Here is a 56,629-nt window from a genome sequence, read left to right as displayed (position 1 = left end):
AGACTTAGAAGACAGCACGAGAACTGATGCGCAGACCTCGTGCCGCAACCAGAACATGAATGATGTGCGCACGGGTTCGACGCATATCCGAGTCCAGCCAACCACGGTCGTACGACAGCGTCCAGCCACGCCGGGTGCGGCCTGGTCAGAGCGGTGTGTGGCAGGAACTCGGCGCATAGAAACTGCCGAAGTGGGCACAACCTTGTACGCCGTGCTCGCGCAACGTAGGGTAAGAGATGCGGTTCAGGTAGCAGCTGCGTTCTAAGCGGCAGGCGCCCAGGGCCTCTTCGCTTCCCACCATCACGTGTCGATCTTTTTTCGACAGTCGTGAACTTGGGTTACTCCCAACCATATTCGGTGGAGTATCAAGGCCTTCGATCCAGAGGTGACGGTCGGGCCAGACGCGCACTTACCGAAACGAGAACATCATGGCTCTCACTTCTTCGACCACCTTCCGTTCGGCCTTCGATCCCGCGACCGAACCTGCGCCGAAGACACACCCACACCAGTTCGTGTCACCGAAATCGTATTGCGTACAAGGTTTTTCAGGGAGCGTCGATCGCGATTCCGCCGCCGATTTCGCGGCTGCGCTGGATCGGGTGATCAGCGGTCCCGTCGACGGCATCGTCCTCGACTTCTCCGGCCTGAACTTCTTCGGGACCGTTGGATTGGTCCTCCTGCGGTCCTTCATCGACGACGCCGGTCGACGATTCGTCCCGGTCGTGGTTGTCGGCGGCCGCAGTGTGACCCGCCCGCTCGAACTCTGCGGGATGGCGCCCTACGTCAAGGCTTTCGAGACACTCGAGGAAGCCGGACGCGCCCTGACCCAGAACGAGGTCGGGCCCAGCACGATGGAATTCACGGTCGCCGAGTAAGCCGCCCCTGCTCGGCCGCTGCTCCCTGAGGTGCTAGGAGCGCCGGCGACGAGCCTCCCCTGCCCCCTGAGGTGCGAAGAGCGATAGCGACGAGCCTCGAAGGGCACGTCAGGTCACCGGTTCGTGGTGACCTGACGTGCGACGTCGACCAACTTGGTGTTCGAGTCCTGCGACAACCGCTTCAACAACTCGAAGGCGGCGACCGCGTCGATCTCGAACCGCTCCATCAGCATGCCCTTGGCCTGCCCGATCACGTCGCGATTGGCCAGGGCACTGTGGAACTGCTGGTCTTTCTTGACCTTGTTCCACGCGAGCGCGGCGTGTGTCGCGAAGACGACCCCGATGTCCTCGGCGTGGAGGTCGAAGGCGCGGGGCACGTCGGCGAACAGATTCAGCGCCCCGATCGTGGTCGTGTCGGCGAAGAGCTGAAAGGACAGCACCGAGCGGATCGAGGTCTCCGCCAGCGCCCGCTGCCGGTACTCGGGCCAACGTTCTTCCTTCGCGAGGTCGTCGACGCGCACGACGCGGTCGGCAAGCGCCGCCGAGATACACGGTCCCTCACCGAGTTCCGCCTGGATGCGGTCGTGCACGTCAGCGACGTCGTGGGTCGAGCCGAAGGACTCGATCGACTTCCGATTGGTGGTGACGGTGAGGCCGGCGTACTCGACGCCGGGGATGTCGATGAGCGCGTTCTCGACGATCGACTTGGCGACCTGTTCGTCGGAGTCGTCCCCGTGGAGCTCACGCGCCAGATCGGCGATCCTTCGGTGGACGTCCTCCTCGGACGGATGTGTCATGATCGAGCCCCCTTCAACGCCCGACGTGAACACCAACGACCACGGACGCACATTGTTCGGCGTACTCACCCCAACGTAGCCCACCGCGACGTGCCTGTTGTCGGCTCGGGAAAGGCGTTCGGACCCTACGCCAGCAAGTGGCTCAGCGGAACGCCGAAGCACCGGTCAGCGCGCGACCGATGGTGAGCTGGTGGACCTCGGAGGTCCCCTCGTAGGTGAGTACCGACTCCAGGTTGTTGGCGTGCCGGATCACCGGGTACTCGAGGGTGATGCCGTTCGCCCCCAAGATGGTTCGGCATTCGCGGGCGATCGCGATCGCCTCCCGCGTGCTGTTCAGCTTGCCGGTGCTGACCTGCTCGGGGGTGAGTTCACCGCGATCTTTCAGACGGCCGAGATGGTAGGCCAGCAGGTGGCCCTTGCCGACCTCGAGCGCCATGTCGGCGATCTTGGTCTGGGTGATCTGGTAGCCGGCGAGCGGCTTGTCGAACACCTCGCGGGACTGCGCGTAGTCGATGGCCGACTCGAGACAGTCGCGAGCCGCGCCCATGGCCCCGAAGATGATGCCGAATCGCGCCTCACCGAGAGCGGTCAGCGGTCCCCGCAGACCCTCTGCCTTCGGCAGCATCGCCGACGCGGGAAGCCGCACGTCGTCGAACACGAGCTCCGAGGTGACCGAGGCGCGCAGCGACATCTTCTTGGTGATCTCCGGCGCCGAGAACCCGGGCGTGTCGGTGGGGACCACGAATCCGCGGATACCGCCCGGACTGTCGGCGAGATCAGTCTGCGCCCACACCACAGCGACATCGGCGATCGAACCGTTGGTGATCCACATCTTCGTTCCGTTGAGCACCCAGTCGTCGCCGTCGCGCTTGGCATGGGTGCGCATGCCCGACGGATTGGATCCGAAGTCGGGCTCGGTCAAGCCGAAGCAGCCGATCGCCTCCCCCGCCGCCATCCGCGGCAGCCATTCGTTCTTCTGTTCTTCCGAACCCCAGTGATGGATGGAGAACATCGCGAGTGACCCCTGCACCGACACCAGGCTGCGGATTCCGGAATCGACGGCCTCGAGCTCAAGGCAGGCCAGCCCGTAGGACATCGCACTCATCCCGGGACAGCCGTACCCCTCGAGGTGCATTCCCAGGGCGCCCAGCCCGCCGAGCTCCCGGGCGATGTCGCGGGCAGGTAGGCGGGCCTCCTCGAACCACTCCGCGATGTGCGGGCGCAGCTTCGACGCGGCGAAGTCGCGCACACTGTCGCGGATGGCGATCTCGTCCGCGTCGAGCAGCGAGTCCAGGGCGAAAAGCTGGGGCAACGTGCTGGGGCGGGACATCGAGACCTCCATGAGAACGTTTGCAAGAACGATTGCATCGCCTAAGGTAGGTGGTCGGCCGCCGCCGGTCAATGTGTGGGGTGGGCTCGAGCTACCGGGCCGAGAGGAGAGCCAGCGTGATCAGTGGTCAGCGCGCACCCACGCTCAAGGAGATCGCGCAGCGTGCCGGCGTGCACGTGTCCACCGCGTCCCGCGTCCTCCGCCAGGCCGAACCCGCCGACGGATGGTCGGAGTCGGCGCTCCGGGTCCGGGAGGTCGCCGACCAGCTCGGCTACCAGCGCAACGTGTGGGCGGCCAGTCTGCGGACCCGCAAGACCACCACGATCGGTGTCGTGATGACGCGACTCACCGACGGCGTCGTCGCCACGACCTACCAGGGCATCGAGCAGGCCGCCACCCGGGCCGGTTACTCGGTGCTGCTGTCGAGCCCGCCTGATGAGGAGGCCGCTCAGCGGCGGGCCATCGAACTCCTCGTCGGGCGGCAGGTCGACGGACTGTTGCTGAGCGGGCTCCATCGGCCGGGTGGCGATTTCGTCGAGTCGCTGCGGATCGGCGACCTTCCGTTGCTCGCGCTGACCCGGCACGCCGAGGCCGGGCTTCCCTTCGTCGGCGGTGACGACGTGCGCGGCGGCCGCATCGCGGCCCGACATCTCCTGGATCGGGGGTACACCGACCTCGCCGCCATCGCCGGTCCCGCCCACGCGACCACGGCCACCGACCGACTCAGCGGGTTTCGCGCGGAGTTGCGCGAGGCCGGGATCACGCTGCCCGACGACCGCATCGTCGCGTCGAACTTCGAGGTCGACGGCGGTACGGCCGCCGGTCGCGCACTTCTGGATCGTCCGGACCGCCCGCGGGCGATCTTCGCGGTGTCGGACACGATCGCGGTGGGGGTCCTGGGCGTCGCGCGCGACCTCGGACTCCGCGTCCCCGACGACCTCGCCCTGATCGGCTACAACGACATCCCGGTGGCCGCCCAGCTGCCGGTTCCACTCACGACGATTCGTTCCCCGGCACGGGAGATCGGTGAGACCGCGGTGCGCGGTCTCCTCGACCTCACGACCGGACGCGACGTCGAATCCCGGCGCTTACCGGTCGAACTCATCGCACGCGGGAGCACGTGATCGACTCGCCTCCGCGCTGGCCTCAGGGCACGACCGGCTCGGGCCGTCGACGCACCGCGACGGCGCGGGCGACCGCGAACGTCGCGGCCAGGACCATCGTCACCACGAGGATCGTGGCGATCCACGTCGGCGAGGTGGTCGTGTACCCGAACCAACCAGCCACCCCGACGCCGGCGCCCGTCGCCAGCACGGCCCCGACCGGGAGCGAGATCGCGGTCGTCCGAACGGTGGCCCGGGTGTGCGCATCACCGGACAGTCGCAACACACCGAGGATGCCGACGAGCACCAGCACATAACCGAGCACCCCACTCACGGCGTAGACCACCAAGACGGGGTACCCGGCGCCGGAGTCGCCGGTGAACGCGTTCGCCAGCAGGATGATCGCCGGGGCGAGTCCGACCACGACACCGATCAGCCCGGCGCCCACCACCCGGCCGAGCCGCAAGCCGCTGCGCTCCGCCAGACGTACACCGACCGCCCAGAGAACTCCCGCAACGAGCGCACCGGTGACGGCGCCGACCCCGGCCGCGACGATCACCGAGTCCGTCGGGTCTTGCGCGACACCCGCCGTGTCCCCGGTGCCCCACACCATCCAGATGTCGGGACCACCGACCGAGCCGCCGCCATCGGACAGGGACAGGGCCGCGCCCAACGCCGCGATCACTGCACCGAACAGCCCGAACCCGACGAGTTGCCTCCACATACGGCCACTATCGCCGGTCTCGGCGCCGTCGGGCTTCCGGACACGCGGTAACACTCGTCGGCTTGCGTTTCCGAGCCAGTGTTTCGCGGTTCTTCCGGATCAGGAAGCGGCGGGGGAGTTCTCCTGCGCCGCACGGAACATCGCGACGACCGCGGCGCGAACGTCGGCTCGGTCGCGCACCGGCCGATCCCACGGGAGCCGTACACCGACAGTCCCGTCGGGGCCGGAGACGTCGAAAGTGGCTGCCTCGTGGTCGAATCCGGTCATCGTTGCCGCGACCGCATCCGGACGTCCGCCCAGCACCCGGCAGATGAGCAGCGAGTCCTCGGCATGGTCGTCGTTCATGTGCGCGAGTACGGCCGCCACGACATCCGGCGCGAACTGCGCCGTGTCCGAGACGTTGTCGTCAGTCACGCGCGGCCTCCCCCGTCTCGGTGCGCACGAAGTTCCCGACCCACCGCCGGAAGCGCTCGACGTCGCCGCCCTGTTCTTCGAACCAACCCCAGGCGCCGCCGCGGGCACCCGTCACGTCGCCGACGACCAGTTCGATGGCCTCGCGCGGGGTGCGCAGGATGGGGGCCTCCAGGGTGGTGCCCGCCGGAATCCGCTTGCGGGACCGCAGACGCTCGAAGACGCCGGCGATGCCATCTTCGGTCCGGTGGTAGTCGGCGATGACCGACGACTCGTCGACGCCCGCCAGCAGCAGCGCGATGGCGATGATCACCCCGGTCCGATCCTTGCCGGCCGCGCAGTGCACCAGAGTCGCGCCGCTGGGATCGAACTCGTTCAGCGCGGCGGTCAGCCGGTGACCGCCCGTCCGCATCATCGCGGTGTAGATGTCGACGAGAGCGGTGTCGGCGAGCCGGTCGACCCGGGCACCCGACGACACCGGACGGTGCACGACCCGCACGTTCGCCGGCCACGTGACGGCCATCCGGCCCAGCTCCGTGGGGTCTCGCAGATCGACGACGGTGGCCGGCGGCCAGGGCATGCCGACCGGGTCCTCGTCGTCGGGATACGGTGCGTCGCTGCGGATCAACACGTTGGCGGCGGTGATGCCGCCGCCGGCGACCCGCATACCGCCCAGATCCCGGATATTTGCGAAAGTCCGCAGGTCAGAGGCAGAGGAGAGAGTCACAGCTTTCCCGATCGTCGAAGTGCGCGGTGGTCGGTCGCACCTCACCTTACGCAGGCAGCGGCACGTCCGGCCGCTGACGTACCGTTGCGACGGTGACGACCTATCACTCCTACGAACCGTCGCACGGCCATCGGCTGTCGCACGATCCCGTCAACGCGATCGTCGCGCCGCGACCCATCGGCTGGATCTCCACCGTGTCCGGCACCGGGGTGCGCAATCTCGCTCCCTACAGCTTCTTCAACCTCTTCAACTACACGCCGCCGATCGTCGGCTTCGCCAGCGTCGGCTACAAGGACACCGCCGCCAACGCGATCGAATCCGGCGAGTTCGTGTGGAACCTCGCCACCGACGACCTCGGCGAGAAGATGAATGCGACCTCGGCGGCGGTGCCCGCCGGCGAGGACGAGTTCGAGGTCGCCGGCCTGACACCGCTGGCCGCCGACCTCGTCGCGCCGGCACGCGTCGAGGAGAGCCCCGTGGCCTTCGAGTGCCGGGTCACCCAGTCGTTCCAGTTGCGCACCGCCGCTGACGACCCCGTCGACAGCTGGATGGTGTTGGGCGAGGTCGTGAAGATCCACATCGCCACCCACCTGCTGCGCGCGGACCAGACCTTCGACACGGCCGGTGCGCGCCCGCTGCTGCGAGCCGGCGGACAGGGCGACTACTTCCTGCCGAGCGACGACCACCACCGGTTCATGAAGCGACCGAAACCCGCCACGCGCTGACCGCCCGGTCGACGGGTTCGCTCACAACGCGCTGCGAATCTCCTCGTCGCTCGGCATCCCGGTCCGTGCACCGACCGCGGCCACCGACAACGACGCCGCCGCGACACCTCGCTTCGCCGCGTCGACGACCGTCGAACCGCCGGCGAGCGTCGCCGCGAACACTCCGTTGAAGGTGTCGCCCGCCCCCGTGGTGTCGACCACGCGGTCGACGTGCCCGGCGGGAAGGACGACCACCTCAGATGCCGGATCGGCGATCAGGACGCCCTGCGCACCGAGGGTCACCAGAACCGGGGCACCCGTCCGCGACGCCACCGCCGTAGCCCGCTCGGCCGCGGGAACGTCCGGGGCGTCCCGACCGTCGGCGATCAGCCGGTGCAGGTCACGAAGCTCCGACGCGTTGGGCGTGAACACCGGCCGCGACTCCATCAGGTCGACCGTCGACGGCAACACCGGGGCGGGATTGACGACGCATCGGATACCTCGCGCAGCGGCCGTCGTCACCGCCGCGGCCACGGCGCCGGCCGGGATCTCGGTGCTGACGAGCACACACCCGGCCCAGCTCGCCGCGCGATCCACCGCGGCACGGACCCTCTCGGCGTCGACGGCGGCGTTCGCGCCCGCCCCGACGGCGATCTGATTCTCACCCTGTGGATCGACGACGATCAGCGCCATTCCGGTGGCGACGCCGTCGAGCACGCCCACGTCGGTCACGTCGACGCCGGAGTCCCGCAACTCGGCGAGTGCCTGCGCGCCGGTGTCGTCGGAACCCACTGCCCCGCAGTAACGCACCTCGGCACCCGCCCGCGCGGCGGCAACAGCGGCATTCGCGCCCTTGCCGCCGCCGTACCGCGTCACCGTCGGGCCGACGACCGTCTCACCGGGCCCCGGGAGACGATAGGCTTCCACCACCAGGTCGACGTTGACGGCGCCGACGACGAGCAGTCGGGTCGCTCGATCGTGAGAAGTCATCGTGCCTCCGAACCCGTGAGCGCCCCCGGCGTCCAGTCGGGCCAGTCGGGCACGCCCGCGACCATACCGTCGACGTACCGCGCGACGATGCGCGTGGTCGCTCGCTCGTTGGCGTACACGGTTGCCTGGTCACTCCGCAGGATCGCCGTGCGGACGAGCGGCCACAGGCGGCGGAACCGCTCGCGGATCTTGACCTCCGGGACCGCATGCCCGCCACTGTCGACGCGTAGCCGCACCCGATGCACGGCGAGATCTTCGGGGATCATCACGACATGGAGAGCGACCCGGTATCCGGCGGTGTGCGCACGGTCGATGAGTTCCAGTTTCGACGGATGCGAGAAGACCGTCTCGGCGATGAACGAGGCACCGGCCTCGATGAGGTGGTCGCGGGTGGCCGCGGCCAACCGGGCCGCGTCGTAGGAGTGGGCTTCCGCGGCGTCGGGCCACTGCTGTCGGGCGATCAGGTCGGCGTTCACGAAGGGTGTGCGCACCAACGGCTGTAGATGATACTCGACCAGCGTCGACTTTCCCGCGCCGTTGCATCCGACGACGAGGTCGAGCCTCGGTGTCACCGTTCGAGGACGACGCTCGTCCCGTCGGGCCGGAGTTCGACGAGCCGTCCGGCGTCATCGACGACGACCGAGGAGAACCCCTCCGAGGCGCGTCGGACGACGTGGTCGTCGGTGGCCAGCCGCGCCTCGAGGTGCGCGTCGATCTCGGCGTCGTAGACGACGGTCTCCTCTGCGGTCAACGCCTCTGCCGGCAGGTCGCCGGCCAACGCGGCCTCGATCCGCCGACGCGACGCGGTGGTGCGCTGCGAGACGCTGCGGCCGAGACGTGCCCAGTGTTCGAGTTGCTGCCGCGCCGATCGCTGCTCGCGCGCGCCCTCCCGGGCGGCATCGGTCACCAGTGCAGCAGACAACCGGGTCACCTTGTCCGTACCGGTGCTCATCGCACACCTCCCGCGTGGGTGTAGCAGAGTGCTACATCGACCCAGCATACGCCGACGAACCCGTCGACGGTCGTTGTCGGACGACCGTCGACGAGCGCCGGCACTCTCAGCCGGTCTCGGGTGTCACCGCGTCGAGGTCGCATCCCGCTTCGGCAACACCCATCCCGGTCGCGGGAAGTGGCAGGTGTAGCCGTTCGGGAAATTCAGCAGGTAGTCCTGGTGCTCGGGCTCGGCCTGCCAGAACGGACCCAACTGCTCGATCGTGGTGACCGCCTTGCCCGGCCACAGACCCGAGGCATCGACGTCGGCGATGGTGTCGCGAGCGACCTGCTCCTGCTCCGGGGTCACCGGGAAGATCGCCGAACGGTAGCTCGTGCCGACGTCGTTGCCCTGCCGGTCGCGCGTCGTCGGGTCGTGGATCTGGAAGAAGAACGCCAGGATGTCGCGGTACGTCGTCTGCGTGGGGTCGAAGACGATCTCCACCGCCTCCGCGTGACCGGGATGGTTGCGGTAGGTGGCGTGGTCGTTCTGTCCGCCGGTGTAGCCGACCCGGGTGTCCAGGACACCGGGCTGCTTGCGGATCAGGTCCTCCATCCCCCAGAAACACCCGCCCGCGAGGACCGCGGTCTCGGTGCCGGGGCGGACGGTGATCTGGCCGGTGTCGGTGGTCATGCGTTCTCCTCCTGGGTGTCGGTGGTGGTGTGGTCGTCGGTGAACAGGGCGGCGTACTCGCCGTAACCCTCGGCGTCGAGTTCGGCCACCGGGATGAACCGCAGCGATGCCGAGTTCATGCAGTACCGCTGTCCGCCCGCGTCCCGCGGCCCGTCGTCGAAGAGGTGTCCGAGGTGGCTGTCCGCCCCGGCGGACCGTACTTCGATGCGCCGCATGAACAGGCTCCGATCGACCGTCGTCGCGACGGCGTCGGGGTCGATGGGCCGGGTGAAGCTCGGCCACCCGGTTCCGCTGTCGAACTTGTCGGTCGACGAGAACAGCGGCTGCCCCGACACGACGTCGACATAGATCCCGGGTTCGTGGTTGTCCCAGTACTCGTTGTCGAAGGCCCGCTCGGTGCCGTCCCGCTGGGTGACGCGGTACTGCACGTCGGTGAGGCGGCTCAACGCCTCGGGGGTCTTGCGGTAGGTGTTCGTCACGTTTCCTCCTGCCGACGCTCCCCCGCTCCGTCGATCGACGGCGCATCTCGGAGGGCGTCACCATGCACAACACCACGATGCCCGGATTTGGTCCCGACCCGCGACTGGGCCGCCGCCCACCAGGTGGACGGCGGCCCGGACACGCCTGGCAGACTCCGATCAGCCCACGACGTCACGCCCGAAGATCTGCCGGGCGAGGACCCAGCGCTGCACCTCGCTGGCACCCTCGTAGATCTCCCCGATCTTGCTGTCCCGGTAGAGCGCCTCGACCGGACCCGACGAGTCGTCGTCACCCAGTTCCTGGGTGAACCCGAACCCGCCGAACGCCTGGACCGCATCGCGGGCCATCTGGACCGCGACCTCGGTACCGCGCAGTTTGGCCATCGCCGCCTCCGGTTCGGGGAACCGCGTGCCGGAGTCGAGCCGCATCGCCGCCTTGAGGTACAGGTCGCGCGAGATCGCGATCTCGGTCGCGCGGTCGGCCATCAGGAACTGCCAGTGCTGCCGGGCTGCGAGCGGTTCGCCGAAGGCCACCCGGGTGCGCAGGTGGGCAGCGGTGCGGTCGAAGGCGGCTTGCGCCATGCCCACACCCGCCGCCGCGATCCCGATACGTCCGTAGGTCAGCGTCTGCAGGGCGACCTTCAGCCCGCCGCCCTCGGTCCCGAGCAGGGACTCACGCCCCAGCTCCACCTCGTCGAGGTGCACGTCGGCGGTGATCTGGCCCTTGTTCCCGAGCTTGCGATCCGGCGTACCCACCCGGACCCCCGGGGTGTCGGTCGGGACGATGAACGTCGAGAGCCGGTCACCGGTGCGAGCGAGGACCACCACGAACGCGGCGACGACGGAATTGGTGATCCACCGCTTGCGCCCGTTCAGCACCCATCCGTAGCCGCGGCGGTGCGCCACGGTCTGGACCGCCTCGGGTGAGAGATCGCTCGACGCGGCCGGCTCGCTGGTGGCGAACGAGCCGACGATCTCGCCGGCGACGACCGGGGCCAGCCACCTGCGGCGCTGCTCCGGCGTGCCCTGGTTGACGGCATTGCCCGCGAGGATGCAGTGGACGTCGAAGATCGCGGCGACGCTGTTGGAGAAGTACGCCAGTTCTTCGACGGCGGTGGCCGTCGCGGTGGCCGGGTGAGCCAGTCCGTCGCCGCCGACATCGGCCGCGAAGGGGATGCGGTAGGTCCCCGCCGTGGCCAGCCGATCGAACACGTCACGTGGGAAGCCGTCGAGTCGCTCGTCGCCCCGCGCGATCCGGTCGGCCACCGGCGCGACGTCGCGAAGCGCGACCTGCCGAACCCTGCGACGGACCTCGACCACCTCCTCGGGCGACACGAGGTCGTGATACAGGGTGTCGGCGATCCGCGGCGGCTGGTCGGGCATGTCGTCGGACGACGACACCCTGGTGATGTCGATGACAGTCAAGGAGTCTCCTGTTCTGATCGACCCGGCTCAGACCGGCGCATCGGCCACGGCACGGGAGTGCTCGATCTCGTCGGGCACGAGTTCGGCCGCGGTCTCCGGCGCCGCTGCGCCCGGACCGAAGTCGGCGAAAGCCGTGATGTGCTCCTCGAGCGGCAGCGGGTTGGGCGTGCCGTAGGTGAAGTAGGTCTCCCACGGCAGCTTCGCCCCGCCGATGGCCAGGCCGGTGTCGATGTCGGACATCTGCCAGGTCTTCGTCTCGGCAGACGGGTCGAGGTGCAGGTATCCGGACTCACCGAACAGCTCGATGCGATTGCCGCCCGGTTCGAACACGTAGAGGAACTGCCCCTGGGTGATCCCGTGCCGGTCCGGTCCGGCTTCGATCCGGATGTCGTACTCGCGGAACATCTCCACGGCGTCGATGTTGTGCTGACCCGTGCCGTAGTAGAAGGCGAGGTGATGCAGTTTGCCGCGCCCGCCGGTCATGTCGCGCATGCACGCGACCTCGTGGCCGAGGATGTTCGAGCTCATCCAGGCACCGATCTCGACGTCCCCGTCGACGACCCGCTCGGTGGTGTGGAACCCGAGGTGCCGTTCGAACTCGGTCTTGACGGCGGTGACGTCGGAAGCCATCAGGTTGAGGTGGTCGATGCGCTTGACCGGGATGCCCTGCAACGGCTTCTTCGACGGCCGGGTGAGGATCTTGCTCTGCAGTTCCGGTGGCGCGACGTACTTCTCGGCCTCCCAGACCAGTGCGAAGTCATGACCGTCCGCGGTCTTGTACGCCACGGTCTTTCCGTAGCCGAATTCGTCCTCGTGCCAGGAGGTCTCGATGTTCGCATCCTGCAGAGAGGCGGCACGACGTTCGAGCGCCTCCGGGGAGCTGGTCCGCAGACCGGCATGACCCATGCCCGGTTCGCGAGACTCGGTGATCTTCAGACTCCAAGGATAGGGGTCCTCGTACGCCCGCAGGTAGACGGACTGGCCTTCGCTCCGGGTCACGTACATGCCCAGGAATCGGGTGAAGAAGTCGAGGGTTTCCTGCGGCTTGGGGCTCAACAGTTCGGCTCGCGCGAGGTGCGCGACATCGAAGCGTGCGGCGTTCTCGGTCATCGGTTCTCCTGTGGATCGTGCGACACCGGATCTCGGTGGCTGCTGGCTGATGTCCGTCAGCATGGCGTCGAGATGTGACTGCCGTCACCGGCGTTCGGGATATCCGAACAACGGCGCTGCCGATTGACTCCGCATTCGGACTGCCCGGTCCCGGCCCCGCAGACCGCCCCTGCTCCATAGCGTTCGGAGTCGAGCACGCCGCCGGCATCGGAGGCCGAGCGTGCGCGACGAGCTAAGGAGACATGCGATGAGCCGGTTGACCGCCGCCATTGTGGGATCGGGCAACATCGGGACCGACCTGATGTACAAACTGCTGCGATCCGAGTACGTCGACCCGGTCTACATGGTCGGAATCGACTCGGCCAGTGAGGGTCTGCGACGAGCGCGTGCCGAAGGGCTCGAGGCGTCGGCAGAGGGCGTGGACTGGCTGCTGCAGCAGTCGTCGCCTCCCGATCTCGTCTTCGAGGCCACGTCGGCCAAGGTGCACGCCGCGGTCGCTCCGCGCTACGCCGACGCGGGGATCACCGCGATCGATCTGACGCCCGCATCGGTCGGCCCCTACGTCGTCCCGGCGGTCAACCTCCGCGAACACGTGAACGCGCCCAACGTGAACATGGTGAGCTGCGCCGGGCAGGCCACGATCCCGATCCTCTATGCGATCAACCAGGCCGCCGACGCCACCTACGGTGAGATCGTCGCGGCCATCGCGTCGGCGAGCGCGGGCCCGGGCACCCGGCAGAATCTCAGTGAATTCAGTGAGAAGACGGGGCGCGCACTGGCACAGGTCGCGGGAGCGGACCGCGCCAAGGCGATCTCGGTGATCAACCCGGCCGAACCGCCGATGAACATGCGCGACACGGTATATGCGAAAGTGCGCAACCCGGATCCCGCGGCCATCGAACGCGCCGTCGTCGACATCGTCACCGAGGTCCAACGCTACGTCCCCGGTTACACCCTCAAACTCGTCGACGTCGACGGTGATCTCGTGACCGTGATGCTCGAGGTCGTCGGAGCGGGCGACTTCTTGCCCACCTACGCAGGCAATCTCGACATCATCACTGCCGCCGCCGTCCAGGTCGCCGAGGTGATGGCGCAGGAGAAGGCCGTGACGACGACACTCCAGACAGGAGCACTGCGATGACCAGTCAGTCCCCGGCCCACGGGCCCCGTTCGGTCACCCTCGTCGACACGACGCTGCGTGACGGCATGTCGAGCGTCTCGCACCGGTTCACCACGCGCGACGTCGCCGCCATCGCTTTCGGCCTCGACCGGGCCGGCATCCCGACAATCGAGGTGGCACACGGCATCGGTCTCGGCGCGTCGTCGGTCCAGTACGGCCTCGCCGCGGCCACCGACCCCGAGTACGTGCGCGCCGCCGTCGACGCGGTCGACAACGCCGACATCGCGGCCCTCTACGTGCCGGGCATCGCGACGCTGACCGAACTGCAGGCGGCAGTGGATGCCGGCATCTCGACCGTCCGGGTCGCCGTCCACTGCACCGAGGCGGACTGCGGACAGCAACCCGTCGAGTGGGCCAAGGAGAACGGGCTCGAGGTCATGACATTCCTCATGATGAGCCACAAACTCGAACCCGACGCACTCGCCGAGCAGGCAGCGAAGCTCGACTCCTACGGCGCCGACGTCGTGTACGTCGTCGACTCCGCAGGTGCGCTCGTCCCGCAGCAGGCCGGCGAGCGGGTCGCGGCACTGCGCGAGGCGATCTCCGCGGACATCGGCTTCCACGCACACAACAACCTCGGTGTCGGGATCGCCAACGCGCTCACCGCCGCCGAGAACGGAGCCACCTACATCGACGGTTCCTTGCGCGGTCTCGGCGCGAGCGCCGGCAACGCCCAGACCGAAGTCCTCGCCGCAGCATTCGAACGCGCGGGATGGGACACCGGCGTCGAGCTGTTCCCGCTCATCGACACCGCCGAGAACGTCGTGGCACCGCTGATGACCGAACCGCAGATCGTCGACGAGACCGCGCTCGTGCTCGGTTACGCCGGCGTGTATTCCACGTTCTTCCACCCCACCAAACGCGCCGCGAAGAAGTTCGGTGTCCCGGCCCGGGAGATCCTGCTCGAACTCGGCCGGCGCGGCGTGATCGGCGGTCAGGAAGACATGATCATCGATGTGGCCTCGGAACTCGCGGGCCGCACCTACGAGACGCCCGTCGCGGCGGAGGTGTGAGGAAATGACTCTGTTTGTCACCGATCAGGACAGCACCGATCAGAACGGTACCGCCGAGGTGCGTCACCTCATCGGGAACGACTGGCGCACGGCGTCGGACGGCGCCACGTTCGAGTCGCGCGACCCGCACGACGGCGCGTTGCTCGCGACGGTGGCGCGCGGCACCGCCGACGACGGGATCGCCGCGATCGACTCTGCCCGCACCGCTTTCGACGACGGACCGTGGCCGCAGATGTCGCCCAAGGAGCGCGCGGCGATCCTGCATGCGGTCGCCGATGCCGTCGACGACCATCGAGAGGAGCTGGCACAGCTCGAGACCCGGGACGGCGGCAAGACGATCACGCAGTCGCTGCACGCCGAGATCCCGCGGGTGGCACACAATCTGCGCTTCTTCGCCGACTACGTCTCGATGGCCGCGAACGAGGCCTACCCGGACGGCGACCTGCTGTCCTACGTGCTCTACCCGCCCGCCGGGGTCGTGTCGGCGATCAGTCCGTGGAACGCGCCGCTGATGCTGGCGACATGGAAGATCGCGCCTGCTCTGGCCTTCGGCAACACCGTGGTCCTCAAACCGGCACCGCAGACGCCGTTGACCGCCAACCGATTCGCACAGATCGCGCTCGAGGCGGGACTGCCGCCGGGGGTGCTGAACGTCGTCCACGGCTTCGGCGGCGAGGCCGTCGCCGGACCGCTGACCTCCGATCCACGCGTCGACCGGATCACCTTCACCGGATCGAGTGCCACCGGCGTGAAGATCCTGCAGGCCGCCGCGGCGAACCACACGCCTGTCTCGGCCGAGATGGGTGGCAAGTCGGCCAACATCGTGTTCGCCGACGCCGATCTCGACGTCGCCGTACCGATGTCTCTCCGGGCCATCTTCGGCGGCAACGGACAGGTCTGCCTGTCGGGTTCCCGCCTGCTGGTGCAGAACTCGATCCTCGAGGAGTTCGTGGAGCGCTTCGCCGAGGAAGCACGGAAACTGGTGGTCGGCGACCCCAAGGACCCGGCGACGTTCATGGGCCCGCTCATCGAGCAGCAGCACCTCGACAAGGTGCACAGCTACGTCGAACTCGCGCAGGACGAAGGCGGCAAGATCATCACCGGCGGCGAACGACTCACCGACCCGGACCGGGCAGGCGGCTTCTACTATCCACCGACCGTCATCACCGGCCTCACCAACGACTCCCGCACGGCACGAGAGGAGATCTTCGGTCCGGTCGAGACGGTTCTGGGCTTCGACACCGAAGAGGAGGCCCTGCGCATCACCAACGATTCCCCTTACGGCTTGGCGGGCATCCTGTTCACGCAGAATCTCGACCGGGCTCATCGGATGGCCGCACGCTGGAAGGCCGGCACGGTCTGGATCAACACATTCTTCGAACGCGATCTCCGGCTGCCCTTCGGCGGTGAGGGCATCAGCGGCCTGGGTCGTGAGGGTGGCCAGTACTCCCGCGAGTTCTTCACCGAACCGCGCGCGGTGACGCTCCGGATCCGGAAGTAGGACCCGTGTCGACTACCGAGACATCCGTGGTCGTCGGCGCGACCGGCGCCATGGGGACCGTGTTCACGCGCCGCCTGGTGGCGCGAGGGATGCGGGTTCTCGCGGTGGGCCGCCGTGCCGAGGAACTCGAACAGCTCGCGGCGACAGACGAACTGATCGTCCCGTGCGCCGCCGACATCGCCGAGGACTCGTCCATGGACGCGATCCGCGCCTGCCTCGACGGGCCCGTACGACTCGCGGTGTTCGCGGCCGGTCTCCCGGTCCGCGGCTCCGCCGACGCGATCGAACCCTCGTTGCTGGCCACCGCCGCCAACATCAAGGTGGCCGGCACGGTCCGGTTGCTGCGAGCCGTCCGCGACCACCTCGCCGACGGCTCGCGGTTCGTCGCGATCGCGGGTTCGCTCGGACTCGAACCGGGGCCCCTCGACACCGGCCCGGGCACCGCCAACGCCGCCCTGTTCAATCTGATGCGACAGATCGGCGCGTTGTACGGACCCAGAGGGGTCACCGTGCACACCATCGCACCCGGACCCATCGACACTCCTCGGTTGCGCGCCTTCGTCGACACCGAATCGCGCGAGACCGGCGCTGCGCCGCGGGAGATCTGGGACCGGTACACGGCCAAGACCTCGCTGGGTCGTCTGCCCACGCTCGACGAGATCGCCTGGCTCGTCGAGATGCTGCTCGAGCCTCAGGCCGCCGTCCTGCACGGCAGCGTCCTCAATGCCGATGGCGGAACTCGCCACGGCATCCAGTAACCCGGTCCGGAACGGACGCGGGCACTTCCGATCGGAGCCGACGTGCCGGTTGCACACTTCCACATCCCCATCGGCAGCGCGTCCACCGAGCAGCGCGCCGCGCTGTTGACCGACTCGAGTGCGGCCTACTCCCGCGTCCTCGACTCACCGATCGAGCGGGTACGCACCTTCGTCGTGCAATACGACCCGACCGACCTCGCCGTCGGCGGGCAGCTCGTCGCCGACGGCGGCGCGATCGCACCGTACTTCACCGCGATCGTGCTCGCCGGCCGGCCTGCCCGCCAGCGTTCGGAGCTGCTCGCGGCCTTCACCGACCTGCTCGTCGAGCACCTCGGAGTCGACCGGTCCGCAGTCCGTGGCCGAATCGTGGAGGTGTCGCCGGAGAACTGGGGCATCGGTGGCGTACCCGCGAGCGACGTTCGGACAAGCGAGATCTCGTTGCGCGCCGCGCCCTGAGGGCGCCTCGACGTTGCGGACCCCGGATCGGCGTTACTTCCGCCTGATCTGCGCTGGTTGTGGCCAGCGCAGATCGAGGTCAGGTAGCGCGTCAGTGTGCCAGGCTCTTGCGACTCCCCCGAGCAGAGCTCGAGAAGACTCTCCGCACTCACGATTCCGAGATTGTCGCCTGACGTTCGGCGACGGTGACGTCGCCCGCCGACCAGTGGGTGGGCGGGACCTCGCGGACGCAGACGCGGATGTTCGCGACCGGGGCGCCGATCGCACGATGGGCGGCCGCCGTCAGCTCGCGCATGAGTGCGCGCACCTCGTCGGGCGAACGCCCTTGGGCGATGGTCACGTCGATGAACGGCATCTCACCCTCCCGCGACCGTGATCGAGCCGAGCGTGGTGAAGTGTGCCGCGACCCGGCTACCCGGCTCCACCGGGACAGCGTCCGTCATACCCCCGGTGAGGACGACCCACCCCGCCTCCAGGGTGAGGCCCCGCGCACCGAAGGTGTTGGCCGCGAACGCCAATGCCTCCGCGGGATGTCCGAGCACTGCTGAACCCGTCGCGGTGGCGACGATGTCACCGTCGACCTCGAGCAGGCACGCCTCGAGTCCGAAGTCCACGTCCGCGACATCGCGGATGACCGGGCCGGTCACGTAGACGCCGGAAGAGTTGTTGTCGGCCACCGCATCCGCGAGGGTGAACTTGAATCCTGAGTAGCGACTGTCGATGATCTCGATCGCGGCCATCGCATGATCGACCGCGGCGAGTGCCGTGGCCGCGGTGACACCGGGACCGACGAGGGGACGCCCGAGCACGAAGGCGATCTCGGGCTCGGCGCGTGGATGGATGAGTCGCTCACGCGGGACCGGCAAGCCCGCGGGCAACGCCATGGCATCGGTCAGCCACGCGACCGAGGGCTCGTCGACGCCCATCTGCTTCTGCTTGGCCCGCGAGGTCAGGCCCAGCTTGATCCCGGTCACGGTCTCCCCGCGCGAGCGGCGGCCGGCGAGCGCGATGTCCTGGGCGGCGTAGGCGACGTCGAGGCTCAGTCCCGGCCACTCGTGCTGGATCGAGGTCCGCGCCGTCCGCGAGCGCTCCGCGGCGAGCAACGAGCCGGCCACGCGAACCGCACTCCAGTCGTCGATTCCGTTGTCTGTCACTTCTTCTCCTGATGATTCGAGAACACGAGCACTCACGCACCCAGCACCGCGGTCACGCTGCCGACGCCGGCGATGGTGGCGACCACGGTGTCCCCCGGCCCGACCGGCACCGCCGCGGTCATCGAGCCGGGCAGCACCACATGGCCGGGTTCGAGCGTGACGCCGAGGGGCCCGACCGTGTTGGCCAGCCAGACCAGGGCGTTGATCGGCGACCCGAGCACCGCGCCACCGGCGCCGGTGTGGACGAGTTCGCCGTTCACGTGCAGGTTGCAGCCGGCCATCCGCAGGTCGACGTCGACGAGCGGCACCGGCCGCCCGCCCAGGATGACCCCGCCCGATGACGCGTTGTCGGCAATGGTGTCGAAGATGCCGATCTTCCAGTCGCGGATGCGGGAGTCCACGATCTCCAGTGCGGGGAGCACGAAGTCGACGGCCGCGGCCGCCTCGGCGACCGTGACTCCCGGTCCGCGTAGTGGCCTCGCGAGGACGAAGGCGACCTCTGGCTCGATGCGCGGTTGGATGAACGTGCCCGCCGGGATCGGGGCGTGCTCGAGGTGGAACATGCTCGCCGTGAGGTGCCCGAAGTCCGGCTGGTCGACACCCATCTGCCGTTGGATGGCACGGGAGGCCAGCCCCACCTTGTGCCCTTTCACCACGTCACCCTGCTTCTCCCAGTCCTGGACCTGGGCGAGGGCGATCTCATAGGCGGTCGACAATGGGCGGTCCGCGAACCGCCCGGCCAGGGGTTCGATCGGGGCGTGGTCTCGATAGGCGTCGAGCAACGCATCGGCCGCGTCGCGCACGAGGTCGGCATGGTCGGTCATGGGAGGCGTGGTCTTTCTGGGTTGAGGAACGGTGACCGCGGGGTCATCCCGCCACCGCGTGCAGGACGGAGACCTCGCGCTCGGGCAGACGGATGGGCGTGGACACGTCGCCGGACGAGGTGTTCAGCGCGCGGGACGCGTCGGCGGCGGCCGCGATCACCGCACGCCGGAATTCGTGCTGTGCCGGCATGAATCTCGTCGCGGGCGCGGTGATCGACATCGCCGCCACGACGACCCCCATCTCGTCGCGGATCGGAGCCGCGACGCAATGCACGTCGGGAACGGCTTCGGCCAGGTCGAAGGCGCAACCCCGACGCAGCACACCCTTCAGTTCGGCCGCCAGTTCGTCCGGGTCCGTGACGGTCGACGACGTGTACCGCCGGAGCTGCTTGTCGGTCACGTTGCGGGCCAGCTGAGCCGGATCGCAGTGCGCGAGGAGCACTTTGCCGACCGCGCTGCAGTGCGCGTCGAGCTGGGCGCCGATCCGGGCGCCGGACACGTTGATGACGTGATTGCCGAGCACCTTGTCGACGTATATCACCCGGTAGCGTTCCATGACCGCGAGATGGGTTGTCTCGCCGAACTTCTCCGACAGCGCCTGCAAAGCCGGCGCGGCGCAGGATTTGACGTCGACCGTGCCCTGCAACGCCTGGTTCAGCTCGACGACCCTCCAGCCGATGCGGTAGCGGCCGCGGGCGCGACACTGCAGCAGGCCGATGTCGACCAGCGAGGCCAGCAGCGCGTGCGCGCTCGACCGGGGGACGCCCAGTTCGCCGGCGACCTCCGACACACCCCACTCGGGACGTTCGACGGTGAACAGATCCAGGACCGGGCCGATCTTCTGGACGGTCTGCAGCGCGGCCACCTCAGGGACCCACCGTCGACTCGTCGCTGAACAACAGGGTCGCACCGCCGGTGGCGAAGTTCGCGACATCGCCGGCCGCGGCTTGCCCCTCGGGTGAGCCGAGTGACTGCCCAAGAGACTCTTTCGAATCGAAGTACAGCTCGGCCACACTGTACGAGGCGGGTTCGGTGCCGTCGAGGGACTCGCATTTGCCTGCGGCGAACCGCCGCAGTCCGGGGATGCGGCGAACCAGCTCGGCATGCTCGTTCTCGTAGTGCCGGTCGAAGGCGGCCGGGTCGAGCGGGTGTCCGTAGATCACGGTGAGTCGGTACATGGCTTGCCTTTCGGGTTCGAGCGGGATGTCACGACGCTGCCGTGGTCGCCACGGGTGCGGCCACGGTGAATTCCTCGCGGAAGATGAGACGGGGCGCCATCCGGCGACGTTTGAGGGCCCGGACTCCGGCCTCGATCATGGCCGGTGGGCCACACAGGTACGCGCTCAGCCCTTTACAGCTCCGGAAGTCCTCGACGACCGCGTCGGTGACCATCCCGGTCGACCCATCCCATTGCTCCTCGCTCAGGACGGGCCGGTAGTGGAAGTTGCCGTGCTCGGCCTCGAGGTCGCGGAAGAAGTCGACGTCGTAGAGGTCGTCGCGGCGTCGGCCACCGTGGTAGAGGTACAGCTCGGGGACCAGACCGTGATCGAGCACATGACGGGCGATCGACTTGAGCGGGGCGAGTCCGGTGCCCCCACCGATGAGGATGGCCGGTTCGCTCTGTTCGCGGACGAGGTGGAACTGGCCCAGCGGTCCACGGAGTTCCACTCGCTCCCCCACCGAGAGCGCGCTGAAGATCCAGCCGTCCGTTGCCCTTCCACCGACGGTGCGCTTGACGTGGAACTCCAGGCGCTTCGGTTCCGACGGCGGGTTGGCCATCGAGTACTGGCGTCCGAGACCGGTACCGGGGATCTGCAGTTCCGCGTACTGACCGGCGTTGAAAGACATCGGTTCGTCCAGTTCGACGACGAGTCGCCGCGTGTCGGCGGCGATGTCGTCCAGGGCGACGACGGTGCCGTCGAAATCGCGCAGCGGATGCCGTGGTGCGCCATCGTCCGACGCGGTGCCCAGTGGTTCGACGACCAGGTCGGAGCACGGCGTGGCCAGACAGCCCAGCGCCAGTCCGGCACACCGTTCGGCCGGCGTCAGCGTGTACTCGGGCGAATCATTGTGCGCCACCTGGCCGTCGAGTACCCGCACCTTGCAGGTCCCGCAGGTTCCCTGCGTGCAGGAATGCGGGAGCCACTCCCCGGCACGCAGGACCGCGTCGAGAACCGACTGGTCGTCGGCGACCTCGAACGGGATGTCCGAGCCCTGGATACGAACCCGATGTGTGCTGGTCACGGCTCAGACCTCCCACTTCACGTGGAGCTCCTTGGGACCGCGGAAGCCCCAGCCCCAGAAGTTGACCTCGTGGTCGGTGTCTCGCTCGATGTTCGGGATCGTCTCCAGCAGTTCCTCGAGCGCGATCCGGATCACGTTGTTCGCGAAATAGGTTCCGGCACAGGCATGGACGCCGCCACCGAAGGTCATGTTCGGGATCACGGCGCGGTCGAGGTCGTAGGCGGTCGGGGCGTCGTAGGCGTTCTCGTCCTGATTCGCCGACCCGTAGGAAAGCATCACCACGGAGTTCTGCGGGATCGTCACACCGCCGACGACGACCTCGTCGGTGGCGATCTTCGCGGCCGCCGACCAGATCGGCGCGACCCACCGCATGCCCTCACCGACCGCCCTGGGGATGAGGCCGGGATCGTCGACGACCCGCTCCAGCTGTTCCGGCCGGCTGAACAGACCGGCGAGCGTGGTCGCCATGGCATGTCCCGGCTCCTGCATCGCCCCGAGAAGGAACACGTACAGGTTGGGGTAGATGACGTCGCGGCTGCGCGTCTGGCCTTCCGGCATCCCGTCGTGGAGCCAGTGCGAGATCGCGCTGTGATCCGGGTTGATGATCCACTCGTCGATCTTGGGGTCGACGTGCGCGATGATCTCGGCCTTCGCCTCGTCGCCGGGGACGAAGCCGTCGGGATTGGCGAACTCGCCGTCGGGCGTCATCGCGGAGTTGGTGAACGAGCCGCTGAGCTTGTGGAACCACTCCCGCAGCTTGTCCGTGCTCACATCTCCGAGGCCCAGCAGGTCGCCGAGGGCACGGACACTGACCGGTTCGCAGTACTCGGCGACGATGTCGGCCGAGCCGTTGTCCTCGATCCGCTCCAGCAGTTCGCATGCGAACGGACGCACCAGATCGTCGATGTAGTCGTCGACGGCCGACGGCTGCAGGTGCGGCTCGACCATGTCGCGCAGATCGCGATGCTCGGGGCCGTTCGAGTTGAGCAGCGCACCGTGGCCGAACGTGCGTCCGCCGGCCGGGGAGATCACCGCCGGCCAGGTGTCCGAATCCTTCGCGATCTGCATGCACAGCTCGCGGGTCGAGACGATGTACATCCCGAGGGAGGGCACGAACGCCACCGGCGCCTCCTTCCGCAGCCGCTCGTAGAACGGATACGGATCGGCCTCGAGTTCGGCCATCGTGATCTCTTCGACGAACTTCGGGGTGACCTCGTGCGAGGGCTGGACTGCGGTCATGGTGACTCTCCGTTGTAGTTCCGGATATCGGTTGTCGGGAGCCGGTTCGTTCGGTCATGTCGCCGGCCACCGTGGCAATGTCTTGTGATCTGGAACACTATGGGTGGAGGTGAGGGGAGAGAATGACTGCGAATGCACCGATGGATGACTCCGCGTGCACAGCGGGAACCGTCGAACTGAGCACCCGCGAACTCGCGAGCGCCGAGGGTCGGGTCCGGTGGGCGGAGGCGCTCGACGCCACCTTCTGCGAGATGGACATCGACTGGCCCCAGGCCCGTCGCCCGTTCACCGCTCAGATCGTCGCGCGCCCCGTCGGAAGCCTCTCGGTGAGCGTGGTCCGCGCCGATCCGCACACCGTCGTCCGCACGCCGGCGATGATCGAATCCGATCCGGCCGACGACTATCTGTTGTGCCTCATCACCCAGGGCGCCGCCACGATCTCGCAGGGCGAACACACCGGACTGTTGCAACACGGCGCCTTCGGGATCATCGACGCCACAGCTCCTTTCGTCGTCAGCGGCGCCACCGAGTTCGAGCAGATCGTTGTGCGTGCGCCTCGTGGACAACTGGCCGCGCGGGCTACGTACGACGTCATCGACGACGCGACGGGCCGGGCCATCGCGGTCGATTCCGGTATCGGACGACTCGTGTCGAGCTTCCTCGTCGACGTCGCGGCCCAGGTCCAAGGAATCTCCGTGTCGTCGTCCGGCACGGTGGCGAGCGCGGTGTTGGACATGGTCGCCGGCGCGGTGACCGAGCAGATCTCACACCGCACCGCGACCGACCGGATACATGCCGCCGATCTACGCGCGGTCCAGAACGCGATGGCCGATCACCTACACGATCCCGACCACACCATCGCGCTGGTGGCCGCCGAGGTCGGGATGTCGATGCGATACGTCCACAAGCTGTTCAGCACCACCGGCACGACACCGCGGGCCTGGCTGTACGCCCGACGGCTCGACCGGGCCCGCGCGCTTCTCGCGCAGACCGATCTCTGTGTCGCCGACATCTGCGCACAGGTCGGGTTCCGCGATCCGTCGCACTTCAGCCGCGCGTTCAGCCGGACTTTCGGGGTCAGCCCGTCCCGGTATCGGTCCGCCGCGCTCTGAGCGTCACCCTCCCTAGGATGGTCCGTACGCGACCGCAGGAAGGGACCCATGACGATCAGTGACACCGACCGTGATGCTCGATTCACCCACTCCGAGTCCATCCACATCGACGTCACACCCCAGCAGGTGTGGGACCTGGTGACCGACATCGGTCGCACCGGTGAGTGGAGCCCGATCTGCAAGGCGTGCTGGTGGGCGGAACCGGCGACCGGTCCCGAGGTCGGTGCGTATTTCCATGGCCGCAACGAGACCCCCGAACGTGTGTGGGAGACCCGTTCGCGGGTCGTCGCCGCCGACGAACCCCGTGAGTTCGCGTGGATGGTGAACGAGAACGCGGTGCGGTGGTCGTACACGATCACGCCCGACGGCGACGGGACGACGCTGACCGAGTCGTGGGCCGTGCAGCCCGCGGGGTTCGACCTGTTCGCCGAACGCTTCGGCGACGACGCATCGCGGCAACTCGAACAGCGTCGCGACGCCGCGCTGGCGGGCATCCCGGCCACCCTCGCCGCCATCAAGGAGATCGCCGAGCGCGGCCCCGCCGCCCCCTGAGGTGCGAGGAGCGAAAGCGACGAGCCTCGAAGGGCCTGGCGACTATTCTCACCAAGCCCTTCGAGGCTCGCTTCGCTCGCACCTCAGGGAGCAGAGGGGCTCTCCGCGCCTCTGAGCAGAGACAGCTACGAGCTGGCCACCTGCGAGTCCTGCCGACCCCACGCCGGCGACTTCTCGATCGCGCCGATGATCTGGGGCCGGAGCTCGTCGGCCTGGATGACCGCGTCGACCGAGCCGACCTCGACGGCACGGCGGATGCTGTGCACCGAGTCGAACTCGGCGGCGATCTCACTGATCTTCTCCGCGCGCACCGACTGTCGGAGGTCGGCCAGTTCGGCGTTGAGCCGCGAGCGGTCCGGACCGGTGGCCTGTGCCGTCTCGGCCTCGAGTTCGCGCACCCGGGCGTCGGCGCTCACCCGCTTGGCCACATCGCCGGCGAAGACGACCGCGGCCGCCGGCGCACCACCCAACACGGAGGCGAACGACCCGTCGATCGCCAGCACGGTCATGTTGGGGTTCAACGCCTTCGAGAACACCACGAATGCGCCACCGTGGTAGCGCGAGATCACGCAGAACACGATGGGGCCCTCGAAGTTCACGATGGCCCGGCCGATCTCCGCGCCGTACTCCAGCTGCAGCTTGCGCAGCGACTCCGGCGATCCGTCGAACCCGGACAGGTTCGCCAGCACCACGAGTGGTCGGTTGCCGCTGGCCACGTTGATCGCGCGCGCCGCCTTCTTCGACGATTGCGGGAACAGCGTGCCGGCGGTGTAGGTGTCCGGACCGTCGGTCGGTGTGTAACCGCGGCGTGGCACCTCCCGTGACTCGATACCCAAGAGACACACCGGGATTCCACCCATGTGCAGATCAGTGACCACCGCGGTCTCCGCGTCGGCCATGCCCGCCCAGCGCTCGAGCACCGGGTGATCCTGGTCGGCGACGGCGCGGATCACGGTGCGGATGTCGAACGGCTTCTTGCGATCCGGGTTGGACGCCGCCGAGAAGATCTGCCCGACGGTGGTGAAATCGCTGCCCGCGAGAACGTGCGGGTAGTCGGAGATGTCACGGTCGACGGGGTCGCTCGTGATCGCGCGGCGCGGCGTCTGCTCGCCCGGCAGCACGTAGGTGTGCTCGTAGTGAGCCATCAGGAGGTCCCGTGCCGCACCGAGGTTCGGTGCCCAGTACTGCGCCTGGCCGTTGGGGCCCATGACGCGGTCGTAACCGCCGATGCCGAAGTTGTCCTCGGCCGACACGCCTCCGGAGAAGTCCAGCGACTGCTTGCCGGTGAGCACCATCGCCGACTCCGGGGTCATCACCAGGATGCCCTTGGTGTGCATGAGCATCGTCGCCTCGGCGTTCCAGTACGGCTGCCCGCCCACGTTGATGCCGGCCACGACGATGTTGATCTCGCCGCCGTCCTGCGTGAACTCGACGATCCGCTTCAGCGCCCGGGCGATCCAGTCCATGTTCTCCGTGCCGGAGTCCATGGAGATCCGCGCGCCCGACGAGAGTGCGTACCACTCGAGCGGAACCTGCATCTGCTCGGCGAGGTCGAGCGCCGCCACCAGCCGACTGCACTCCGGTTCCGCAAGCGCGCCCAGCGATTTCGTCGGATCGCCGAGCAGGACCACACGGGTCACGCCGCGCGGGTACTTCTCGGTGGGTGTGGTGACCACACCGGCGACGATCGCGGCCGAATTGCGACCCTTGGGGCGGTCGACCTGCACCAGTCGCTGCTCGGCGTCGAGGTCGTACTCGGTGAAATCGCCCAGGATGGCCGCCAATTCGTACGGGTAGACGGTGTTGCGCTTCGCCGCGCGCAGCACCTTCTGCCGGTATTCGTCGACCGGCTCGATGGGCTCGTCGCTCGGCTCGACGACCCGGACGTCGAATCCGCCGGTGGGGTTGCCCGAGAAATGCACCGAGACCTTGCTCAACTCACCGGTGTCGCGGTCGCGGCGGCGCGCGATGAGCTGGACCTCTTCGAGTCCGACGCCCTGCGTCGTGCCGCTGATGTGATCGGCGATCAGATCCAGGATGTCGGCGTCGACGTCGATCGGCGGCCACACGTACATGATGATCCGGTTGGCGCTCGACAGGTTGGTGGAGCCGCGCTGCGCACGCCGGATCGAGTCGACGCACGACGCGAGCGCGGCTTCGGCGGTCGGCAGCGTCAGCAATCGGCCGTCTTGCTCGCGCAAGGCGGTCAGGTCACGCACCTGGGCGAAGGCGACGAGTCGCCGGTCGGACGGGTTCTCCCGTGCGACACAACGGAAGAGGTACACCTCTTCGTCGTCCGACGAGGGCAGGCGGGTGAGGTCGAACTTGCGCAGACGCTCCATCTGCATCCGCTGTGCGATGTAGGGGTGCAGGCCGCGGATCAGACGTTCCTCGGCCATACCGGTGGCCGACGGCCGGAACGTGACGTGGTGGTGCATCCGGGCGTCGGCGCTGCCCGCGACCGTGATGGTGACGCGATGCACCTGCGGCGGAAGCGAACTCGTGGCGACGATGTCGTGCAGCGTCCCGGCGAGGACGTCGAAGTCGTCGGGCTGCTGCTCCCAGGCGAGATAGATGTCCGCGTCGACGGCCGCGGTCTCGCGAGCGAGCTCGGCGAGTCCGCCGATGGCTGCGGGCAGTGCATCGAAACCGACTGCGGCCGAGGCGATGTTGCCTGCGTCGCGCTCGGCGACCACGAAGGTCGCGCCGCCGGCCTCACGAATCCGGATGTCGGAGAGACCACGGTTGCCGTAGTAGCGCCGGGTCAGCACCTCGAGCATGACCGTGTTGTCGGCGTGCCGCTCGATGCGCTGGCCGAGCAGCCGGACGAGCGGTTCGGTGCTGCGCACCATGTCGTCGATGCGGCTCGTACGGTCGGCGGCGTCGGGATTCTCGTCGAGATACTTCAGCTGCTTGCGCACGTTGCTGTACACGCGTGCGCGGTCGCGCAGCAGCAGCGGCTGTCCGTACCAGGCGTAGATGACGCCGCGCGCGAGGTCGGAGACGGCCGGGAAGCGGACCTGGGTCGCGGCGACGAGGCGGTCGAGGGCGGTGCCCACCGCCTCGCGCAGTTCGTCTCGCGGGGTCGGCTCGTCGAGCCATTCGAGCAGCAACGCGCTGATCACCGAGGCGGAGTCGTTCGGGTTCTGCAGCGCGAGGAAGATCCGGAAGACGGCGGCTTCGAGCTCGGGGGTGCGCTCGAGTTCGGTGACGCCGTAGTGGCCGAGTGCGCGACCCAGCTGATCGTGGAACGCCGCGGGCAGTCCGTCGCGTTCGACGTCGAGACTCTGCAGGTAGGTGTGGAAGTTCTCCCGTGCGCTGTGTACGTGCTCGACGCCGACCTCGTGGCTCGACGGCCGGTTCTGGCTCAACTCGGCGAGGTCGGCGAACACCGTCACGAGTTCGAGTTCGTCGGCCAGCGGTCGACGTCCGCTGTCGATGGCGGCGCGGCGGACGGACAGGTATTCGTCGAGCAGTCGTGTCCGGTGGTTCGGGTCCACGTCGTAGCCGAGCAGCTGGCTGCGGAGGTCCTCCTGGCTACGGGTGGTCCGCTCGGTCGGGTCGACCTGGGGCTCCTCCGGCAGTTCGAGGTCGACGGTCGCACCGACTTCCTCTTCGACCTCGTCCCCCTCATCGGCCAGCGGCTCCAGCCGCATCAGGGTCGCGCCGGTCTCGACCTGCGTGCCGACCGACACGGCGCACTCCTTGACGCGCGAGCGCACCGGGGCACGCAGCACGGTCTCCATCTTCATGCTCTCGAGCACCAGGATGGGAGCGCCGGCCTCGACCTCGTCGCCGGCCTGGATCGGTGTGGCGACGACGAGCGCGGGTGCGGGCGAGCGCACCACACCGCCCTCGTCGCGACTGACGCGGTGGGTGACCCCGTCGACGTCGACGAGGTGGATCGGTCCATGGGTGTCGGTGAGCAGGCGGTAGCGGACCCGGTTCACCACGAGCTGCGCGGCGTGGTCGTCGAAACGCTCCAGGTCGACGTCGGCGGTGCGGGTCTCCCCCGGCGCCTCGATGACGACCCGGAAGCGATGAGCACCGATGGCGGCGACACGCACGCGGTAGGCGACGCCGCGCAGCTTGAGGTCGAGCGGGCGCCCGCTCTCGTGCTGCACCTGCGGGCGGCCACCGGAGGCCGTCGACATCAGGCGCTGCCGTTCGACGAGTTCCTCTTCCTCGTAGGCGTCGATCGCGGCGGCGATGAGGGCGATGGCCGAGTGCCGGTTGGCGACGAGGCCGCCCTCGGCGCGCACGCGGTCGATCCAGCCGGTGTCCGCGCTGCCGTCGATCACCTGCGGCTGATCCAACAACTCGAGCACGAAGCTCTTGTTCGTCGCTCCGCCGGCGATGATGACGCGGGTCTCGCGGATCGCGCGGCGCAGACGGCCGAGCGCCTCGTCGCGATCGCGACCGTAGGCGATGATCTTGGCGATCATCGAGTCGAAGTCGGCGGGGATGGTGTCGCCCTCGCTCACACCGGTGTCGACGCGGATACCCGGTCCCGCGGGCAGCTCCAGCAGGTCGATGCGGCCCGGAGCCGGCGCGAAGTCGCGGTCGGGATCCTCGGCGTTGAGGCGGGCTTCGATGGCGTGTCCGCGCTCGCTCGGCGCCGCACCCTCGAGCCGTCCGCCGGAGGCGACGTGCAGCTGCGCGCGCACCAGGTCGAAGCCGGTGGTCGCCTCGGTGATCGGGTGCTCCACCTGCAAACGGGTGTTGACCTCGAGGAACGCGAGGAGATTCTCGCCCGGGTGGTAGAGGAACTCGACGGTGGCCGCGCCCCGGTAACCCACGGCGACGGCGAGCCGCTCCGCCGAGGCCTTGAGCTCGGCGACCCGGTCCGCGGGGAGGACCGGCGACGCCGATTCCTCGATGATCTTCTGGTTGCGGCGCTGGACCGAGCAGTCACGCACGCCCAGCGCCCAGGCCGTGCCCTGACCGTCGGCGATGACCTGGACCTCGACGTGACGCGCGCCGGTCACGAGACGTTCCAGGAACACCACGCCGCTGCCGAAGGCACGCTCGGCCTCCTCGCGGGTGCGGGTGTAGGCGTCGCGGAGATCGGCGTCGCTGGTGACCTTCCGGATGCCGCGGCCGCCACCGCCCGCGGTCGCCTTCAGCATCAACGGGTAGCCGATCTCGGCTGCCGCGGCCACCGCCTCGTCGAGGGTGTCCACACCGCCGCGGCTCCACGCCGCCACGGGGACGCCCACCTCTTCGGCGATCAGCTTGGCGCCGATCTTGTCGCCGAGCTTGCGCATCGCCTCGGCCGACGGCCCGACGAAGGTGACGCCGATCCGGTCGCACAGTTCGGCGAACAGCGGGTCCTCGGCCACGAAGCCCCAGCCGACCCACGCCGCGTCGGCACCGGTCTCGAGCAGAGCGTGCTCGAGCACCTTCATGTTCAGGTAGGGACGCGATGCCGCGGGCCCGAGGTCGTAGGCGACGTCCGCCTCGCGCACGAACGTGGCGTTTCGATCCACGTCGGTGTGCAGTGCGATGACCTCGATGGGTTGCCGGGTCTCCTCCGACAGGCCCCGAACGGCGTGGATGAGCCGCATCGCGGCTTCACCTCGGTTCACGATGGCGATACGAGAAAACAACACCGACTCCATTCACGTCGTCGTCGTGCGGCTGAAGGTCCGCAGGTACGGTACAGCGCGGCGACCCAGCTCAGTGGCGATCCGGGACGCGCGGGGTGGTTCGACGGTGTGATTCTTACGAGTCAAATCGCTACGCGCGAGTACGGCGCGTCGGAAGGTGGCCGGAAGCACCTGTTCCGGACGCCGGGAGAGTGGATTTTCGCATGCTCCCTACGAGGAGCCCCGCTGGGGAGCCGGGATGCCGTGATGCAGTTCCGCGACGTCGGGATGAGCACGCGTACGCGACTTCCAGGCGTTCTCGCCGTAGGTGGCGAAGATGGGGTTGTCGGGATCGGTCTCGACGCCGCGCGACCGGCGCGCGAGGTCGGGCGGCAGGTCGATGATCGGAACCACCGCGTCCAGGGCCGGATTGAGAAAGAAGGGGATGGACACGCGATCGGTGCCGGGCGCGGGGGCCTGGACCCGATGCCGGGTGGCCCGCAGGTAACCGCCGGTGGCGACCTCCAGCAGCTCCCCGATGTTGACGATGAATGCGCCATCCATCGGCGGCACGTCCACCCACTGTCCAGGCGTCAGCTCCACCTGGAGGCCCGCCGAGTCGGGCTCGACCAGCAGGAGAGTCAACACGCCCGAATCCTTGTGTGCGCCGACCCCCTGGCTTCTGTTCGCGGTGCCGGGATACCGCACCACCTTCATCAAGGTCGCGGGCAGATGCGCGAAGGCATCGTCGAACACCGTCGGTTCGGCCCCCAGCGACGACGCCCAGTGACGCAGCAGCCGAAGACCCACAGCCGACAGAGCGGCACTCCAGTCGTCGAAGACCTCCCGGAATCTCGGGATCGACGTGGGCCACAGATTGGGGCCCTGCAGATGCCAATACCCCTGCGCTCCATCGATGACGGCGCGCTCCGGGCCGATATCGATCTGCTCACGCCAGTCGACCTGCCCGTTTGTCAGCTCGCCACCGAGCCGTGAATAGCCGCGAAACTGCGCGCTCTGCAATTGACTGATCTCGTTCTTGTCGGCGTCGGGCAGAGCGAAGAACTCACGCGCCGTCGACAGAACCTCCGCCTGACGGTCGACGCCGACGCCATGCCCGACCAGATAGAAGAAGCCCGAGGTGTGCGCAGCCTCGCGCAGTGCCACCGCGAATTCCTCCGGCGCGTCGTCGGCCGTGGACAGATCAACCACCGGCACAGTCATGACGCCATCCTCACTCCTGTCGGCGGCCGAGGCCACCCGAGTTCACGGTCGGGGCCGAGAAGCGGCGTCGATGACGTCGTCGAGCACGGCCCGAGAGTTTCGCAGCTCACGTATCGCGTCGTCGATACGAGCCCGTTCGGCGGCGAGGCGTTCGACCAACTCGGGCGTCGCAGTATCGGAAGGACCACCGTCGGAGTCGCGCATGCACGGCAGCAGTGCTGACATCGTCTGGCTGCCGAGTCCGGCGGCGTAGAGCTCCTGGATGTGGAAGACACGGTCCACCGCGGCCTCTGTGTACTCACGTTGCCCTCCGGCCGATCGGTTGGAAGCCAGCAGACCACGCTGCTCGTAGTAGCGCAGCGACCGCTCGCTCACCCCTGTTCGTCGTGACAGCTCCCCGATCCGCATGGCTCCGTTTTACGCAACCGGCCAGGCGCGGCCCGCCGTTCCGGTGGGGACCGTCGGCCGGATCGCGCTTGACCCTGACATGCGTGTCAGGTCTTACGGTCGGCGCCATGACGAACCCGACTCCCGCGCCGCCTTACGAGTACTGCCCCATCGTCGACCGCGACCCGATCAGTTGGCCCGACGGCAAGAAGGTCGCCGTCTACATCGGTCTGAACGTCGAACACTTCTACTTCGGCCGCCCGTCGACGAGCATCTGGCCGGGTACCACCGAACTGACCCCGGATCCGCTGAACCACGGATGGCGCGACTATGGCCCGCGCGTCGGGATCTGGCGCACCATCGAGTGTCTCGACCGGCACGGTGTCCGACCGAGTGTCCTGCTCAACTCCTCCGTCGTGGATGCCCACCCCCGTTGACGGTTCCCGAGATGTACAGCGTCCCTTACTCGGTCGAACTCAACGACCTACTGTTGTTCGGTCATGGTCTCACCGGGCCGGACTTCCTGCAGATGATCATCGACAGCTACGAGCAGCTCCGCGCGGACTCCGCGACGAGTGGCCGGGTACTGCCGATCGCCCTGCACCCGTTTGTGATCGGCCAACCGTTCCGCCACCGGTACCTCGATGAGGCGCTCGCATATCTCACCGCCCAACCCGACGCCTGGCTCACGACGACCGATGACATCGTCGATGTGTATCGCGCACAGGCCTGACGGCCGACACCGGTCCCGCACATGGCCCATCGCCGAGCGAGGGTGGCGGCTGGTCCGCACGAACCGGCGACCGTGCGCGACGCGCCTACGCCGACTCCGCCGCCAGTGCACGCACCTGTGCCACCGAGTCCCAATCGACCGCAGCGGCGCAGTTCCGCCGCAGCAACGCGAGGATGAGGGTGTTGACCGTCTCGTTGTCGGGGAGCACGTCGATCGCGGCCAGGGTGATGTACAGGCCGCTGAGCAGCTGCACGCGGTAGTCCCTCAGCGCTGTCGCCCCGTCGTAGCCGGTCGACTTCTGCGCGAAGGTCTCCGCGTAGTGGGTGATCAGCCGGCGCTCGTGCGCTCGACGATCCTCGACGTCGACACTGCCCGACATGAAGTACCCGACGTCGTACATGGGATTGCGGAGCCCGGTGACCTGCCAGTCGATCAAGACCGCGCGTCGGACGTCTCCGACCGACTCGAACAACACGTTGTCCACGCGGGGATCACCATGGGTGAAGGTGAGGTGCTCCTGCGGGAGCAGGTGCCACACCCGGACGAGCTCGATCGCCTGACGGATCGCCTCGAGATGGTCGTCGGGAAGGTCATCGGCGAACCGGGTGAGTGCCTGCCCCGCCCCGCGTTCGGCCGCGTCGGACCAGTAGTCGCAGACATCGCTCAGCCGGATCATCCATGCCGGCGCGGTGGCGGTGTCCATCGGATGGAACTCCGAGTGCACGTTCGCGAGTTCGGTCAGCACCGCTGTCGCGTCCTCGACGGTCGCGCCCTGAACCTGGTTTCCCGCAACGGCACTCGTACTCAGGTCCTCCATCACCAGATTGATCGTGGTCTCGTCTCCGGCCACCCAGTACTTCAAGGGGATCCGGCAGGCGTTCCGCGCGGAGATGTCGACATACGCGCCGATCTCGCGATGGTATGCACCACTGCGCAATCCGTGCGCGTGTACATCAGGGTCACGGGGTTTCAGCTTGACCACGACCGCATCGGGCGCTCCGGGAGACGGCCTGGCATAGGCGACGCTCACCCGTACGGTGTCGCTGACATTGCCCGCGCCGATCGGCTCGATCGTGATCGCCGCGATCGATGTGTCGTGGCCGGCGTGGCAGAGGACTTCCTCCATCCAGGCTGCGGTGATGTCGTCGGTGGTGTCGATGAGCTTCGGCGTTGTCAGCGTCATGACCAGGATCCTTCGAGGTAGTCGGGATTCCACACATCGGTGATGACACCGTCGTGGACTTTGAAGATCTCGATGCCGCAGAGACGCTCGCCCGTCGTGAGACGTTCGGCGTTCCAGGTGAGGGACGCGAACATCTCGTCGCCGACGAGTGTGACCACGGTGAACTTCGGCTGATGCGCGGCGAGGTCGGCGACGATGCGCTCTCGTTGCTCGCGTCGGCTGAGTGACCGGATACTCCCCGCCCCGTGGCGTGTCATCGGGTCGCCGCAGATCTCGTCGACCAGGTCGATCTGCTCGTCGTTGTACAGTTCGTAGACGTAGCGTTCGACGAGTCGTACTGCGCCAGTGCTCATGTGATGACTTTCTGATGGATTCTGTCGGTCAACTGCCGAGAGCGACGAATTCGGAGACCGTGCTGTCGAGCTCGGTGGGTGTCGCGCCGTGCATGATCACGCCGTCGACCCCCAGGTCGAACTGCGCCCGCACTCTCTCTGCGCAATGCCGTGGCGTCCCCATGGCCGCGCAGTCGAGCCACTCGGCGGGGATCACGTCGCGGAGACGTTCGAACGTGGCGGTGTCCCCGACGGCATCGGCCCATCCCGGTAGCTCGCGCACCACCTCGGACTCCCGGAACCTGTTCAGCGCGGCTACATCCCACCGGTTGGTCGACACCAGAAGATCCCCGTAGACCTGGAGGTAGGTGGCGATCCGGCCGACCGTCTTCTTCAGGATGACCTGTTCGTCGAGCTCGTCGGTGACGGTGGCATAGCACGACCACACCTCGACCGAGTCGGGGTCGCGTCCGGCCGCGGCCGCGGCGTCCTTGACGGTGCGTACGACCCTGGCCGTGGTCTCGTCGGAGAAGAACGTATGCAGCACGACGAGGTCGTAGGCGCGACCGGCCATGGCGAGGGTCTCGGGCCCGAAGGCCGTGGTGGCCAGCTTGATGTCCTCGTCGAAACCGGGGTCGAGTTTGATCGCCGGGAACCTGCCGAGCGCCCCGTCGTAATCGGTCACGGTCTCACCACGCCACAGTCTGCGCATCAGATGAGCGAACTCTTCGAGTTGTGCGGTGGTCGTGTGCGCGAGTCCGAGCCCAGCGATCTGGGGGCGCAGACCGCGGCCGACGCCGAGGGTGAAGCGGCCACGGGTGAGGCGATGCATGGTGGTCGCGAAGGCCGCGGTGATCGCCGGGTGGCGGGTGTTGATGTTGGTTGCCGCGGTGGTGATCCCGATGCGATCGGTGACGGCTCCGGCCGCCCCGGACAGGGCACACGCCTCTTTGACGTTGAGCCGTTCGGAGATGAATGCCTGCCCGAGGCCGAGACGCTCAGCGTGCGCGAGCTCGCCCAACATCTCTCGGGGGTCGTCGACGTGCCCGCCGAGCGTGTAGAAGCCCAGTCGGTCGGTTCCGATCGAGGACGCGGCGACCTGCGGTCGACCTTCTCGGACGGCGGTGTCAGACATGAACTGCCCCTTGCCCGCTCAGTGCGGCGATCCGCGCGAGCGCATCGTGGTCGCGGGCGTGCGCCAGCGAGTTGGCCACCATGGCCGTGAACAGCTCGTCACCCCGCTCGGATCGCGCGACGAGCATCGCGGCGGCGACACCGATCACCAGGTTCTGGAAGGTGCCGACCGGGTAGTCCCGCATCAGTTCGGCCAGTGAGTAATCCGTGACCCCGTGCGCGAGGAGCCCTCGGTGGTAGTGCTCGAGGAGCTCGGCTTCGGATGCCCGACGGGTCTCCGGGTCCAGCGCTCCGCCGATGAAGTAGGCGACATCGACGACCCCGGGCGCGAAGATGACCGTCTGCCAGTCGAGAACGGCGAGGGGTACGTCGCCGCCACCCGCGTCGAAGAGGACGTTGTCCGGCCGGTAGTCGCCGTGCTGGATGGTGAACGGCATCGTACGCAGTGCGGTGTAGTAGTCGGCGATGCGCTCGGTGAACGCCGTTCCGAGTTCGATGTCGGCCGCGGACAACCGGGTTCGGTACCGGTCCACGAAACCGGCCCACCATTCGGGCATCATCTCGGTGAAGCGGGCCCAGTAGGTGTCGGAGATGTCGAGCCAGGGCGTACCGGCGAGTTGCGCCGATCCCCAGTAGGGCCCGTGGATGCCCGCGGCCTGCTCCACCGCGAGTCGCACCTCGCCGACAGTGCACCCGGCCAGCTGGTTACCCGGCCGGGCCGGCGTCAGGTCCTCCAGGACAAGTGCGAATTCAGTGTTGTTGGAGTCGATCTCAGCGTGATGGCAACGCGGGACGCGCACCTGCAGGTTGGGTGCGATGTCTTGATAGAACCGCACCTCGCGCAGGTAGTTCAGCTCACTGCGACCGGCCGCGCGGCTCTGTTCCTTGTCGGAGGTGACCTTGATGACGAACGACGACGGGGCTGACGTGGGTGCGGAGTAGCTCACGGTCGTCCGGATGCTGTCCGCGACCTGTCCGGTTCCGATGGGGCTGGTGGCGAACTCGGTGATCGCCACCGTGCCGTCCTTCGTCCCGGTGGTGGTGAGCACGGTGTCGAGCCAGGTGGGACAGATATCAGAGGCGTGCATCGCTCTCCTCGGGTGCGCACGGGTGGAGCGGCCGGCCCCGAGGGGATTGGCTCTCTCGGGGCCGGCCGAGTCGGATGGCGAGATGGGACTTCAGATGAGGGTGACGGTGCCCGCGGTCCCGTCGACTTCGACGGTCGCGCCGTCGGTGATGCGTCGAGTCGCCTCGGTGGCCGACACCACGCACGGGATGCCGAGTTCGCGGCTCACGATCGCGGCGTGCGAGAAGGGTGCGCCCACGTCCACGACGACCGCGGCTGCGGTGACGAACAGCGGCGTCCACGACGGGTCGGTGATCGGCGCGATGAGAATGTCACCCGGTTCGAGTGCCGACGGGTCCGAGGCCTCGGTCAGCACCCGCGCCCGGCCGCGTGCGACACCGCCGCATGCGGGAACTCCGGTGATGGTGTCACCGGTGGATGCGGCGGCGACGGTCGACTCCGAGCGCAGCGGCCACTCGGACATCGGCGCAGGGGTGCCGTCGACGACGAACGGCGGCGTGCGGTCGAACAGGTCCAGGTACCCCTTCTCGCGTTCGACGAGAGTGTCGCGGTACGACGCCGGATCGTCGAGGAACCCCGCCAGCTCGTCGGCGAAGAGCATGAAGATCTGACGCGGCGAGTCGATCGCACCCCGGTCCGCGAAGCGACGGCCGAGTTCGAGTGCGGGCAAGCGCAATTCGTGGATCAGCATCGCGGCCGTGGTGCGGCCGCGTTCCCGGCCGCGCATCCACAGAGCCGACGCATTGAGCACCGCCTCGAATTGACCTGCGGTCTCGGCGTCGCCGGCGAGCATCTCACGGATCGCCGCCGCGGCGGCGTCGCGTTGGGCGGCTCGCTGCGCCGACTTGGCCTCCGGCGCTTCCCCATCCGGAACGTCGCGCATCGTCTCGATGGTCGCCAGGGTGAGGTCGGGGTCGACACCCCATGTGATCGCGCGGATCTCCCACTCGGCAGGTCCACGGAAGTCCCAGTCGGCGAGGAACGCATCCAACTGCGCGGCGAACGCGCCGACCGCCTGCGACTCCGAGGCCTTGAGCTTGGCGTAGAGCCCCTTGGTGCCGGCATCGAACAGCGCTGAGACATCGGGATGCTGAGCCTGACGGCTCAATTCCCACATCCGCAGCGAGGGGCCTGCGGAGTCGACGTTGCCCAGCCCGGCCACCAGGGTGAGTGCCTGCTCCGGTTTGCCGACCGCCTCGGCGAGCTGCGCGATGGCACCGAGTCCGACGCCGCACTTCAGGCTGGCCTCGATGTGATGTTTGAAGAGCCGACGGAGCAGGGTCTCGAACGAGTTCATCCGCTCGACGAGCTCACTGTCCGACAACTGGGTCAGATCAGGCCGACTGCGACGGATCTCGTCGACCTCGACGCGATCGGCGTCGTAGGCGGCGAGGTCGGTGGCGCCGAGCACCTGCTCATTGAGCCAGGCACCGGCTTTCGCCTCGTACTCGGCGTTTTCGTCGAAGTCGCGTTTTTCGCTCTCGTAACTCGGGATGCCGGGCATGTCCCCGAAGTACTGCAGGTCGACGGCCTCGGCACTCATGCCGGGCACCCGCACGCCGAACAGCCGCATCAACGACATGTTGATGTAGAGGTAGCTGCCGAACGCCGGGAGGATGTTGAACGCCACCGCGTCGTCGTACAGGTCGTCGTCCCATACGCCGCATGCCACGAACGCGTCGCGCCATCCGGGTTCCAGCGTGTGCTGGAACCCGAGGGAGGCGTTCAACGGGGTGATCGGGTCCGGGAAGATCTCGCCGACGTTGGCGCGAGAGTACAGCGGGAACAGTTTCGAGGTCTCGTTCGAGATCGGCCAGGCGGTCATGTCCGGGCGTCCTTCCAGTTGGTCATGAGCGAGCGGCCGAGTCCCTCGGCCCGCTTCTGCATCTCGCAATCACACATCGGTGGTTAGCGAACGCTGTGTCACATTATTCTGTGATCCCACTCACGTTGTCAACCACTCTGGTCGCAGGCTCATGGTTCTGTACACGCTCTTTACCTCCGCTACGCGAGTGTGGCTGGACAGATATGTGATGAGTGAGTCACTATTCATCCAGGCGGCGCGGTACTGGACGGGCTGCCGAAAGGAGAGTTCGGATGCGTGTGCTGGTCACCAACGACGACGGTTACGACGCCGATGGGTTGATCGCGGTGGCCACCGCGCTGATCTCCGCCGACCACGACGTGGTCGTCGGCGCGCCGAGCTCCGAGCGGAGCGGGAGCGGGAGTTCTCTCGGCACGATCGAGGACGGTGCGCTGATCACCACGACCGAGCACCGTATCCCCGACCTCGGCGACACCCCGGTCTTCGCTCTCGACTGTCCGCCGGCGCTGACCGTGGTGGCGTTCTGCGCCGGAGCCTTCGGGCCGCCGCCCGAACTCGTCGTCAGCGGGATCAACGAGGGCCACAACACCGGGCGGTCGATCCTGTTCTCGAGCACCGTGGGCGCAGTGCTGGCCGCGCGCGTGGCCGGAGTCAGCGGTATCGCGGTCAGCTGCGGGTTCGCCCCAGACCACCGCTACGACACCGCGGCAGCGGTGGCCGAGCGCGTCGTCGGATGGATGTCCGACTCCCCCACCACCCCGATGACGTTGAACGTCAACGTCCCCGACGTCGACTTCCCCGATCTGCGCGGTATCCGGGTGACACCTCTGGCGAACCGGAGCATGTTCACCTTGCGGTTGTCCCGTACCGAGGGTGGCCTGCTGATCAATCGCGACGAGCGGCGCGGCGGCCGGTTCCGCGAGGGAACCGACAGTGCGGCGGTCGCGGACGGGTACGTCTCGGTGTCCGGGTTGAGCGGAGTCGACGCGGACAACGACTCCCTGGCGGACGCCGATACCGCACTGCGACAGGCGATGTCACGGGACGACGTGTTCGGGCTGGCGCAACTGCGCTGACTCCGGTGGTGGCCTCGACGGGCGCGGCGGCCTCGCTGCGCTCGGTCGACGCTGCTCGACCAGCGGGGGGTGCGACCATTCCCACTGGTTGAGCCGTGTCGAAGCCACCTGGTGACCCGTCAGTCCCTACTCGTCACCCGCGCCACGCTGGTGACCCGAGGTCAGCAGCAGATCCTGGTGGAGTTCCATCCAGATGTCGTGGTAGCTGTCGTACATCGGGCGCGCGAATGCGGCGGTGTCACCCCGGTGCACCTTCTCCAGGGCCGCCGAGAGCCGACTCCGGTAGCGGCCGAGTCGCGGGAGCTCGGCGCCGACCTCGTCGAGCGCCTGCGCGATCCGGTGGTGGATTCGGTCGAGTTCGGCGACGACGGATGCGTCGTAGTCGGCATCCGCGTGATCGTTGGGGGTCTCGTCCGGGCGGATCTGCCACGCCGCGCACACCTTCTTGAAGTCCCCGTTGATCGGGCCGAAGCGCTCGTGGAACGTGTCCACCGCGGCACGTTCTGACTCACTCAGCGTGAGTTCCGAGGACAGTCGCTCGTACTCGGCTTTCCCGGCCGGGGTGATCATCGTGCCCGAGATCCGGCCGCCCTCGCGGCGCATCACGAACCCGGCGTCCGCCAGCTGTTCGATGGTCACGGCCAGGGCGTCCGCGTGGTGGCCCGTCAGCGCGGTCAGGATGTCGTCTGTTGCGAGCCCCTTCACCTTGAGGGCATGCAGCACGTCGAAGTGTGCGGTGGAGGTCTCGGTCGTCATACTCGTTCTCCTTGCTGGGATGGATCTGTGGGCATCGTCGGATCTCCCTGTGTCGCGGACGATCTGCTCGGGCGACCGGCATCGGCCCCGGGGGTGGCGAACCGATCGACCAGTCGGCGTTTGTCGAGCTTGCCGGTGGGCAGGCGCGGTAGGTCGGTGGTGAACTCGACCGACCGGGGCGCCTTGAAGTGCGCCAGGTGTTCGCGCGCATGGGCGATCAGGTCGTCTTCGCTCACGGACGCGCCGGGGCGCACCTCGACGACCGCCTTGACCGACTCGCCGAACTCGGCGTCCGGCACGCCGACCACCGCCACGTCGGAGACCGCCGGGTGAGCCAGCAGAGCCGATTCGATCTCCTCGGGATAGATGTTGACCCCGCCGGAGATGATCATGAAACCTCGACGGCCGACGAGGTAGAGGAATCCGTCGTCGTCGAGATATCCGATGTCGCCCATCTGCTTCAACACCGGCCGTGCGGCGTCGGCCGGCCGGTCGGGTCCGCCGGCCGCCTCGAAACAGACCGTGCCCTCGACGCCGGGATCGACGTCCGCGCCCGCGGAGTCGGTGATGTGCACCCGTGCGGTACCCAGCGGTCGACCCACCGACCCCGGATGCGACCGCGCGTCCGTCGGCGAGATGTAGGTGTGCCCGTACCCCTCGGATGCTCCGTAGTACTCGTGCAGGACCGGGCCCCACCATTCGAAGATCGCTTCTTTGACATGCGGCGGACACGGGGCGCCCGAGGTGAACGCCACCCGATGCCGCGGGGAGAGCGCGATCGTCTCCCGGTCGGGCAGGTTCAACAGGCGGATCAGCATGGTCGGCACCCACTGCGAGTGCGTCACACCGTATTCGGTGATCGCTCGCATCGCCCCCGCGGCGTCGAACTTCTCCATGCACACGACGGTGCCGCCGGCCGCCAGCGTGATCAGCTGGAAGGTGAACGGCGCCGCGTGATAGTTCGGGGCGGGTGACAGCAGGACCGAGTCGGCTCCGACGCCGAGTTCGTCGACGAGGCCCGAGTGCCGGCGCGGTGCGTCCGCGGGATGCACGCCGAGCAGCGGTTGAGCGAACCGCTTCGGCCGTCCGGTCGTCCCGCCGCTGTAGAGCACTCGAGCACCGAGCAACTCACGCTCAAGGGGCTCGGACAACTGGCCGGCGAGCGCGTCGGCCAGGGCGACACACCCGTCCGCCGGGCCGTCGGCGCACACGATCACGGTCTGGTCCCGTCCCGAGCCGTCGACCGAGTCGTCGACCGCGGCGACGACCCGGTCGGCGAGCGCCGTACTGGTGACTATCGCGGCCGGGCGGTCCTCTTGGATGAGTGCGGCGAGCTCGGTCGGCTTGAGATGCCAGTTCACCGGTGTCACGTACAGACCGCTGCGCATCCCGGCGGCCACCGCCACCGGCCAGGCCAGACTGTTCTCCATGACCAGCACCACCGAGTCGCCCGGGCCGACGCCGCGGGACTGCCAGAATCGGGCCAGTCGATTCGATCGACGATCGAGCTCGGCGTAAGTGATGCGCTCCCCCGACCCCGCCATCACATAGGCGATGGCGTCGGGGCGGGTACGCGCGGTGGACGGTGGGTACACATCACTCCTGTTTGCGAATCATGAGTCGCATTGCCGGGTCGACCCTCAGCGGCCGGTCGTTGCAGGTAGGCAATCTCGAACTTTTGTACTGTTGTGGTTCACAACACACCATAGACTATGGTTTAGTGAAAGTGCAGTCACAAACGAGAGTCCATTGGAGAAGACATGACCATCGCTGACGACATCGATCTGATGGATCTCCGCCCGTTCGCGGCCGGTGTCGATCATGACGTGTTCGCGCGGTTGCGCACCGAGGACCCGTTGCACTGGAACACCGAACCCGACGGGCCGGGATTCTGGTCGGTGACCCGCTACGAGGACGTCAAGGCCGTGGCCTCCAACGCCGACGACTTCACCGTCACGCAGGGCACGCAGATCGCCAGCCGACGCGCGGAGGGCGAGGGCGCTCGCAGCATCCACCACGTCGATCCGCCCGAGCACGGCAGACTGCGCGGAATCGTCACCCCGCATGTGCGGCCGGTGAAGCTCAAGTCGCTCGAAGGCGACATCGCCGCGGTCATCGACGAGCTGCTCGACACCCACGCCGGCGCCGGCGACATCGACTTCGTCGCCTCCATCGCCGCGCAGCTCCCGCTGGTCATGATCGGGCGGTTGCTCGGTGCGCCGCTCGAGGACTGCCCGAACCTGTTGCGGTGGACCAACCAGATGGCCAGCGAGGACCCCGACTACTCCGAGGGTCCGGAAACCGCGGTGCGAGCGCGCGACGAGGTCTTCGACTACTTCCGCGGACTGGAGAAGCTACGCCGCGAATGCCCCGCCGACGATCTGATCAGCGTCCTGACCGCGGCCGAGCTCGACGGCGTACCCCTGTCACGTGGGTACCTCGACGCCTACTACCTGATCCTGATGGTCGCCGGGAACGAGACGACCCGCAATCTGCTGTCCGGCGGCGTCAACGCCCTGGCCGAGAATCCGCAGTGGTGGGACTTCATGCGAGCGAACCCCGCCAAGATCCGGGTGGTGGTCGAAGAGATGGTCCGCTGGGTCTCGCCTGTCCTGTCCATGCGCCGCACCGCCACCCGCGACATCGAGATGCACGGCAAGACGATCCGCGAGGGCGACAAGGTCGTGATGTGGTTCTGCTCGGCCAACCGCGACGAACGCGCCTTCGACGACCCGGAGACGTTCATCGGCAACCGGTTCCCCAACGAACATGTCGGCTTCGGATGGGGCGCGCATGCCTGCCTCGGCTCGAACCTCGCCCGTCTCGAAGCACGGTTGTTCTTCACCCGCATCATCGAGCGGGGACTGGGCATCACCGTCCTGGACACGCCGAACCGATTGCAGAGCAACTTCTTCCGCGGCATCAAGACCTTGCCGGTCCGGATCGAGGCCACCCGATGAGCGAGGTCGGCGAACTGACCGAGACCACCGGTCTCGGGACCGGCCCGGCCGCCCTGATCGGAGACCGGGAACTCGTTGACGGCGCTCCGATCCCGGTGATCAACCCCTTCACCGATCGGGAGATCGGTGCGACCCGCGAAGCCGGGAAAGACGTCGTCGACGAAGCGGTCGCCGCCGCGGCGAACGCGCTGCCCGCATGGGCACAGACGCCGCCGGCCCAGCGAGCCGCCGTCCTGCGGGCGACCGCCGATCTCATCGATCGACGCGGCGACCGGATCGCGGCGCTGGTGACCGCCGAAATGGGTATGCCCACCACACTGGCCACCGCGACACAGCAGGCGCTGCCGGCGACCGTGCTGCGCGCGACTGCGGACGCGACCGAGAGCTTCCCGTGGGAGCAGGTCGCCGACGGGGCGATCGTGCGCCGCGTGGCGGGCGGTGTCGTGGCGGCGATCACCCCGTGGAACATGCCGGTGCATCAGATCATCGCGAAGGTCGCGGCCGCACTCGCCGCGGGTTGCACCGTCGTGCTCAAACCCGCCGAGGCAACCCCGTTCGACGCCGCCCTCGTCCGCGGGTGCTTCATCGACGCGGGCCTCCCCGCGGGTGCCTTCGCCATCGTCAACGGCACCGGACCGATCACCGGCCAGGCTCTCGCCGCGCACCCGGACATCGCCCACGTGTCGTTCACCGGCAGTGTCCACGGGGGAAAGGCTGTCGCGACGGCGGCCGCGGAGTCGCTGGCACGCACCACCCTCGAACTCGGCGGCAAATCGCCCGCCGTCGTCCTACCCGACGCCGACCTCGACGCCGTGGTGCCGCGAATCCTGGCATCCGGGTTGGTCAATTCCGGCCAGGCGTGCAACGCCACCACGAGGCTCGTGGTGCCCGCCGCCTCCGCCGACCGCATCGAGGCCCTGATCGACGCCGCACTCGGACGGTTCGTGTTCGGTGACCCGACCGCGCCGGACACCACTCACGGTCCGCTCGCCTCCGCGGCGCACGCGCAACGAGTGCTCGATCGCATCGATGAGACACGCCAGGTCGGCGCCCGGGTGATCGCCGGCGCCGGAGAGCGTCTCGACATCGGCGACTCCCGTTCCTTCGTCTCCCCGATCGTCTTCGGCGATCTCGACCCCACCGCCGCGGCGGTCCGCGAGGAGATCTTCGGCCCGGTCCTGGTGGCGCAGTACTACCGCGACGTCGCCGAGGCGATCACGCTGGCCAATGACAGCCAGTACGGTCTGTCGGCCGAGGTGTGGTCCGCCGACCGGGACCATGCACTCCAGGTCGCGGCCCGGCTCGACGTCGGTCAGGTCAAGGTCAACGGCGTACGAACCCGCGAACGGCCGGCCGTACCCTTCGGCGGGCTCAAGAACTCCGGTTACGGGCGTGAGCTGGGCGCTGCGGGCATCGCCGAGTTCACCGAGATCCAGGCGGTGATGGCATGACCCGTTCGACAACCGCCGCGCGCACCATGGTCGTCACCGGCGCCGCCTCGGGCATCGGACTCGCCCTGGTGCAGCGGCTCCTCGACCGTGAACCCGGCACGCGGGTCATCGCCGTCGACATCGTCCCCTGCCCGGATGACCGTGCCCACTCGATTCTCACCGACCTCTCCGATCTGGAAGCGGTTGCAGCAGTGGATCTCCCCGAGCACCTCGACGCCCTGGCCAACGTCGCCGGGGTCCCGGGCACCGCTCCGGCGGAGACGGTCCTGGCGGTCAACACCCTGGGTCTGCGCGCACTGACGTTTCGGGCACTCGAGCGGATGTCCGCGGGCGGCGCCGTCGTGAACGTCGCCTCGATCGCGGCGCACCGGAACACACTGGCACACGACGACATCGCCGGCCTGCTCGCCGTACGAGATCGAGAAGAGCTACGCGCCTGGCTGTCCCGAGTGCAGATCGACGGGCCCGCGGCGTACGACACCTCCAAGCGTGCGGTCGTCGACTGGACGGTCGCATTGTCGGCTTCGTTGCAGCCCCGGGGAATTCGAGCCGTATCGGTCAGCCCCGGCCCCACCGACACCCCGATCCTGTCCGACTTCGAGCAGTCGATGGGCGCCGACGCCATCGCGCGATCGGCGTCGATGGTCGGCCGCCACGGCAGCGCGGCCGAGTCGGCATCGGTGATCGACTTCCTGCTCGGCCCGGACGCCGCCTGGGTCAACGGCATCGACGTACCCGTCGAAGGCGGACTCACCGCTCTGCGCGCCGCAGCCATCCCCCTTCCCCTGTCCCGACCCCGTAGCCGGGTCGACATCGCCGAGTGAAAGGACCACTCATGACCACACCTGCTGTCCTCGCACTGGACGGAACCGCGCCGGCCGATCGAGAGCTGCTCGGCGGCAAGGCCTACAGCGTGAACCGCATGCGGTCGCTGGGATTGCCGGTCCCACCTGCCTTCGCCCTCACCACGCCCGTCTGCGCCCAGTTCACCGAAGCAGGCGGTCAGCTCCCCACCCGCGTCTGGGAGGGGGTGCTCGCCCAGCTCCGCGTCCTGGAGCAGCAGACCGGAAAGGTCTTCGGCGCCGGCCCGTTCCCTCTGCTGGTCTCGGTGCGCTCGGGCGCTGCCCAGAGCATGCCCGGCATGATGGACACCGTGCTCAATCTCGGCCTCACCCGCGAGCTGGTCGCACAGCTGGCCGAGGCGACCGGCGACCCCGACTGGGCCCGTGACACCTGGGAGCGATTCCGCGCCGGATACGGCGACATCGTGCTCGGCGACGCCACCGCCGCACCACCCACCGACCCGTACGACCAGTTGCGCGAGGCGATCGGCGCCGTCTTCGGTTCATGGAGCAACGAACGGGTCGCAGCCTATCGACGTCACCACGGTCTGGGCGAGGGCGGCGGCACCGCGGTGACCGTGCAGGCCATGGTGTTCGGCAACCGCGACGATCAGTCCGGGACGGGCGTGGTGTTCAGCCGCGACCCGGCCACCGGCGCACCCGAGCTGTTCGGCGAGTGGCTCGCCCGGGCGCAGGGTGAGGATGTCGTCTCCGGTGAGCGCACGCCCGAGACCATCGACTCCTTCCGCACTCACTCGCCACACCTGCACGCCGAGCTCAGCACGATCGCGCGGACGCTCGAGAACGAACACCGCGATCTCGTCGACATCGAGTTCACCGTGGAGAGCGGCACGCTCTACATGCTGCAATGCCGCTCGGGGAAGCGCTCCGCGCGTGCTGCGGTCCGCATCGCCGTCGACCTGGTCCGCGAGGGCCTCATCAGCCGGGACGACGCCGTCGCGCGTATCAGTCCCGAACAGGCGAAGTCGTTGTCGCAGAACAACTCGGCAGACGCCGCGGCCGACGTCCTCGCCACGGGCACGAGCGCCGGCCCCGGTGCCGCGGTCGGCGTCGTCTACACCGACACCGACGATGCCTGCGCCGCAGCGGCACGCGGCGAGCACGTCGTCCTCGTCCGGCCCTCGACCTCGCCGGCCGACGTGCCCGCGATGTTCGATTCCGTGGCGGTCGTGACCGAGGTCGGCGGTACGACGTCCCACGCCGCCCTGGTGTGCCGCGAGATCGGGGTGCCCTGCGTGGTCGGGTGCGGGATCGGACTCTCCGACGCCCTCGCCGGGCAGACGGTCACCGTCGACGGAACGACCGGAAAGGTCTATGCCGGTGACGTTCTCAGTGCCGGCACCTCCGCTGACGAGTACGTCGACGAGCTGGTGTCGTATCTGCCGGACGTGCTGTCACCCGAACACCCACTGGCCGAGCTGATCACCGCACGAACACTGCAGGGGGCCTGATGAGCACCGACACCGGACCGGACGCCCGTGCGCACGATGGGATCGACGCTGCTTACTCGGCAGCCGGCCTTCTCGATCACACCGCGGCCCCGGCCAAACGCGCGAACAAGCGCGGTGAGCAGACGCGCGACAAACTGGTCAAGGCGGCGACGGAGTGCTTCACCGAGTACGGATACACCCGCACCCGGATCTCCGACATCACGCACCGGGCGGAGATCTCGCAGGGCAACTTCTATCGGCATTTCGTCAGCCTCGACGACATCTTCCTCGCCGCGCTCCGCCCGTCCCTGCTGGAACTGGCCAATGCACGACTGCGTCCCGATCGCGCCCAGGGCGAGTTGCAGTCGCTGATCGAGGTCAACACCACGTATCTCCAGGCCTACGCTCGCAGTCGCCACATGCTGCGACTGCTCCGCGAGGCGGCCGCGGCCAGTGAGAACCGGGGGTTCCAGCAGCTCTGGCTCAATCTGCGGGGCGACTTCGTGCGACGCACCGAGCGCTGGCTCGACCGCCTCGTCGCCAACGGGACCATCGAGGCCTGTGACACCGAGTTGCTCGCCGAGACCCTGGGCTGCGCCACCGAGCAGATGGCCTACATCCACGTCGGTCTGCCGGCCAGCACCCCGCGACGAGAGCGCCTCGAGGCTCTCGGGACCGCGCTCGGCGAACTCTGGTACCGGGTCATCCCGCTCACCTCCAGGACGACGGCATGACCCGCTCCGTCGCCTCGCCGGTCGAGCGCACCCTCGGGATCGACGTCACCGTGACCGCGGTCCGCGACGAGACGTCCGAGGCACGCACGATCGTGCTGGACTTCCCCGCGGGCAGCGACTACCGACCCGGGCAGTTCATCACCGTGCGCATCCCGAGCGATCGGACCGGCTCGGTCGCGCGCAGCTATTCGTTGTCGACCGCTCCCGGGGTCGACGCCGCCCCGGCGATCACCGTCAAGCGAACCCGAGACGGCTACGGATCGAACTGGTTGTGCGACAACGCCGAACCAGGCCTGACCCTGCACGTCATCCCACCGTCGGGGGTCTTCACGCCGCACTCCTGGGCGCACCCGCTGTACCTGTTCGCGGCCGGCAGCGGCGTGACGCCGGTGATGTCGATCCTGCGTTCGGCCCTCGAATCCCACGACACGACGGTGACCCTGTTCTACGCCAACCGCGACCGGGAGTCGACGATCTTCGCCGACGCGATCGACGAGCTGGCCGAGCGTCATCCCGGACGGTTGGTGGTGCATCACTGGTTGGAGGCCGACCGGGGTCTACCCACCGCGGCCGCGATCGGCGACGTTGTTGCCGGCACCGAGGACTGCGAAGCCTTCATCTGTGGTCCGGCACCGTTCATGGACCTCGTCGAGCACACCCTCCGCGGGCGCGGCCTGCACCACGAGGCGGTCCACGTGGAGAGATACGTGTCGCTGACCGGCGACCCGTTCACCCTCGCGACGCACGACGACGAGGGTGGCGCCCACGACGTCACCGTGCACATCGACGGCGACGTGCACACGGTCCGCTGCGGCACGGACACCGTGCTGCTCGACGCACTGCTCGCCGCCGACGTCGACGCACCGTATTCCTGCCGGGAAGGTGACTGCGGGTCGTGTGTGGCCCGACTGACCGCCGGCGACGTCGACCACGGCAACGGGATCGCGCTGGAATCCGAAGACATCGACGACGGATACCTGCTGACCTGTCAGGCGACCCCGAAGGGCCCGGTCACGATCGAGTTCGACTGAAGCCACACCCCGGATACATCGCATCGGCCCCGAGCGCTACACCGCGCCGATGATGTATTCCACTGCCAGATAAGCCTGCACCGTATTCCCGGCGACCCGATCTAGCGAGACCCGTCGGCCTTCGAGCGATTCTGTGGGGGACAGTGGCGCCACAGGGCGGGGTGTCAGTTGCCGACGGCAACGCGGTTCTGCAGGTCGAGTGCGATGTCGACGATGAGGTCTTCTTGACCACCGACCAGTCCTCGTCGTCCCACTTCGAGCAGGATGGTGCGCACGTCGATGCCGTAACGCTCCGAGGCGGTTTCGGCGTGGCGCAGGAACGACGAGTAGACCCCGGCGTAACCCAGGGTGAGGGTTTCGCGGTCGACTCGTACTGGACGGTCCTGCAGTGGGCGCACGATGTCATCTGCGGCGTCTTGTAGGGCGAACAGGTTGGTGTTGTGTTTCCAGTCGTGCAGGTCGGCGACGGCGATGAACGGTTCGATGGGGCAGTTACCTGCGCCGGCTCCGTGTCCGGCCAACGATGCATCGACCCGGGTTGCCCCGGCTTCGACAGCGATCACCGAATTGGCCACCGACAGCGAGAGATTCTCGTGCGCGTGGATTCCGATCTCAGTGGCTGGGTCGAGAGTCTCGCGGTAGGCGCGGACACGCTCGCGGGTACCGTCCATGGTCAGCTTGCCCCCGGAGTCGGTGACGTAAACACAGTGTGCTCCATAGCTTTCCATCAGTTTGGCCTGGCGCGCGAGTTCTCCGGGGTCGGTCATGTGGCTCATCATCAGGAAGCCGGAGACGTCCATGCCGAGTTCGCGGGCGGTGGAGATGTGCTGGGCGGAGACATCGGCCTCGGTGCAGTGGGTCGCGACCCGTACTGACCGGACGCCTAGGGAGTATGCCTGGCGGAGTTCGTCAATTGTGCCGATGCCCGGGAGTAGAAGCGTCGTCAGACGAGCATGGGTGAGGTTGTCGGCGGCGGCCTCGAGCCACTCCCAGTCGGTGTTGCTTCCCGGGCCGTAGTTGAGGCTGCCGCCGGCCAGTCCGTCGCCATGGGCGACTTCAATGCCGTCGACCCCGGCGGCATCGAGTGCGGCGACGATGATGCCGACGTTCTCCGGTGTGATCCGGTGCCGCAGTGCATGCATGCCGTCACGGAGCGTCACGTCCTGAATGAACAGTTGTGTGGTCATCGCAGAGTTCCCTTGGCTTCGGTCATCGCCAGGTCAACCGCGATGGTTTCGGCGAATTGCACCGCCGCAGAGGTCATGATGTCGAGATTGCCTGCATAAGCAGGTAGGTAGTGTGCGGCTCCCTCGACTTCGAGGAACACGCTGACCTGGTGCGTAGGCCGCGGCGCATCGGCAGGCAGCAGAGTGTGGACGGGCTGGTCGGCCGGGATCTCGGTGATCTGCACGTCCTGCTTGAGCCGGTACCCCGGCACGTAGACAGCCACCTTGTCGACCATCGCGTGCACCGACTCGATCACTGCCCGCTCGTGGTCGGGGCCCGAGAGTTCTGCGAGACAAAACACGGTGTCTCGCATGATCAACGGTGGATCAGCGGGATTCAGGACGATGATTGCCTTGCCGCGCCGGGCCCCTCCGACCGATTCGATTGCGCTCGACGTGGTTTCGGTGAACTCGTCGATGTTCGCGCGGGTGCCCGGCCCAGCTGACTTGGAGGCGATCGACGCGACGATTTCGGCGTAGGACACCGGGGCAATCGCGGACACAGCGGCGACGATCGGGATCGTCGCTTGGCCGCCGCATGTCACCATGTTCACGTTGTCGGACTGCCGGTGTTGGTCGAGGTTGACCGCCGGAACGACGAACGGACCGATCGCAGCGGGCGTCAGATCGATCAGCCGCTTGCCGAAGGGAGCGAGCAACTCGGCGTTGAGCCGGTGGGCTCCGGCGGACGTCGCATCGAAGACGATGTCGACGTCGGAGAAGTTCGGCAGATCGATGAGTCCGCGCACTCCTCCGGACGTCGTCGGCACCCCGAGACGCTGTGCGCGAGCGAGTCCGTCGGATGCAGGATCGATACCGACCATCGCTCCCATCTGCAGATTCTCCGAAAGCCTGATGACTTTGATCATGAGGTCGGTACCGATGTTGCCCGAGCCGATGACAGCGACGGTCGCATCTTTCGTGGTGCTCATCTCACCAGCTCCTTCACGAATGTGGTTGATACCGAGCCGAGACCACTGATGTCGGCGCGAACATGGCAGGGCCCGGCGACCGGCACCATCGGTCCCAGCGCACCGGAGAGCACGACTTGACCGGCCTGCAGCGGTTGGCCGAAGTCTCGAGCGGTGACTGCGAGCCAACGCAGAGCGTTGAGAGGATCCCCGAGACAGTCGGCACCCGTGCCCGTCGAGACGACATCGCCGTCGACCGACATCGTCATATTCACTGACTGCGGCTCGAACTCGCCGAGTGTGCGTCGTTCGTCGCCCAACACGAACAGACCGCTCGATGCGTTGTCAGCAACCGTGTCGGCGAACGTGATGTCCCACCCGGCGATTCGGCTGTCCACGATCTCCAGAGCTGCCACGGCATAAGCCACCGCGCCGTGTACCTGTTCATAGGACAAGTCGCCCTCCGCGAGATCCTCGGCAAGAACGAATCCGATCTCGGCCTCTACCTTCGGTTGCAGGAGACAGTCCAGCGCCACGACGGCACCCGCCGCACAACTCATGTCGTCGAGGAGAATTCCGAAGTCCGGCTGGTCCACACCGAGTTGTTTCTGGACCACCGGCGCGGTGAGGCCGATCTTGCGTCCGACAATGCGTGCACCTGCGTCCACACGAGCAGCGACGACCCGCTGCTGAACCGCATATGCAACGTCGGGATCGTCGACACCGATCAGGGCACGAACAGGCAGGCACGGCGACCGGCGCGCGGCCGCAGACTGTAGTGCTTCCGCAGCCCTTCTCACAGAAGGGTCAGAGGTTCTCAGAGTTTTACTCACGTCGTCTTCCATGTCATCGGGTGCTCAACGGCTCGAGGGTTGAATCGGCAGCCGGTTCTTATCAACTTTCCGCATCGCGATCCCACGTCGTCGCCGTCTTTCCGCGTTCTCGGAGGAGAACTTTGCGGATCTTCCCGTTCTCGGTGGTCGGCAGCGTCTCGACGATGTCGACAAAACGGGGAACGGCGAACTTCGCCAGACGGCCATGGCAGTGGTCGACGATCTCGCGAGGGGTGAGGATTGCGCCGGCCTTGGGAACAACCGACACCATGACCTCGTCCTCGGCCATCTCAGATGGCACCGGATACGCTGCCACCGATTCGACGGCGGGGTGTAGTCCGATTGCCTGCTCGACTTCGAAGGACGAGATGTTCTCCCCCCGCCGACGGATCACGTCCTTCATGCGGTCGACGAACCGGAACCAGCCGTCCGGCTCCCGGACGACGCGATCACCGGTGTGGAACCACAGGTTCCGCCATGTTTCCGTTGTCTTGTCGGACATGCCGTGGTAGCCGGTGGCAAACGCATATGGGACGCGTGGGCGGAGCAGAAGCTCCCCTGGTGTGCCGTCCGGTACTGGAGAGTCGTGCTCATCCACCACGACCGCTTCGAAGTCGGGCTGGACCTGGCCGATGTAGCCGGGTCGAGGCATGTCCGGCGCGGAGGTCAGGACCGAGTTGGTCTCTGTCGAACCGAAGCCGTCGACGAGTCGGATGCCGAACCGATCGAAGAACGGGTCGGCCAGACCCGCCGGAGTTGCCGGTGACAGCGCGCGGTTCACGTTGTGCTCCCGATCCCTCGACTGAGGCTCGCGGGACCAGAGAATGTTGATCATCGCCCCAAGCAGATAAGTGACCGTGGCGTCCGAGTCGGACAGCTCCGACCAGAACCGCCGCGCGGAGAATCGACGTCCTACGACGATCGTTGCCCCGGCGACGAGAGTTTGGAAGAAGGCGTTGAGGGCATTGGTGTGGAACAGCGGCAAAACCGTGAACAACGTGTCCTCATCGGAGATGCAGAGCTGCTCGGAGACGGTGATCCCCCACCAATAGAACTGGGCGTGGGGGCAGCACACACCTTTTGACACGCCCGTGGTTCCAGAGGTGTAGAGCAGCGCCGCCGTATCACCCGGCGACACCGAGCAGGGCGGGACGGTCCCGGAGAGCTCTGGGAAGGTGCGCACGTCGTAACCCGCCACAGCTGTGGCGGCTGAATCCAGCAACCAGACCTGCTCGAGATCGGGCGGGACCGGAACCGACTCCAGGCGGTTGAGGAGTTCTGGCTCGATGACCAGAATCCGGGAGTTCGAGTTCTCCAGCGCATGGTGTAGCTGGGTTCCCTGCAACGCGGCGTTCAGTGGCACGGCGACTGCACCGATCCAGGCGCACCCGAGGATGGTCTGAAGCAGTTCGAGCCGATTCTGCGACAGTGTCGCGACCTTGTCCCCGCGACTTATCCCGTTCGCTTGCAACATCGCTGCAGTCGCGGCGGCCAGGTCGCGAACCTCGGCGTAGGTAAGTGCGGATTCCCCCATCTTCAACAGTGTCTTGTCGCTGTACAGCTCTGCCTGACGTGTCAGCAGGGCTGGAATGGTGCAATCCTTCAAGGGAAGACCGCGAAGCGGTGCGATGCGGTCAACGGTGCTCTGCATTTGTTCATTGCTCCTTGGCGGAGGGCTGCGGTATCACCGCGACCGGCCCGCCGGTTGTCTGCGTTTCTGGTGATGCCAAGTCGATTTCGGACCCGGGGACCCCGCCCTCGCCGACGACTTTCGCAACAACTGTCGGACCCAGGTCGGTACGTATCGACGCGAAGGTGACTGCGGGTGTGCCGCGCTGAACAGAGATTTCTTCGATGACACCTCGGTAGGCAGTCAGGGGTTCGAAATCGCCACTGCAGCAATGAGGGCAGAGGCTACGTGGAGGGAAGGACGCTCTTCCGCACCTCGTGCAGCTCTGCATCGTGATGCCCATGTCAAACCCTTTCGAGAATCGCAAGGTTCGCGCAGGATCCGTAGCGATAGGTGACCATGCCGTAACCGCTGACGGCGGCGGTGCGTGCGCCGGGAACCTGGCGCTCGCCGGCTTCGCCACGCAACTGGATGACGGCTTCGACGAGCCCATGCATTCCCGCCGCTGACCCCGCCTGCCCCGCGGACAGTTGACCGCCCGAGGTGTTGACCGGCCATCGATCGTGGAGGAGGCGATCGGTGATGTCGAACAAACTCCCGGTGGGGACGAAACCCATGTCCTCCAACTGGATCAACACCATGACCGGATAGTCGTCGTAGACGCTGATCACATCGATATCGGCAGGACGCAGACCTGCGCGGTTCCACAGTTCTGGGGCGACTCGGCACAGGCCGGTACGAAGTCCATCGCCTTCATGTCCGTCCCAGTTCACAGAACCGCCGATGGCACTGACGCGAACCGCCGGACTTCCGTCCTGCATGTGGTCCTGTCTCGTGATCACGATGGCGTCTGCACCCGTGACCGGCGGAACACAGTCGAACCGACGCAGGGGCGACGCGATGACGGGCGAGGTGAGATAGTCGTCCATACTCATAGGCGTCCGGTAGACGGCACCTGGATTCATTGTCGCCCAATGTCTCTGGGCAACAGCCACCGCTCCGTACGCCTTATCGTCGAGGCCATGTCGACGCATGTGGCGTTGCGTGAGCATCGCGAACATGGCGTTCGGTCCGCCCATTCCCAACGGAGTGACATAGTCCCGGGTGATGGCGTTGTATTCGTCGACTACTGACTTGAAGTCCGACGCGGTCATGCGATCGCCGGCAACCAGGACAATGGTTTCCGCGTCTCCGGCCTCGATTGCACGCACGGCATGCTGAAGCATGTTCACGCCGCTGGCTCCGCCGTTGGTGTCCTCCATGATCCAGCGGAGAGCCAGGCCGCTGCGAAGGGCCAGGTCGACAGCGTGGTCGGGTTTGAGGGTGAAGCTCGATACCCCGAGCCCATCAACGTCTTCGAGAGCAAGGCCGGCCTTCTCGACCGCCTGCCGAACAGCACTGGTCAGCAGACGCTCTGTGGTCTCGACTCCCTCTGGGTGTCGGGTATACGGCACCTCGACTGCGCTGGCGATGACTGCGCTGTGCCCGGTCATACCGGCTCGCCGATCTCGTCCAGCGAACGGGAATCCGGAGCAGCAGGCGGCATCCCCGAAAGCGAGTCGATGCCCTTGGTTTCGGGAGCCTTGAGCACGGCGACGGTGCTGAGGACGCCGAAGAGGGCCAGGTACACCGCGATGGGCCAGTACGTCCCGGACCAGGCAAGCAGGCCTGTGGCGATCAGCGGCGCGACACCGCCGGCAAAGATCGCGGCGACTTCATGACCTATCGACAATCCGCTGTAGCGGACCTTTCCGGTGAACAGTTCGCTGAAGAAGCTCGGCTGAGTACCGATCATCGCACTGTGGCAGATGCTGATGGCGATGATGATCGCGAGCCAGATGAGCGCCGTGTTCTGTGTGTTGATCAGAAGGAAAAACGGTGCGGCCCAGATGATCACCCCGACGGCGCCGATGAGATAAACCGGGCGTCGACCTATCCGATCAGACAGTGCCGCGAACCCGACCATGGTGAATGTCTCCAGGATGTTGGCGACGATGATCGCGGTCAGAATCACCCCGCTACCCACACCGATGTGGACTCCGTAGGCGAGGGAGAACACCGCGAAGATGTACGAACCGCCGTTCTCGGCCATGCGCGCGCCTACGGTGACCAGGATTGATCGCCGCTGCGTCTTGATCGCTTCGAGTGCGGGGAAGCGAACCCGGTTGTCCTCCGCCTGGAGCTCCTCGAAAACCGGGGTTTCCTGGACCTTCATGCGGATCACCAGGCCGGCGATCATGAGAACCAGTCCCAGAAGGAACGGTATTCGCCAACCCCAGGAGAGAAACTCGTCTTCGGGGAGCAGGTTGACCAGGGCGAACACTGACGACGACAGGATGAAGCCCAACGTGACGCCCACCTGGCTGAAGGCGGAAAAGAATCCGCGCCGGCTCGGTGGAGCATTCTCGCTGATCAAGAGTACTGCGCCACCCCATTCCCCGCCCACCGCGATTCCCTGAATCACACGCAGAATCACGAGGAGAATCGGCGCCCAGACGCCGATCTGGGCATGTGTGGGGAGTAGACCGATGAGCGCAGTACAGACGCCCATCATCATGAGTGTGATGACGAGCATTGACTTTCGTCCGACGCGGTCACCGAAGTGCCCGAAGATGACTCCACCGAAGGGCCGTGCGACGAAGCCTATGGCGAACGTTCCGAATGCGGCGAGTGTTCCAACGAGGGAATCGTCTCCGGTGAAGAAGAGCGGCCCGAAGACGAGGGCTGCGGCGGTTCCGTACAGAAAGAAGTCGTACCACTCGAGGGCGCTGCCGATCAGGCTCGCGGTGGCCGCCTTACGCGTTCGGCTTTCTACAGATTGATTGGACATGGCAGGAATCCGTTTCCTATATTGCGAGAATCATGATTGAGGGCGTATCAGCGGGCCAGTGATACCGGCGTCGGGATCTCGTTGGGACTGTGAGTCAGTGACCGAATGCTTCGACAAGCCACCATGCCCCTTCGTCCGAGACGATCTTGGCGTCCAGGACCATCGGGCGATTGGGTTGGTCGAGCCAGGACTTGATCGGGAGTAGATCGTCGAGGCACCTGACGGTGACGGTCTCACAGCCGAAGCCACGAGCGAGGGCAGCGATGTCCGTCTCTGGGAAGGTCACCGCGTCGAGGTCTTCGTGTGCTCCGAAGTGGTGGGCTTCCGCCCCGTACTGCGCGTCGTTGTAGACGATGACGAGCATGGGGAGGTTCAGTCGGGCTGCCGTCTCGAGTTCGCTGATACCCATCAAGAAGCCACCGTCGCCGCAGGCTGCGATCGGAACACGGTCGGGTTGAGCGATCGCGGCGCCGATCGCGGTGGCGAGGCCGAGGCCAACGGATTGAAATGCCTGGGTGAAGCAGAATCCGTACTCGTCGGGTACGTCGAGAAACATGCTCGGGTAGCCGAGGAAGTTCCCGGAATCCACCGACAGGACCCGCGAGCGCGGCAGCATTCGATTCAGCTGTGCACTCATCAGCCGGGGATCGATACGCTCGTCTGTGCTCTCGTCTTCGAACGGGACCTGGTGCCATCGACCTTCGGTCTGAATTCGTCGCAGAGTCCCGCTGGTCCGGTAGCCGGTCCTCTCGACCCGCGCCTCGGCAAGCAGAGCCGAGACGTCGGCGGCGGTTTCCGCCACGCCGGCCCACACACCGAGATCGACCGGGCGATGCCGCCCGAGGGCGCTCTGGTCGATGTCGACCTGGACAACCTTCGCGCTGTCGCCGATCAAGCGGCCGTGCCGCATGGTCCACATGTTCAGTGTGCATCCCCAGCCGACGATGAGGTCGGCGTTTGTGATGAGCTCAGCGGCAAGTGGCGTCGAGAACCCTCCGGCCACGTCGATACTCCACGGCTCCCCTTCGAACATCCCTCGGGCGACGGCAGATGTCGCCAGCAGGGCTCCGCAT

The 56,629-nt window shown here is 67.4% G+C and carries 54 protein-coding genes and 1 pseudogene (1 of these 55 running past the window's edge); 18 read left to right on the top strand and 37 right to left on the bottom strand.

Translation table 11 applies throughout. The features are described 5' to 3' along the window. Window positions 1-428: 428 nt before the first annotated feature. Window positions 429-875, top strand: a complete 447-nt coding sequence (locus tag MHN80_RS10650; RefSeq protein ID WP_101819613.1) for an STAS domain-containing protein — start codon at window positions 429-431, stop codon at window positions 873-875. 113 nt (window positions 876-988) lie between these two features. Here MHN80_RS10650 and MHN80_RS10645 read toward each other — a convergent pair whose 3' ends face one another. Both MHN80_RS10645 and MHN80_RS10640 read right to left on the bottom strand, forming a co-directional pair. Then, on the bottom strand, window positions 989-1,672 hold the full coding sequence (locus MHN80_RS10645; RefSeq protein ID WP_239401443.1) for a GAF and ANTAR domain-containing protein: 684 nt from the start codon (window positions 1,670-1,672) through the stop codon (window positions 989-991). A 142-nt stretch (window positions 1,673-1,814) separates the two neighbouring features. After that, entirely contained in the window at window positions 1,815-3,002 is a 1,188-nt protein-coding gene (locus tag MHN80_RS10640; protein WP_239401441.1) for an acyl-CoA dehydrogenase family protein, read from the bottom strand. A 116-nt stretch (window positions 3,003-3,118) separates the two neighbouring features. Here MHN80_RS10640 and MHN80_RS10635 point away from each other — a divergent pair, with 116 nt between their 5' ends. Further along, complete coding sequence (locus MHN80_RS10635) at window positions 3,119-4,126, top strand: LacI family DNA-binding transcriptional regulator (protein ID WP_239401439.1); 1,008 nt, start codon at window positions 3,119-3,121, stop codon at window positions 4,124-4,126. A gap of 22 nt (window positions 4,127-4,148) precedes the next feature. Here MHN80_RS10635 and MHN80_RS10630 read toward each other — a convergent pair whose 3' ends face one another. The 3 genes from MHN80_RS10630 to MHN80_RS10620 all read right to left on the bottom strand — a co-directional run bounded on the left by MHN80_RS10630 (window position 4,149) and on the right by MHN80_RS10620 (window position 5,967). Continuing rightward, entirely contained in the window at window positions 4,149-4,829 is a 681-nt protein-coding gene (locus MHN80_RS10630; RefSeq protein ID WP_239401437.1) for a hypothetical protein, read from the bottom strand. Window positions 4,830-4,928: 99 nt separating this feature from the next. Beyond that, complete coding sequence (locus MHN80_RS10625; RefSeq protein WP_004022294.1) at window positions 4,929-5,243, bottom strand: DUF2470 domain-containing protein; 315 nt, start codon at window positions 5,241-5,243, stop codon at window positions 4,929-4,931. Further along, window positions 5,236-5,967 (bottom strand): tyrosine-protein phosphatase, encoded by a 732-nt coding sequence (locus MHN80_RS10620; protein WP_004022295.1) that lies wholly within the window; start codon window positions 5,965-5,967, stop codon window positions 5,236-5,238. Before MHN80_RS10620 ends, MHN80_RS10625 begins: the two co-directional genes overlap by 8 nt. Before the next feature lie 92 nt (window positions 5,968-6,059). Between MHN80_RS10620 and MHN80_RS10615 the strand changes: the two genes are divergently transcribed. Next, entirely contained in the window at window positions 6,060-6,692 is a 633-nt protein-coding gene (locus MHN80_RS10615; RefSeq protein ID WP_101819600.1) for a flavin reductase family protein, read from the top strand. 21 nt (window positions 6,693-6,713) lie between these two features. Here the strand turns inward: MHN80_RS10615 and MHN80_RS10610 are convergent, their stop codons facing one another. From MHN80_RS10610 to MHN80_RS10580, 7 genes are all read right to left on the bottom strand, one after another. After that, on the bottom strand, window positions 6,714-7,661 hold the full coding sequence (locus MHN80_RS10610) for a PfkB family carbohydrate kinase (RefSeq protein ID WP_239401435.1): 948 nt from the start codon (window positions 7,659-7,661) through the stop codon (window positions 6,714-6,716). Then, window positions 7,658-8,233: a zeta toxin family protein gene (locus MHN80_RS10605; RefSeq protein WP_239401434.1), complete on the bottom strand. Its 576-nt coding sequence runs from the start codon at window positions 8,231-8,233 to the stop codon at window positions 7,658-7,660. Before MHN80_RS10605 ends, MHN80_RS10610 begins: the two co-directional genes overlap by 4 nt. Further along, on the bottom strand, window positions 8,230-8,613 hold the full coding sequence (locus tag MHN80_RS10600; RefSeq protein ID WP_239401432.1) for a ParD-like family protein: 384 nt from the start codon (window positions 8,611-8,613) through the stop codon (window positions 8,230-8,232). Before MHN80_RS10600 ends, MHN80_RS10605 begins: the two co-directional genes overlap by 4 nt. Window positions 8,614-8,736: 123 nt before the next feature. Continuing rightward, window positions 8,737-9,285 carry a peptide-methionine (S)-S-oxide reductase MsrA gene (msrA, locus tag MHN80_RS10595; protein WP_239401430.1) on the bottom strand — a complete coding sequence of 183 codons (549 nt, stop codon included), beginning with the start codon at window positions 9,283-9,285 and terminating at the stop codon, window positions 8,737-8,739. Then, window positions 9,282-9,764 (bottom strand): peptide-methionine (R)-S-oxide reductase MsrB, encoded by a 483-nt coding sequence (gene msrB, locus MHN80_RS10590; RefSeq protein ID WP_239401428.1) that lies wholly within the window; start codon window positions 9,762-9,764, stop codon window positions 9,282-9,284. The genes msrA and msrB overlap by 4 nt, the downstream gene beginning before the upstream one ends. 159 nt (window positions 9,765-9,923) lie before the next feature. Beyond that, window positions 9,924-11,147 carry an acyl-CoA dehydrogenase family protein gene (locus MHN80_RS10585; protein WP_239401767.1) on the bottom strand — a complete coding sequence of 408 codons (1,224 nt, stop codon included), beginning with the start codon at window positions 11,145-11,147 and terminating at the stop codon, window positions 9,924-9,926. Window positions 11,148-11,216: 69 nt separating this feature from the next. Then, window positions 11,217-12,299, bottom strand: coding sequence for a VOC family protein (locus tag MHN80_RS10580; protein ID WP_239401426.1), 1,083 nt, complete (start codon window positions 12,297-12,299; stop codon window positions 11,217-11,219). A gap of 247 nt (window positions 12,300-12,546) precedes the next feature. Between MHN80_RS10580 and MHN80_RS10575 the strand changes: the two genes are divergently transcribed. The 5 genes from MHN80_RS10575 to MHN80_RS10555 are packed head-to-tail and all read left to right on the top strand — an operon-like array spanning window position 12,547 to window position 17,207. Beyond that, window positions 12,547-13,440 carry an acetaldehyde dehydrogenase (acetylating) gene (locus tag MHN80_RS10575; RefSeq protein ID WP_239401424.1) on the top strand — a complete coding sequence of 298 codons (894 nt, stop codon included), beginning with the start codon at window positions 12,547-12,549 and terminating at the stop codon, window positions 13,438-13,440. After that, window positions 13,437-14,492, top strand: coding sequence for a 4-hydroxy-2-oxovalerate aldolase (gene dmpG / locus MHN80_RS10570; protein ID WP_239401422.1), 1,056 nt, complete (start codon window positions 13,437-13,439; stop codon window positions 14,490-14,492). The genes MHN80_RS10575 and dmpG (MHN80_RS10570) overlap by 4 nt, the downstream gene beginning before the upstream one ends. 4 nt (window positions 14,493-14,496) lie before the next feature. Continuing rightward, a complete protein-coding gene (locus MHN80_RS10565) occupies window positions 14,497-15,993 on the top strand; it encodes an aldehyde dehydrogenase (protein ID WP_239401420.1) in 1,497 nt (498 codons plus the stop codon). Window positions 15,994-15,998: 5 nt separating this feature from the next. Continuing rightward, complete coding sequence (locus MHN80_RS10560) at window positions 15,999-16,751, top strand: SDR family NAD(P)-dependent oxidoreductase (RefSeq protein WP_239401418.1); 753 nt, start codon at window positions 15,999-16,001, stop codon at window positions 16,749-16,751. 42 nt (window positions 16,752-16,793) lie between these two features. Further along, complete coding sequence (locus tag MHN80_RS10555) at window positions 16,794-17,207, top strand: tautomerase family protein (RefSeq protein WP_239401416.1); 414 nt, start codon at window positions 16,794-16,796, stop codon at window positions 17,205-17,207. A gap of 148 nt (window positions 17,208-17,355) precedes the next feature. Here MHN80_RS10555 and MHN80_RS10550 read toward each other — a convergent pair whose 3' ends face one another. From MHN80_RS10550 to MHN80_RS10520, 7 genes are read right to left on the bottom strand one after another with little or no spacing between them, the layout of a single operon-like run. Next, window positions 17,356-17,562 carry a tautomerase family protein gene (locus MHN80_RS10550; protein ID WP_004022312.1) on the bottom strand — a complete coding sequence of 69 codons (207 nt, stop codon included), beginning with the start codon at window positions 17,560-17,562 and terminating at the stop codon, window positions 17,356-17,358. Window position 17,563: 1 nt separating this feature from the next. Continuing rightward, the gene (locus MHN80_RS10545) at window positions 17,564-18,361 is read right to left on the bottom strand and encodes a 2-keto-4-pentenoate hydratase (RefSeq protein WP_239401414.1); all 798 of its coding nucleotides are present in this window, start codon (window positions 18,359-18,361) and stop codon (window positions 17,564-17,566) included. 32 nt (window positions 18,362-18,393) lie between these two features. Then, window positions 18,394-19,185 (bottom strand): 2-keto-4-pentenoate hydratase, encoded by a 792-nt coding sequence (locus tag MHN80_RS10540; protein WP_239401412.1) that lies wholly within the window; start codon window positions 19,183-19,185, stop codon window positions 18,394-18,396. A 43-nt stretch (window positions 19,186-19,228) separates the two neighbouring features. After that, a complete protein-coding gene (locus MHN80_RS10535; protein ID WP_239401410.1) occupies window positions 19,229-20,050 on the bottom strand; it encodes an IclR family transcriptional regulator in 822 nt (273 codons plus the stop codon). A 1-nt stretch (window position 20,051) separates the two neighbouring features. Then, window positions 20,052-20,363: an EthD family reductase gene (locus tag MHN80_RS10530; RefSeq protein ID WP_239401408.1), complete on the bottom strand. Its 312-nt coding sequence runs from the start codon at window positions 20,361-20,363 to the stop codon at window positions 20,052-20,054. A 28-nt stretch (window positions 20,364-20,391) separates the two neighbouring features. Next, window positions 20,392-21,429, bottom strand: a complete 1,038-nt coding sequence (locus MHN80_RS10525; protein ID WP_374206333.1) for an NADH:ubiquinone reductase (Na(+)-transporting) subunit F — start codon at window positions 21,427-21,429, stop codon at window positions 20,392-20,394. Window positions 21,430-21,432: 3 nt separating this feature from the next. Beyond that, window positions 21,433-22,668, bottom strand: a complete 1,236-nt coding sequence (locus MHN80_RS10520) for a cytochrome P450 (protein ID WP_239401406.1) — start codon at window positions 22,666-22,668, stop codon at window positions 21,433-21,435. A gap of 122 nt (window positions 22,669-22,790) precedes the next feature. Here MHN80_RS10520 and MHN80_RS10515 point away from each other — a divergent pair, with 122 nt between their 5' ends. Both MHN80_RS10515 and MHN80_RS10510 read left to right on the top strand, forming a co-directional pair. Beyond that, complete coding sequence (locus MHN80_RS10515; RefSeq protein ID WP_239401405.1) at window positions 22,791-23,780, top strand: AraC family transcriptional regulator; 990 nt, start codon at window positions 22,791-22,793, stop codon at window positions 23,778-23,780. 48 nt (window positions 23,781-23,828) lie between these two features. Then, window positions 23,829-24,332, top strand: coding sequence for an SRPBCC family protein (locus MHN80_RS10510; RefSeq protein ID WP_239401403.1), 504 nt, complete (start codon window positions 23,829-23,831; stop codon window positions 24,330-24,332). Window positions 24,333-24,457: 125 nt separating this feature from the next. Here the strand turns inward: MHN80_RS10510 and MHN80_RS10505 are convergent, their stop codons facing one another. The 3 genes from MHN80_RS10505 to MHN80_RS10495 all read right to left on the bottom strand — a co-directional run bounded on the left by MHN80_RS10505 (window position 24,458) and on the right by MHN80_RS10495 (window position 31,552). Continuing rightward, window positions 24,458-29,953: a carboxyl transferase domain-containing protein gene (locus MHN80_RS10505; RefSeq protein WP_239401401.1), complete on the bottom strand. Its 5,496-nt coding sequence runs from the start codon at window positions 29,951-29,953 to the stop codon at window positions 24,458-24,460. Between the two features lie 198 nt (window positions 29,954-30,151). Continuing rightward, the gene (locus tag MHN80_RS10500) at window positions 30,152-31,144 is read right to left on the bottom strand and encodes an isopenicillin N synthase family oxygenase (protein ID WP_239401399.1); all 993 of its coding nucleotides are present in this window, start codon (window positions 31,142-31,144) and stop codon (window positions 30,152-30,154) included. 42 nt (window positions 31,145-31,186) lie between these two features. Next, window positions 31,187-31,552 (bottom strand): MerR family transcriptional regulator, encoded by a 366-nt coding sequence (locus MHN80_RS10495; RefSeq protein ID WP_004022323.1) that lies wholly within the window; start codon window positions 31,550-31,552, stop codon window positions 31,187-31,189. A gap of 107 nt (window positions 31,553-31,659) precedes the next feature. Between MHN80_RS10495 and MHN80_RS10490 the strand changes: the two are divergent. Then, window positions 31,660-32,264 (top strand): annotated as a pseudogene (locus tag MHN80_RS10490) (hypothetical protein). Window positions 32,265-32,349: 85 nt separating this feature from the next. On the opposite strand, the gene MHN80_RS10485 reads toward MHN80_RS10490, so the two are convergent. The 5 genes from MHN80_RS10485 to MHN80_RS10465 form a co-directional block, all read right to left on the bottom strand. Further along, the gene (locus tag MHN80_RS10485; RefSeq protein ID WP_239401397.1) at window positions 32,350-33,447 is read right to left on the bottom strand and encodes a phosphotransferase; all 1,098 of its coding nucleotides are present in this window, start codon (window positions 33,445-33,447) and stop codon (window positions 32,350-32,352) included. After that, window positions 33,444-33,800 (bottom strand): hypothetical protein, encoded by a 357-nt coding sequence (locus MHN80_RS10480; RefSeq protein WP_238418845.1) that lies wholly within the window; start codon window positions 33,798-33,800, stop codon window positions 33,444-33,446. The genes MHN80_RS10485 and MHN80_RS10480 overlap by 4 nt, the downstream gene beginning before the upstream one ends. A gap of 28 nt (window positions 33,801-33,828) precedes the next feature. Next, entirely contained in the window at window positions 33,829-34,914 is a 1,086-nt protein-coding gene (locus MHN80_RS10475; protein WP_239401395.1) for a TIGR03857 family LLM class F420-dependent oxidoreductase, read from the bottom strand. Beyond that, window positions 34,907-36,001: an ecdysteroid 22-kinase family protein gene (locus tag MHN80_RS10470; protein ID WP_239401393.1), complete on the bottom strand. Its 1,095-nt coding sequence runs from the start codon at window positions 35,999-36,001 to the stop codon at window positions 34,907-34,909. Before MHN80_RS10470 ends, MHN80_RS10475 begins: the two co-directional genes overlap by 8 nt. 90 nt (window positions 36,002-36,091) lie before the next feature. Beyond that, window positions 36,092-37,825, bottom strand: a complete 1,734-nt coding sequence (locus tag MHN80_RS10465; RefSeq protein WP_239401391.1) for a PEP-utilizing enzyme — start codon at window positions 37,823-37,825, stop codon at window positions 36,092-36,094. 272 nt (window positions 37,826-38,097) lie between these two features. Here MHN80_RS10465 and surE point away from each other — a divergent pair, with 272 nt between their 5' ends. Continuing rightward, window positions 38,098-38,901 carry a 5'/3'-nucleotidase SurE gene (surE, locus tag MHN80_RS10460; protein ID WP_239401389.1) on the top strand — a complete coding sequence of 268 codons (804 nt, stop codon included), beginning with the start codon at window positions 38,098-38,100 and terminating at the stop codon, window positions 38,899-38,901. 126 nt (window positions 38,902-39,027) lie between these two features. Here surE and MHN80_RS10455 read toward each other — a convergent pair whose 3' ends face one another. Then, window positions 39,028-39,657 carry a MarR family transcriptional regulator gene (locus tag MHN80_RS10455; protein ID WP_239401387.1) on the bottom strand — a complete coding sequence of 210 codons (630 nt, stop codon included), beginning with the start codon at window positions 39,655-39,657 and terminating at the stop codon, window positions 39,028-39,030. After that, window positions 39,654-41,252, bottom strand: a complete 1,599-nt coding sequence (locus MHN80_RS10450) for an AMP-binding protein (protein ID WP_239401385.1) — start codon at window positions 41,250-41,252, stop codon at window positions 39,654-39,656. Before MHN80_RS10450 ends, MHN80_RS10455 begins: the two co-directional genes overlap by 4 nt. 165 nt (window positions 41,253-41,417) lie before the next feature. Here MHN80_RS10450 and MHN80_RS10445 point away from each other — a divergent pair, with 165 nt between their 5' ends. The 6 genes from MHN80_RS10445 to MHN80_RS10420 are packed head-to-tail and all read left to right on the top strand — an operon-like array spanning window position 41,418 to window position 48,126. After that, a complete protein-coding gene (locus MHN80_RS10445; protein WP_239401383.1) occupies window positions 41,418-42,617 on the top strand; it encodes a cytochrome P450 in 1,200 nt (399 codons plus the stop codon). Beyond that, window positions 42,614-44,068 (top strand): aldehyde dehydrogenase family protein, encoded by a 1,455-nt coding sequence (locus MHN80_RS10440; RefSeq protein WP_239401381.1) that lies wholly within the window; start codon window positions 42,614-42,616, stop codon window positions 44,066-44,068. The genes MHN80_RS10445 and MHN80_RS10440 overlap by 4 nt, the downstream gene beginning before the upstream one ends. Further along, window positions 44,065-44,892 carry an SDR family oxidoreductase gene (locus MHN80_RS10435; protein ID WP_239401379.1) on the top strand — a complete coding sequence of 276 codons (828 nt, stop codon included), beginning with the start codon at window positions 44,065-44,067 and terminating at the stop codon, window positions 44,890-44,892. The genes MHN80_RS10440 and MHN80_RS10435 overlap by 4 nt, the downstream gene beginning before the upstream one ends. An 11-nt stretch (window positions 44,893-44,903) precedes the next feature. Then, a complete protein-coding gene (locus MHN80_RS10430; protein ID WP_239401377.1) occupies window positions 44,904-46,382 on the top strand; it encodes a pyruvate, phosphate dikinase in 1,479 nt (492 codons plus the stop codon). Then, entirely contained in the window at window positions 46,382-47,095 is a 714-nt protein-coding gene (locus MHN80_RS10425; RefSeq protein WP_239401375.1) for a TetR/AcrR family transcriptional regulator, read from the top strand. Before MHN80_RS10430 ends, MHN80_RS10425 begins: the two co-directional genes overlap by 1 nt. Beyond that, window positions 47,092-48,126 (top strand): ferredoxin--NADP reductase, encoded by a 1,035-nt coding sequence (locus tag MHN80_RS10420; RefSeq protein ID WP_239401373.1) that lies wholly within the window; start codon window positions 47,092-47,094, stop codon window positions 48,124-48,126. Before MHN80_RS10425 ends, MHN80_RS10420 begins: the two co-directional genes overlap by 4 nt. A 164-nt stretch (window positions 48,127-48,290) precedes the next feature. Here MHN80_RS10420 and dmpG (MHN80_RS10415) read toward each other — a convergent pair whose 3' ends face one another. The 8 genes from dmpG (MHN80_RS10415) to MHN80_RS10385 all read right to left on the bottom strand — a co-directional run. Continuing rightward, complete coding sequence (dmpG, locus tag MHN80_RS10415; RefSeq protein WP_238418858.1) at window positions 48,291-49,313, bottom strand: 4-hydroxy-2-oxovalerate aldolase; 1,023 nt, start codon at window positions 49,311-49,313, stop codon at window positions 48,291-48,293. Further along, a complete protein-coding gene (locus MHN80_RS10410) occupies window positions 49,310-50,284 on the bottom strand; it encodes an acetaldehyde dehydrogenase (acetylating) (RefSeq protein WP_238418859.1) in 975 nt (324 codons plus the stop codon). Before MHN80_RS10410 ends, dmpG (MHN80_RS10415) begins: the two co-directional genes overlap by 4 nt. Continuing rightward, entirely contained in the window at window positions 50,281-51,108 is an 828-nt protein-coding gene (locus MHN80_RS10405) for a 2-keto-4-pentenoate hydratase (protein ID WP_239401371.1), read from the bottom strand. The genes MHN80_RS10410 and MHN80_RS10405 overlap by 4 nt, the downstream gene beginning before the upstream one ends. A 49-nt stretch (window positions 51,109-51,157) precedes the next feature. Continuing rightward, window positions 51,158-52,747 carry an ATP-dependent acyl-CoA ligase gene (locus tag MHN80_RS10400; RefSeq protein ID WP_238418861.1) on the bottom strand — a complete coding sequence of 530 codons (1,590 nt, stop codon included), beginning with the start codon at window positions 52,745-52,747 and terminating at the stop codon, window positions 51,158-51,160. 4 nt (window positions 52,748-52,751) lie between these two features. Beyond that, a complete protein-coding gene (locus tag MHN80_RS25895; protein WP_369520987.1) occupies window positions 52,752-53,057 on the bottom strand; it encodes a zinc ribbon domain-containing protein in 306 nt (101 codons plus the stop codon). Between the two features lie 13 nt (window positions 53,058-53,070). Continuing rightward, window positions 53,071-54,219 (bottom strand): thiolase family protein, encoded by a 1,149-nt coding sequence (locus tag MHN80_RS10395; RefSeq protein WP_238418862.1) that lies wholly within the window; start codon window positions 54,217-54,219, stop codon window positions 53,071-53,073. Next, a complete protein-coding gene (locus MHN80_RS10390; protein WP_238418863.1) occupies window positions 54,216-55,556 on the bottom strand; it encodes an MFS transporter in 1,341 nt (446 codons plus the stop codon). Before MHN80_RS10390 ends, MHN80_RS10395 begins: the two co-directional genes overlap by 4 nt. A gap of 94 nt (window positions 55,557-55,650) precedes the next feature. Beyond that, window positions 55,651-56,629, bottom strand: partial view of a thiamine pyrophosphate-binding protein gene (locus MHN80_RS10385; protein ID WP_239401369.1) — the 3' portion only. 656 nt of this gene lie beyond the right edge of the window; only the last 979 of its 1,635 coding nucleotides appear in the window; the start codon falls outside the window, past its right edge; the stop codon is at window positions 55,651-55,653.

Origin of the sequence: Gordonia sp. McavH-238-E, from assembly GCF_022348225.1 — a bacterium.
GTDB lineage: Bacteria > Actinomycetota > Actinomycetes > Mycobacteriales > Mycobacteriaceae > Gordonia > Gordonia terrae.
The sequence above is the reverse complement of the archived record's forward strand: the minus strand, read 5'-3'. Positions and strand labels throughout refer to the sequence as shown.

Excerpts from the sequence above, each read along its gene's own strand:
- MHN80_RS10650 (WP_101819613.1), top strand. The coding sequence starts at position 429 with ATGGCTCTCACTTCTTCGACCACCTTCCGTTCGGCCTTCGATCCCGCG.
- MHN80_RS10645 (WP_239401443.1), bottom strand. The coding sequence starts at position 1,672 with ATGACACATCCGTCCGAGGAGGACGTCCACCGAAGGATCGCCGATCTG.
- MHN80_RS10640 (WP_239401441.1), bottom strand. The coding sequence starts at position 3,002 with ATGTCCCGCCCCAGCACGTTGCCCCAGCTTTTCGCCCTGGACTCGCTG.
- MHN80_RS10630 (WP_239401437.1), bottom strand. The coding sequence starts at position 4,829 with ATGTGGAGGCAACTCGTCGGGTTCGGGCTGTTCGGTGCAGTGATCGCG.
- MHN80_RS10610 (WP_239401435.1), bottom strand. The coding sequence starts at position 7,661 with ATGACTTCTCACGATCGAGCGACCCGACTGCTCGTCGTCGGCGCCGTC.
- MHN80_RS10600 (WP_239401432.1), bottom strand. The coding sequence starts at position 8,613 with ATGAGCACCGGTACGGACAAGGTGACCCGGTTGTCTGCTGCACTGGTG.
- msrA (WP_239401430.1), bottom strand. The coding sequence starts at position 9,285 with ATGACCACCGACACCGGCCAGATCACCGTCCGCCCCGGCACCGAGACC.
- MHN80_RS10585 (WP_239401767.1), bottom strand. The coding sequence starts at position 11,147 with ATGCCCGACCAGCCGCCGCGGATCGCCGACACCCTGTATCACGACCTC.
- MHN80_RS10580 (WP_239401426.1), bottom strand. The coding sequence starts at position 12,299 with ATGACCGAGAACGCCGCACGCTTCGATGTCGCGCACCTCGCGCGAGCC.
- MHN80_RS10575 (WP_239401424.1), top strand. The coding sequence starts at position 12,547 with ATGAGCCGGTTGACCGCCGCCATTGTGGGATCGGGCAACATCGGGACC.
- dmpG (WP_239401422.1), top strand. The coding sequence starts at position 13,437 with ATGACCAGTCAGTCCCCGGCCCACGGGCCCCGTTCGGTCACCCTCGTC.
- MHN80_RS10565 (WP_239401420.1), top strand. The coding sequence starts at position 14,497 with ATGACTCTGTTTGTCACCGATCAGGACAGCACCGATCAGAACGGTACC.
- MHN80_RS10550 (WP_004022312.1), bottom strand. The coding sequence starts at position 17,562 with ATGCCGTTCATCGACGTGACCATCGCCCAAGGGCGTTCGCCCGACGAG.
- MHN80_RS10540 (WP_239401412.1), bottom strand. The coding sequence starts at position 19,185 with ATGACCGACCATGCCGACCTCGTGCGCGACGCGGCCGATGCGTTGCTC.
- MHN80_RS10530 (WP_239401408.1), bottom strand. The coding sequence starts at position 20,363 with ATGTACCGACTCACCGTGATCTACGGACACCCGCTCGACCCGGCCGCC.
- MHN80_RS10520 (WP_239401406.1), bottom strand. The coding sequence starts at position 22,668 with ATGACCGCAGTCCAGCCCTCGCACGAGGTCACCCCGAAGTTCGTCGAA.
- MHN80_RS10515 (WP_239401405.1), top strand. The coding sequence starts at position 22,791 with ATGACTGCGAATGCACCGATGGATGACTCCGCGTGCACAGCGGGAACC.
- MHN80_RS10510 (WP_239401403.1), top strand. The coding sequence starts at position 23,829 with ATGACGATCAGTGACACCGACCGTGATGCTCGATTCACCCACTCCGAG.
- MHN80_RS10505 (WP_239401401.1), bottom strand. The coding sequence starts at position 29,953 with ATGGAGTCGGTGTTGTTTTCTCGTATCGCCATCGTGAACCGAGGTGAA.
- MHN80_RS10500 (WP_239401399.1), bottom strand. The coding sequence starts at position 31,144 with ATGACTGTGCCGGTGGTTGATCTGTCCACGGCCGACGACGCGCCGGAG.
- MHN80_RS10495 (WP_004022323.1), bottom strand. The coding sequence starts at position 31,552 with ATGCGGATCGGGGAGCTGTCACGACGAACAGGGGTGAGCGAGCGGTCG.
- MHN80_RS10485 (WP_239401397.1), bottom strand. The coding sequence starts at position 33,447 with ATGACGCTGACAACGCCGAAGCTCATCGACACCACCGACGACATCACC.
- MHN80_RS10480 (WP_238418845.1), bottom strand. The coding sequence starts at position 33,800 with ATGAGCACTGGCGCAGTACGACTCGTCGAACGCTACGTCTACGAACTG.
- MHN80_RS10475 (WP_239401395.1), bottom strand. The coding sequence starts at position 34,914 with ATGTCTGACACCGCCGTCCGAGAAGGTCGACCGCAGGTCGCCGCGTCC.
- MHN80_RS10470 (WP_239401393.1), bottom strand. The coding sequence starts at position 36,001 with ATGCACGCCTCTGATATCTGTCCCACCTGGCTCGACACCGTGCTCACC.
- MHN80_RS10465 (WP_239401391.1), bottom strand. The coding sequence starts at position 37,825 with ATGACCGCCTGGCCGATCTCGAACGAGACCTCGAAACTGTTCCCGCTG.
- surE (WP_239401389.1), top strand. The coding sequence starts at position 38,098 with ATGCGTGTGCTGGTCACCAACGACGACGGTTACGACGCCGATGGGTTG.
- MHN80_RS10455 (WP_239401387.1), bottom strand. The coding sequence starts at position 39,657 with ATGACGACCGAGACCTCCACCGCACACTTCGACGTGCTGCATGCCCTC.
- MHN80_RS10445 (WP_239401383.1), top strand. The coding sequence starts at position 41,418 with ATGACCATCGCTGACGACATCGATCTGATGGATCTCCGCCCGTTCGCG.
- MHN80_RS10440 (WP_239401381.1), top strand. The coding sequence starts at position 42,614 with ATGAGCGAGGTCGGCGAACTGACCGAGACCACCGGTCTCGGGACCGGC.
- MHN80_RS10435 (WP_239401379.1), top strand. The coding sequence starts at position 44,065 with ATGACCCGTTCGACAACCGCCGCGCGCACCATGGTCGTCACCGGCGCC.
- MHN80_RS10430 (WP_239401377.1), top strand. The coding sequence starts at position 44,904 with ATGACCACACCTGCTGTCCTCGCACTGGACGGAACCGCGCCGGCCGAT.
- MHN80_RS10425 (WP_239401375.1), top strand. The coding sequence starts at position 46,382 with ATGAGCACCGACACCGGACCGGACGCCCGTGCGCACGATGGGATCGAC.
- MHN80_RS10420 (WP_239401373.1), top strand. The coding sequence starts at position 47,092 with ATGACCCGCTCCGTCGCCTCGCCGGTCGAGCGCACCCTCGGGATCGAC.
- dmpG (WP_238418858.1), bottom strand. The coding sequence starts at position 49,313 with ATGACCACACAACTGTTCATTCAGGACGTGACGCTCCGTGACGGCATG.
- MHN80_RS10410 (WP_238418859.1), bottom strand. The coding sequence starts at position 50,284 with ATGAGCACCACGAAAGATGCGACCGTCGCTGTCATCGGCTCGGGCAAC.
- MHN80_RS10405 (WP_239401371.1), bottom strand. The coding sequence starts at position 51,108 with ATGGAAGACGACGTGAGTAAAACTCTGAGAACCTCTGACCCTTCTGTG.
- MHN80_RS10400 (WP_238418861.1), bottom strand. The coding sequence starts at position 52,747 with ATGCAGAGCACCGTTGACCGCATCGCACCGCTTCGCGGTCTTCCCTTG.
- MHN80_RS25895 (WP_369520987.1), bottom strand. The coding sequence starts at position 53,057 with ATGCAGAGCTGCACGAGGTGCGGAAGAGCGTCCTTCCCTCCACGTAGC.
- MHN80_RS10395 (WP_238418862.1), bottom strand. The coding sequence starts at position 54,219 with ATGACCGGGCACAGCGCAGTCATCGCCAGCGCAGTCGAGGTGCCGTAT.
- MHN80_RS10390 (WP_238418863.1), bottom strand. The coding sequence starts at position 55,556 with ATGTCCAATCAATCTGTAGAAAGCCGAACGCGTAAGGCGGCCACCGCG.